Genomic DNA, 57,671 nt, shown 5'->3' with positions numbered 1-57,671 from the left:
GAGGCCGTGCAGGTTTTGCGACAAACAGGCGAAATTGACGTGCTGGTGTCTGCCGGTTCCAACGGCAGTTATTTGCGCGAACATCTGGACTTGCCGGTGGTGTTGGTCCATCCCGGTGGCTTCGACATTATGGGCAGCCTGGCCTCGGCACAGGCAGAGCGCAAAGCCGTGGTGACCTATGGCGAAATGCCGCTGGAGCTGCTGGAGTTCGTGCAGCGTTTTGATCTGCCTGTGGAGCTACGTAGCTATCGCAGTGAAGCCGACGCCCGTAGCTGTGTCCAGGATTTGAAAGAACTGGGCGTGGAGTGGGTGCTGGCACCCGGTCTGGTGGTGGATCTGGCGCGCGAGAATCAGATGGAAGGCGTGCTGCTGTATTCACAAGGAGCTGTGCGACAGGCCCTGGAATCCGCTATCGAACTGGCTCGTGTGGCTCGCGCTGAGGCTGCTCGCCGGGATCGCTTGAATACGATTCTGGCGCAGTTGCGTGACGGCGTGGTGTCAGTGGACAGGGACGAGCGGATTGAAACCGTCAACCCGGCGATGGAAGCCTGGTTGGGCCAACCGGCTCAAGCCATGATTGGCCGTCGTTTGGGTTCCTTGTATCCCGAGCTGGATCTGGCTGGCACGCTGCGCAGTCTGGAAGTGCAGTTGGATACGGTGCAGCAAGTAGGTGGCCGTACCGCGATCGTGACCCGCATGCCGATTCTGGAGCAGGGGCGCTTGAGCGGGGCAGTGCTGCTTTGCCAGGACCCGGCAGCGATTCAACGACTGGACCGCAGCTTGCGTTCACGCAGTCAGCAAGCCGCATCGCGTCATGCCCGTTACGAGCTATCTGATCTGGTGGGGCAAAGCTCGCCCATGCGCAAGCTGCGTGCTCAAGCCCAGGCTTGCGCTCAAAGTACAGCCACAACCTTGATTATTGGTGAAAGCGGCACAGGCAAGGAATTGCTGGCTCAAGGCATTCACAGCGCCAGCGCCAGACGCGCGCAACCCTTTGTGGCCGTGAACTGCGCGGCTTTCCCGGACAGCCTGTTGGAAAGCGAGCTGTTCGGGTATGTGGAAGGCGCCTTCACGGGCTCCAGCCGCGGCGGCAAGGTGGGGCTGGTGGAAGCGGCTCACACCGGCACCCTGTTTCTGGACGAGATCGGCGAAATGCCCTTGCCGCTACAAACCCGTTTGCTGCGTGTGCTGCAAGAAAAAGAAGTGCTGCGTATCGGGGCGATTGAGCCAACGCCGGTGGATGTGCGCGTGATTGCGGCTACTCACCGCGATCTGGCCGCGCAAGTTAAAGAAGGCGTGTTCCGCCAGGATCTGTTTTATCGACTGAACATCCTGGTGCTGCGTTTGCCGCCTTTGCGTCTGCGCACCCAGGACTTGCCGGAGTTGGTGGAGCATTTATTGGCCAAGGTTGCCCAACGTCTGGGTGGTGCAGTCACGCTCAACTCGCAGTGGATGGCGGAGCTGCTCGAACTAGGCCGCCACTACACATGGCCGGGCAATATTCGCGAATTGGAAAACCTGATCGAACGCTTGATGGTCCTGGGCACAGTGCAAGGGGATCAGGCTGTGGTGCTGGAAGATATTGCGCCTGAGTTGCGGGCCGTGGTGAGCGAGCCCGCCTTGCCAGCCTTGCGTGATCAGCAGGAGCGCAGTGAACAAGAGCATCTGGCCAAGGTGCTGGAAGAGTGTGGTGGCAACCGCGCCTTGGCGGCACAGCGGCTGGGGATTAGCCGTAGTACCTTGTGGCGGAAGTTGCGTAAAACGGAGTAGCTATCGGATCGCTCCTGTGCTCGGAAACGATAAATTGATACGTCAGCTCATTATGAATGAGAATCATTGTTATTATGTCGGCTTTCATTCTTTTGCAGCTTGTTCCGTATGCCCCGATCATCCGCGCCCAAGAAAACGTGGCTCGCTCATTACATTGAGCTGGTTGCGGCGTGGCGTCGGAAAGCACCTCATGAAGATAGCGAAGACGCTATGCAGGATGCAGCGCTGCGCTTATTGGAAAATGCTGCGGCTACGGTTGACAATCCGCGCGCGTATCTGAAGCGCAGCACCGCCAACGGCGTTATTGACCGTTATCGCCGCCAGGCGATTTTGCCTACCACTCCTTTGCACGAACTGGACGAGCATGAGCATCCGCAGGCCCCGGAGTTGGAGTCGGAGTTGGTCTCGCGGCAAATGCTGGCAGACTTGAAAAGCGCTCTGAATGAGTTGCCTTTGGTGTGTCAGCAGGTCTATGTGCGTCATCGCATTGAAGGCTGGACGCATGCGGAGATCGCGAGTGCCATGGGCATTTCCCGCTCGGTCGTCGAAAAGCACATGAGCCGCACGCTGCGCCATTTGAATAAAAAGTTACAGAAATATGCCTCTTGAACCGACAAATTGTTCGGGTCTTGCCCCTTCTCGAACGTCTATAGGTATGAAGGGGTATATTTCCATGCGGCTGCTTTGTTGTGCAGCTTGCTCTCTTGTTGTGCTGTGATGAAACCACCGAACGCTTCTTCCTCCTCGGTAGAACCGGACGAGCTTGCCGCTCAATGGTTTGCCTATTTGCATTCTGACGATGCTTCGTCGGAGGATTGGCGTGCGTTCGAGCAATGGCGACAGGCGAATCCCGAGCATGACCGGCAGTACCGCAATGTGCAGCGTATTTGGGATGCCAGCCTGCATATTCCCAAGGAAGAATGGAGCGAGATTCTATCGCGCCGCGAGGCTCCCAAGCCTGTCCCTGCACTGACGCGTCGACGCTTTGCCTGGGGGCTGGCGGGCATGTGTACCGCGGCCGTGGTAGGAAGCGTGGCCCTGAGTGGTGGCTGGTTGGAGTCGCCGCAACAGACCATGAGCTTATTTGCCCAGCGTGGTGAGCAAAAGCAGATGAGCTTGCCGGACGGTTCCGTGCTGGAGCTGAACTCGGGTGCACGCGCAACAGCGCGCCTTTACGAAGGCAAGCGTGTGGTTCAGCTGCTTGAAGGGGAGATCTTCTTCTCAGTGCAACATGACCCATCCCGCCCTTTTGTGGTGGAGGCGGGCGAGAGCCGAATCGTGGTAACGGGTACGCGCTTTAATGTGCGTTACGACGCTCAGACCACGCAAGTCAGTGTGGAGTCGGGCTCGGTCAATGTGTTCAATGGGCCGTGGTGGAATCGTCAGTCACGAGCTCTGGAAAAAGGGCAGGGGCTGGTTGTGTCGGACGAGTTGGGCTTGGGGCCGGTGCACCTGCCTGACCTGGACAGCACGCTGGCTTGGCGACGCGGCAAGATCGTCTTTGAAAATACGCCTTTGTTCCGCGCTGTTGCTGAGATCAACCGTTATCTGGATCGTCCCGTAGTGCTGGATGCACCGACACTACGAGATCATCAGATCGCGGGTATTTTCAGTGTGGATGACCCCCAATCGTTTCTTGAGATGCTGCCGGTTTTCGCTCCGGTGCTTGTGGTGCGTGCCCCGGATGGGCGCCTGCGCATCGTCGCCAAATAATTTCCTGTAATGCGCGAGCCGTGGTATGAGCTTTCTGTTCTCGTCTGCTGTTACACTTTGTTTCGAAAATGATTCTCATTTCCCATCCGATGTTTGCGGGGCTGGCTCGTCTATAGACATGAGGGGGGAGGATTTGCGATTTGCGCACAGTCCCCTGAAAACACCTTTGGCCAAAGGTATATCTGCGTCAGACGCGAAACTTCATTTATGGAATTTGCAGGATTGTGAAAACGGCATCATTACGTGCGGCATCGCGCACGCCCTTATCGAGCATGCAGTTCAGCATGTCGGCCTTGGCCATGTCTATTGCGCTTGCGCTGGGTACGCTGCCTCAAGCTGCAGTCGCTCAATCAGCAAGCATTCAGTTCCACATACCGGCTCAGTCATTGAGCAAGGCGCTATTGGAATTTGGTGAGCAGGCCTCTTTGCAGATTTTCTTCTCCCAGGATGTGGTGCAGGGATATAGCGCTCCGGCGCTGACAGGCAGCCTGTCTCCCGAGGAAGGGTTGCGTCGCCTTCTGGCGGGTACCGGGATCGAGTTTGTGCGATCCGGAAAAAATGTATCGCTGCGGCGTCCTGCTCAGAGCGAGGCTGCACAGCTGGCGCCTATTCAGGTCAAGGCCAGCCTGGACCCGACCACGGAAGGTACGGGCTCCTACACAACGCCGCTGACCAACACCGCAACCAAGATGAACTTGTCGATCAAGGATACGCCGCAATCCATCAGCGTGATTACCCGTCAGCAGATGGAAGATCAGCAGTTGAATACGATGACGGATGTCCTGGGGCAGACGCCGGGTGTGACCATGGCGCAGGACGGTGGCCAGCGCTTCAATATTTATTCGCGTGGTAGTGCCATTGATACCTATCAGCTCGATGGTGTGACCACGACGCAAGTGAATCAGACACGCACCATGCCCAGCACCTTGCTGGATATGGCGCTGTATGACCGGGTAGAGGTGGTGCGCGGGGCAACCGGTCTGATGACGGGAGCGGGCAGCCCCAGCGGAACGGTGAACTTGATACGTAAGCGCCCAACGAAGGAGTTCCAGGCCCACGTGCAGTTGGGGGCGGGCTCCTGGGATTTTTATCGGGCAGAAGCGGATGTGTCCGGGCCCCTGACTGAAAGCGGCAACCTGCGAGGGCGACTGGTTTTTGCCAAGCAGGACAACAACAGCTTCATGGATGCCTACAAGCAGGACAAGGATCTGTTCTATGGCGCTTTGGAGGCGGACCTGACAGAGACCACCTTGCTACGCCTTAGCGTGGATCATCAGCGCTACAAGGCCAAGGGCGCGCCTGGCGTACCCTTGATCTTTACCAATGGCGAAGCAACCGATTTCTCGCGCTCGACCAGCACGGGTGCCCGGTGGATGTATGACGAATTCAAAACGACCAACTACACGCTGAACCTGGAACAGGATTTGCCCAATGATTGGCAGTTCAAGGTGGCGGCCAATTACATGGATGTGGACCGGGATAATCTGAATGGCTCCTACCAGGTCGGCTCGGGTCGTTCTTTCCTGGATAAGGAAACAGGCAGTGCAGGAATGCTGCGCTACCGCGCAGGGGCTACGCAAAGCCAGAAAGGTGTGGATGTTACCTTGCAAGGGCCTTTCGAGCTGGGCGGGCGTCAACACGATTTCATTGCCGGATTCAATTTCCAGAACTATGAAAACAAGCATACGGGCTGGGATGTGGGCGTTTCCAAAGTCAATTTCTATACCTGGAATAACGAGCTGGAACGTCCTGCGAATACGGGGCAGGTAGGAGAGATTTTTAATGTGAAGTCTCGCCAGACAGGTGCTTATGCCGCGGTGCGTTTCAATCCGCTTGAAAGGACGCATTTGATTGTGGGTGCGCGGGTTTCCAGCTATGACTACGACTACTATTACGCCAGCCCAACTGACAAGTTCTTGCAGACCTATGGCATGCGTGAGCGTGACCAAATCACGCCTTATGTTGGCCTGGTTTATGACCTGACGCCTGAGCAAACCATCTATGCCAGTTACACGGATATTTTCCAGCCTCAGTCCGCGCAGGATCGTAATGGCAAGGTCCTGGATCCAATTATTGGCAAGAATCAGGAGCTTGGCTGGAAAGGCGAGTTTCTGGATCGTCGTCTGAACGCGAATATCGCCCTTTATCAGTCCCAAAAAGATAATGTGGCCGAGGAAGACGCGGGCTTTACGGTGCCCGGTCAGAATACCCAGGCTTTTCGCTCTGTGGATGGGGCCAAGACCAAGGGGATTGACCTGGAACTGGCTGGGGAGATTACGCCGGATTGGAATGTGCATTTCGGTTTCAGCCACTCCAAGACCAAAGATGCCCAAGGCGAGCAGTTGCTGACAGTGCTGCCCGTGAACACCTTGCGCTTGTGGACGACATACCGTTTACCAGGCCAATGGAGTGCCTTGACGGTAGGCGGGGGTGTCAACTGGAACTCCAAGACCTCTTTACGCTTTAGCCGCTACAACAGCACCGTGGAGCAGGACAGTTATGCGGTGGTGAATTTGATGGCGCGCTATCAGTTCAACAAGAAATTTGCGGCGACTCTGAACGTGAATAACTTGTTCGACAAGACTTACTATCAGGGCATGGGCGGCAGCTACGGCCACTACGGTGCGCCACGCAGTGCATTCCTGAATCTGCGTTACGACTTCTGATGCAGGCAGGCTAGCCCTCAGGCAAAAAAAATCCCCGCCAATCAGGCGGGGATTTTGCAGACTAGCGGGTCAATTAACCCAGCAGGTCTTTCACACCGTCACGCTCTTCCAGCAGCTCGTTCAGGGTGTGGTCCATGCGCTCACGCGAGAAGGCGTCGATTTCCAGGCCTTCAACACGCTTGTACTCACCGTTTTCGGTGGTCACAGGCACGCCGTAGATGATGCCTTCAGGAATACCGTAGGAGCCGTCCGAAGGAACACCCATGGTGACCCATTTGCCGTTCGAACCCAGCACCCAGTCGCGCACGTGGTCGATGGCGGCGTTGGCAGCCGAAGCAGCCGAGGACAGGCCACGGGCTTCGATGATGGCGGCGCCACGTTTGCCCACGGTGGGGATGAAGGTTTCGCGGTTCCAGGCCTGATCGTTGATGATCGCGTCGATCTTCTCGCCATTCACGGTAGCGAAACGGGTGTCAGGGTACATGGTGGGCGAGTGGTTGCCCCAAACGATCAGGTTCTCGATGTCAGCAACAGCCTTGCCGGACTTGGTGGCCAACTGCGACAGGGCGCGGTTGTGGTCCAGGCGCAGCATGGCAGTGAAGTTCTTCGCTGGCAGATCAGGAGCGGACTTCATGGCAATGTAGGCGTTGGTGTTGGCAGGGTTGCCGACCACCAGCACTTTCACGTCACGGCTGGCCACTTTGTTCAGGGCACGGCCTTGTGCTGTGAAGATCTGGGCGTTGAAGGCCAGCAGATCTTTACGCTCCATGCCTGGGCCACGAGGACGGGCACCGACCAGCAGGGCGATATCAGCATCTTTGAAGGCGGTTTCAGGATCGCTGTGGGCGGACATGCCTTGCAGCAGCGGGAAGGCGCAGTCGTCCAGTTCCATCATGACGCCCTTCAGGGCCTTTTGGGCTTTCTCGTCGGCGAGTTCCAGCAGCTGCAGGATTACAGGCTGGTCTTTGCCCAGCATTTCGCCAGAAGCGATGCGAAACAGCAGGGCGTAGCCAATCTGGCCAGCAGCGCCGGTAACGGCGACGCGCATTGCGGGTTTGGACATGAGAGTAAGACTCCGTTTTTGGGTTTGAAGACGGTGACGAAAAACACAGTTTAAATCTTTTGCAGACCGGGCGGCTGGCGTGGAAAACGGTTTTTCGCAAGAGGAAAAGCCTCTTTTTTCACTGCGCAGACTAGACCAAAACGATAGCGGCGTCAAACGTCTTATATCTTATATAAGACATAAGAGCGTTAGACATTCGGGGCCGGTCATGCGAAAATTAGTGCACTGTCTATTTTATGAACAAATGCGCGTTCCAAGCTGTATCTGTCGCGCATTTTTTATGAGCCCCATGTCTGATAACGTGCCGCCGCTACGCACCCAGGAAATCGAAAAATCCGCTCCTAGCGCGGCCTATAGCCCTCTGTATCAACAGATCAAGGCTTTGTTGCTGCAGGGGCTGGATCGTGGCGAGTGGAAGCCCGGCGAAGCCATCCCCAGTGAACTGGAGCTGGCTGCCCGCTTTCAGGTCAGCCAGGGCACGGTGCGCAAGGCCATTGATGAGCTGGCCGCCGACAACCTCCTGATCCGTCGTCAAGGCAAGGGTACCTTTGTGGCCACCCATCACGAAGCTCGTGTGCGCTTTCGTTTCCTGCGCCTGGCCCCGGATGATGGCAAGCCTGTGGCTTCCCAGAGCCGTATTCTGGATGTGCGTCGAATGAAAGCGCCTACGGATGTTGCCGTGCTGCTGGATTTGCGCACCTCCGACATGGTGGTGAACCTGCGTCGGGTTCTGTCCTTTGATCAGGTCCCGACCATTTATGACGATATCTGGCTGCCTGGCTCCGTCTTCAAGGGTTTGACCCTGGAGGCCGTCGAGCAAAACAAGGGCCCGATGTACGCCTGGTTCGAGAGCAAATTCGGCGTGAGCATGGTGCGCGCCGATGAAAAGATTGGTGCTGTCAGTGCCACCGAAGAGGCCGCTTCGGTCTTGCAGGTCGCTGCCGGTTCGCCGCTCCTGCACGTGGAACGCGTGTCCTATACCTATGGTGATCGACCGATGGAGTTGCGCCGGGGCTTGTACCTGACTGAGCGCTTCCATTACCGAAACACGCTCAGCTAGTTCGGCGGCATACGGTATTTGATACTGCACCGTAGTGTCAAATAGGTGAAAATACCAAGGTTAAAAATTTTATGACTTTTTTTTATCTACTTCGAGGCCATCATGTCTGATACCGCACCCAAGCAGCGTCCGCAGTATCGCAATATCAGCGTGCCGCAGATATTGAGCTACCGCTTGCCCCTGGCTGCAAAATCGTCGATTTTGCATCGTGTCAGTGGTGCATTGCTGTTTCTTTGCCTGCCGCTCGTTCTATTGCCACTGTTCTCTTTGAGCGTCAGCTCTCCAGAGTCCTTCGAGACCTTGCGCAGCTACGTCGACAACCCTGTCTGTAAGCTGATCCTTCTGGTCCTGATCTGGGGCTACCTGCACCACTTCTGTGCCGGCATCCGCTATCTGGCACTGGACCTGCACCTGGGTAACGACAAAGAGTCCGCCAAGAAGTCGGCCGGTATGGTGTTCGGGGTCAGCCTGGCGCTGACCGTTGTGTTTGGTTTGAAACTGTTTGGGGTGTGGTAATGGCAAATCGTGAGCGCATTGGCGCAAACCGCCTGGTAGTGGGTGCCCACTACGGTACCTTGGACTTTCTGGCACAGCGTGTCACCGCAGTCATCATGGCCATCTACACCTTGGTCATCATCGGCGGCATCCTGTTTAGCAGTGAACTGAATTTCGAGACCTGGCGCGGCCTGTTCTCGTTCACGGTCGGCTCCCTGCCTTTGGGTCAGTTGCTGGCAACCTTGTTCTTCCTGTCTTTGTCCTGGCACGCCTGGATTGGTGTGCGTGACATCTGGATGGACTACGTCAAGCCCGCTGGTCTGCGCTTGTTCCTGCAAGTGTTGACCTTGCTGTGGCTGGTTGCCAGTGTCGTCTTTTTTGCAAAAATTATCTGGAGTCTCTAAACCGTGGCTTCCATCACAAAATCTTTGCCCCGCCGTCAGTTTGACGTAGTGGTGGTCGGTGCCGGTGGCGCCGGTATGCGTTGTTCCCTGCAATTGGCTCAGGCTGGCTTGTCCGTGGCCGTGCTCAGCAAGGTGTTCCCAACCCGCTCCCACACCGTGGCTGCTCAAGGTGGCGTCAGTGCTTCCCTGGGTAACATGAGCGAGGATCACTGGTACTGGCACATGTACGACACCGTTAAGGGTTCGGACTGGCTGGGCGACCAGGACGCCATCGAATTCATGTGCCGTGAAGCTCCACACGCTGTGTACGAGCTCGAGCACTTCGGTATGCCGTTTGACCGTAACCAGGACGGTACGATTTACCAGCGTCCATTTGGTGGTCACACTGCCAACTTTGGTGAAAAGCCTGTTCAACGTGCCTGTGCCGCTGCTGACCGTACCGGCCACGCCATGTTGCACACCCTGTACCAGCGTAACGTTGCAGCCCGCACCCAGTTCTTCGTGGAATGGATGGCACTGGACCTGCTGCGTAACGAAGCGGGCGACGTTCTGGGCGTAACCGCTCTGGAAATGGAAACCGGCGAAATCTACGTTCTGGAAGGCAAGCGCGTGGTGCTGGCTACCGGTGGTGCTGGCCGTATCTGGGCTGCTTCCACCAACGCCTTCATTAACACGGGTGACGGCCTGGGTATGGCTGCTCGTGCTGGTCTGCCTTTGCAGGACATGGAATTCTGGCAATTCCACCCCACTGGCGTAGCCGGTGCTGGCGTGCTGATTACCGAAGGCGTGCGCGGTGAAGGCGGTATCTTGCTGAATAAAGACGGCGAGCGCTTCATGGAGCGTTACGCTCCCACCCTGAAAGACTTGGCCCCACGTGACTTCGTGTCCCGTTCCATGGACCAAGAAATCAAGGAAGGTCGTGGTTGTGGCGACGGCAGCTACGTGGTTCTGAAACTGGATCACCTGGGCGCTGACGTCATCAAGAAACGTCTGCCTTCGATTCGCGAAATCGCGATCAAGTTCGGTAACGTGGACCCGATCAAAGACCCAATCCCTGTGGTTCCAACCATCCACTACCAGATGGGCGGTATCCCCACGAACTACTACGGTCAGGTTGTGACTCAAACGCCAACAGGCGAGAACAAGATCGTCAACGGTCTGTACGCCATCGGTGAATGTGCCGCTACTTCCGTGCACGGTGCCAACCGTCTGGGTACGAACTCCCTGCTGGACCTGATCGTGTTCGGTCGCGCTGCGGGCAACCACATTGTGGATTCGCACCCCGAGAAAACGCACGCGCACCAGGAAATCAACGAGTCCTCCATCGAGTACTCGCTGGACCGCGTCAACCGTCTGGAATCCCGTACATCGGGCGAAAAGGCACAGGACGTGGGCAACAAGATTCGTGTGGCCATGCAGGCTCACTGCGGCGTGTTCCGTACCCTGGATCTGTTGCACAAGGGTGTCGACCAGATCGAATCCCTGGTTCCCGAAGTCAAGGACATTTACTTCAAAGACAAGTCCAAAGTGTTCAATACCGCCCGTATTGAAGCTCTGGAAGTGGCCAACATGATCGAAGTGGCTCGCGCTACGACGAAGTCGGCCGCCAATCGTACTGAAAGTCGCGGTGCTCATGCCCTGAACGACCACCCAGAACGTGACGACGAAAACTGGCTGCGTCACACCTTGTGGTTCTCGGAAGGCAGCCGTCTGGAGTACAAGCCTGTCCAGATGAAGCCTCTGACAGCCGAAACGATTCCGCCCAAGGCCCGGACTTTCTAAGCAGGATACTGACATGAGCCAAAAACGTAAGGTCAAATTTGAAATCTACCGCTACGATCCTGACAAGGACGAGCGTCCCTACATGCAGAAGATCGAAGTCGAGCTGGAGCCCACCGACAAGATGCTGCTCGATGCGATCCTGCGCATTAAAAACGACATGGACGACAGCCTGGCGCTGCGTCGCTCCTGCCGTGAAGGTGTGTGCGGTTCCGATGCCATGAACATCAATGGCAAGAACGGTCTGGCCTGCACCACCAATATGCGCGACTTGAAAGAGCCTGTGGTTCTGCGCCCACTGCCAGGTCTGCCGGTTATCCGTGACCTGATCGTGGACATGACCCACTTCTTCGATCAGTACCATTCGGTCAAGCCGTTCCTGATCAACGATGCTCCTCCTCCCGAGAAAGAGCGTTTGCAAACGCCTGAAGCCCGTGAGGAGCTCGATGGTCTGTACGAGTGCATTCTGTGCGCCTGCTGCTCGACCTCTTGCCCATCGTTCTGGTGGAACCCCGACAAGTTCGTCGGTCCTGCTGGTTTGTTGCAAGCCTATCGTTTCATTGCCGACTCGCGTGACGAAGCAACGGGCGAGCGTCTGGACAATCTGGAAGATCCATACCGCTTGTTCCGCTGCCACACGATCATGAATTGCACGGACGTCTGTCCAAAAGGACTGAACCCGTCGCATGCCATCGGCAAGATCAAAGAAATGCTGGTGCGTCGCAGTATCTAAAAAGGTGGGTATGTACCGATGAGAACATTGACGGAATTGGAGCGTGCGCGCCTGCGCTGGCGTGCGCGCCGGGGCTTGCTTGAAAACGACTTGATGATCACCCGTTTTCTGGATCAATACGAAAACGAGCTGACTGATCAGGACGTCTCGGCCCTGACCCGCTTGTTCGAAATGGACGATACAGTTTTGCTGGATGTCCTTCTGGCTCGCTCCGAGCCAGAAGGGCAGTACGCCACACCGGACATTCAGCGACTAGTAGACATTATGCGAAAGCTATAACCATTGAGGAAAAAAGTGATGGAATTGTCAGATAAAAAAGCCACGCTATCCTTCTCCGACGGTAGCCCTTCGGTTGAGTTCCCTGTACACAAGGGCACCGTAGGTCCGGACGTGATCGATATCCGTAAGCTCTACGGGCAGACAGGTATGTTTACCTATGACCCGGGCTTTATGGCAACGGCGGCTTGCGAATCCGGTATCACCTACATTGACGGCGACAAGGGCCAGTTGATGTACCGTGGTTACCCGATCGACCAGTTGGCACAAAAGTGCGATTTCATGGATGTGTGCTACCTGATCCTGAACGGCGAGTTGCCCAACGCAGATCAGAAGCAGGAATTTGACTCCCTGGTCACGAACCACACCATGGTTCAGGAACAGATGCAGCACTTCCTGCGCGGCTTCCGTCCGGATGCTCACCCCATGGCAATACTGACCGGCCTGGTCGGTGCCCTGTCGGCGTTCTACCATGATTCCACGGACATCACGAATCCTCATCACCGTCATGTGTCGGCTATCCGCTTGATCGCCAAGCTGCCTACTCTGGTTGCGATGGCGTACAAGTATTCTTTGGGACAGCCTTTCATCTATCCCAAGAATGATTTGTCCTACACCGGCAACTTCTTGCGCATGATGTTCGCTACCCCTTGCGAAGACTACAAGGTCAACGAAGTGGTTGAGCGCGCTCTGGACCGTATCTTCATCCTGCATGCAGATCACGAACAAAACGCCTCCACCTCCACCGTGCGCCTGTGCGGTTCGTCGGGTACCAATCCTTTTGCTGCGATCGCTGCGGGTGTTGCTTGCTTGTGGGGTCCTGCCCACGGTGGTGCAAACGAAGCTTGCCTGAACATGCTGGAAGAGTTGCAAGCCAACGGCGGCATCGACAAGGTTGGCGAGTTCATGGAGAAGGTCAAGGACAAGAACTCGGGCGTTCGCCTGATGGGCTTTGGTCACCGTGTCTACAAGAACTACGACCCACGCGCCAAGCTGATGCAAGAAACCTGCAAGGAAGTTCTGGAAGCCCTGGGCCTGGAGAACGATCCTCTGTTCAAGCTGGCCATGGAACTGGAGCGTATTGCTCTGGAAGATCCATACTTCGTCGAACGCAAGCTGTACCCCAACGTAGACTTCTACTCGGGTATCGTTCAGCGCGCTATTGGTATCCCAACATCCTTGTTCACCGCTATCTTCGCTCTGGCTCGTACCGTGGGCTGGATTGCTCAGTGGAACGAAATGCTGTCCGATCCAGATTACAAGATTGGCCGTCCACGTCAGCTGTACGTGGGCCCAACTCAGCGCGACGTACCTGCTCAACGTTAATGCTTTCGGGCTGCGATCCCTGGGGCGTGCCCCGGTTGTTCATGTAGCCCGTAGCGTTATGAAGCAGTAGCTGGAAGGTCAAGTGCACCATTGGGTGCACTTTTTTTTGCCTGTTATCTTTGTATTGTTATGGCTACAGCCACAGCGATCACCAACACTGCCCGCATCGCCAGAGTCGCTGGCATTGCTGTTGGCATTGTCACCACCATATGCACGTCAACATGCAGCAGCCCAAATGCCTGACAGGCTAGGCTTCAAGGCTGAGACAGGTGGTTGTTGAAGCGGAAAATCCGCTGTTCACGAGCTTTGTTCTCTTCAGAAAATCGGACTTTGGCCTGGACATGATCCAGGTGGTGCCCGATCAGCTCGCGAGCCCGTTCTGCATCACCATCCAAAATAGCTTTCATAACTCCCGCGTGCTGCTCGGTCAAAATTTCCACTTCCCGTGCATTGTCGAACTCGAACATGGCGCGCCGGTTCTCTTTCACTGTAGAGAACACTAACTGGAACAAGCCATTCATCAGTTGTACCAGCACGACATTATGAGAAGCCCTGGCAATTGCCAGATGAAATTGGGCGTCTGCACGTGCCGACAGGTCTGCATCCTGGTTTTGTTGATGCCGAACCATCACTTGGAAACACTGTTCAATGCGCTTTTTGTCCGCATCTGTTGCGCGTTGTGCCGCATGCCAGGCTGTGCTGGCTTCCAAGGCCCGACGTGCCTCCAGGACATCATAGCGATACAAGGGGTCTTCATTGATCAGCTCCTCCAGAGGCGCAATGCTCTGGGCTGGCCAGTTGATCAACTCGCTGTCTTGAACATAAGTACCCCCACCACGGCGGGTAACCAGCAAGCCTTCAGAGCTTAGCGAGCGCAAGGCCTCCCGTATCGGTACACGCGACACATCCAGCCGTTCAGCCAATTGACGCTCGGACGGGATTCGGTCACCGGGTTGCAACTGTTCATCCTGTATAAGTTGCCGGATTTTTTCAGCAACCAGATCCGATAGGCGAGTGCTGGGATTCATAGTCATATAAGACGCTTCTTTAAATTTGGTATTACCACTTTCTTGGTTTTTTAATCGTATTAAGGCCTTGAGGCGCCAAACTAGTCAGGGTTTCTGCTGGTAATGCAAAGGTGGTAATACCGCTATGATGCTCAAAAATACAAAACGGGAAGTGGTTGCGCTGCCCAGGGCCGGGCTCCTAGCCGCATTTTGTTCACCAACAAAACCTCTTCCTCCTATATGTGCAGTCACACAAAGGAGAATTCGGGATGAGTCTTTTATACACCTTGTTGGCTCTGACGCCATTATTGGTTGTTTTTCTATTGATGGTGGTGATGGGGCGATCAGCCAAACTATCGATGGGGGCCGCGTATCTGGTTACGGCGATTCTCGCTTTATTCGTATGGGGGAGCCAGGCCGAAGTTATTGCTGCAGCCACGATCAACGGCATTGTTACCGCATTGACCCTGCTGTTCATTGTATTTGGTGCCGTGCTGCTTTTGAATACGCTCAAGGTGGGCGGAGCATTAAGTGCGATTCGCCAGGGCTTTATGGATGTATCGCCGGATCGTCGCATTCAGGTCATTATTGTTGCCTGGTTGTTCGGCTCCCTGATCGAGGGCTCGTCGGGTTTCGGTACGCCTTCCGCTGTTGGGGCTCCCTTGCTGCTGGCTCTGGGCTTTCCTGCCATGGCCGCGGTGATGGCTGTGTTGGTTATCCAGTCCACGCCTGTGTCTTTCGGGGCGGTTGGTACACCCATGCTGGTTGGAGTGCGCTCGGGTATTGATAACAAGGTTGATGTTGCAGCTGCTATTTCGCCCCTGCAGCCGCTTGAGTATTTGCAGCAGATCGTCGAGAACGTCGCCTTGATTCATGCCATGACCGGCTTTGTGATTCCACTGTTGCTCTGCGGTTTGTTGACTCGTTTTTTCGGTGAACGCCGCTCCTTTGCCGAGGGACTGGGGGCATGGAAGTTCGCTTTGTTTGCCGGCTTGGCCTTTACCGTTCCGTACTACCTGATTGCCATTACCCTGGGCCCTGAGTTCCCCTCCATGCTGGGTTCGATGGTCGGACTGGTAATCGTGGTGAGCGCAGCTCGAAAGGGCTGGTTTGCACCTCGCAAAACCTTTGATTTCCCGGATCGCAGTCAATGGCCGTCCCACTGGCTGGGTACAGTGGCGATGGATAACACGGAATCGCAGCAACGCTTTTCGGTATTGCGGGCTTTCTCGCCGTATGTGCTGGTGGTTGCACTTTTGATCTTTACTCGTACTGTTCCTGCGGTAAAAGCCTGGTTGACGGGGCCTTCGGCCACAATCAAGGTGGAAGGTATTTTGGGCACTGGTATTTCTACGTCGGCTCAGTTGCTGTTCTCGCCAGGGGCCATCTTGATTCTGGTCTCACTGGCCTGCATTGCGATTTTTCGCATGAACAGTCAGCAGTATGTCGTCGGTGTGAAAGCATCGCTGCGTACCATGGGCAGCGCAGCTCCTGCTTTGTTGTTGGCCGTGCCTATGGTGCAGGTGTTTATCAACTCGGCAGCGGCTGATGGTTCCATTGCCAGCATGCCGCTGGTGTTGGCTCAAGGGGCCGCGTCGGCGGTTGGGCAGGCATGGCCTACGGTTTCACCCTGGGTGGGCAGTTTGGGGGCATTTATTGCGGGCTCCAATACTGTCAGCAACATGATGTTTTCGTACTTCCAGTTCTCTACCGCTCAGCAAATTGGCTTGAGTGTGGACCAGTCCGCTATTGTGGTTGCATTGCAGGCGGTAGGTGGAGCAGCTGGCAATATGATTTGCGTCCATAACGTGGTGGCTGCCGGTGCGGTTGTCGGCATGTTGGGACGTGAGGGCGAGATTGTTCGCAAGACCTTGATACCCATGGTGTATTACGTCATTCAGGCAGGCCTGATCGGCCAGGCCTTGATTACTGGTGCCATGGGCTGGTGGATAGCTGCCGCAGTCTTCCTGGCACTGACCATAGGGGGCTTGAGCCTGTCCCGGGGCCGTCAGATGACACCGGCCATGGCTTGAAAATTTTGCTCTGTTTATTTGCGGCTTAAAGGAGTCGTTGTACAATTTCTTCCTGGAGATGACGTTCCTCCTTTAACCGCCGTTTCGTTCTGAAGCAGCTGATGACGTCTACAGTGACCTGACCACCGTCGGGGCTGTAGGCGTCTGCGTTTACATCTTCTGTTTGTGGTCAGCCCGATTCCATTGAGCTTACAACCCATGAACAGACTCAAAACCTCACTCTCGCTAAACCTGCTGGCCTATTACGGCAAATGGTTGGTGCTCGCTTGCCTGATTGCCGTGCTGGCAGGCAGCGCTTCCGCTTTTTTCCTTTTTTCACTCGAGCAGGCTACCTCCTGGCGGATACAGCATGCCTGGCTGATTTGGCTACTGCCGCTGGCAGGCTTGGCCGTAGGCTGGGTGTATGAACGCGTAGGGCAGTCTGTTAGTGCAGGTAATAACCTGCTGATCGAGGAAATTCACGACCCCAAGAAAGTGGTGCCTTTGCGCATGGCGCCTTTGGTGCTTGGCGGAACCGTGATTTCCCATTTGTTCGGTGCATCGGTAGGCCGAGAGGGCACCGCCGTACAAATGGGTGCCGCCTTGTCGGACCAGCTAACCCATGTGTTTCGCCTGGGCCGGGAGGATCGACGCATTCTGTTGATGGCAGGTATGAGTGCCGGCTTTTCATCTGTCTTTGGCACGCCTTTAGCCGGAGCCGTGTTTGGCATGGAAGTGCTGGCGATAGGCCGTATGCGCTACAACGCCTTGTTTCCTTGTCTGATCGCTGCGATTGTTGCCGACCAGGTGGGCCTGATCTGGGGCGTGCAGCATACCCATTACGTCGTTGAGTACGTCGTGTCACTAGACAGCTGGAGCATGCTGGCTGTGTTGATCGCTGGGGTTCTGTTCGGCCTGATCGGCATGTTGTTCGCCATGCTGACTCACCAGCTTTCCGCCTGGATGAAAAAGAGCATCAAGTACGCACCCATGCGACCCTTCTGGGGCGGGCTGGTGGTGGCGATAGCTGTCTGGGCGTTGGATGCCTACCAGTACATTGGCCTGGGTGTTCCGGAAATAGTGCGCTCTTTCCACGAGCCTATGCAGCCATGGGATTTTCTGGGCAAGCTGGGGTTTACTGTCCTGTCTTTAGGCTCCGGTTTTAAAGGAGGGGAGGTCACGCCCTTGTTCTACATCGGGGCGACTCTGGGTAATGCTTTGGCTCCCTTGCTGCACATGCCTTTTTCCATGATGACGGGCTTGGGCTTTGTGGCCGTCTTTGCCGGCGCAGCCAATGTACCGATTGCGTGCACACTGATGGCGATGGAGCTGTTTGGTGCAGAACTGGGGCCTTTGGCGGCGATCGCTTGTGTAGCAGCCTATGTGTTCTCGGGGCATGCAGGGATCTATCATGCGCAACGTGTGGGTCATCGCAAGTTCAAACTTCGTTGGCCTGTTTGAGCTGGGTCAGTCGGTCAGTCAGTCAGTCAGTCAGTCGGTCAGTCAGTCAGTCAGTCAGTCAGTCAGTCAGTCAGTCAGTCAGTCGGCCACTCGGTGAGCGAGTGGCTAGGGATGCCTCATGTGCCTGCTTAAAAATAGTCTCTTTTTTACGCTGGTTTCCAGACTCCGCGTTTAGCAAACTACTATATGGCTTGATATCAAGAGACAAAGGTGAAGCGATGGCAGACTCCCAGTTCAAAGATCACTTTTCCCAAGTTGCAGCCGACTATGCCAGTTACCGCCCCAGTTATCCGCAAAAGCTGGCGGATGTGTTGGCTGAACTGAGTCCCGCACAGGATAGGGCGCTGGATTGTGCCTGCGGGACTGGGCAGCTTTCTGTGTTGCTGGCCAAGCGATTCAAGGAAGTGATTGCCACGGATGGCAGCGCCGATCAGATTGCTCAGGCGCAGCCGCAAGAGGGTGTGAGCTATCGCACGGCTTTGGCTGACAACAGCGGTCTGGCTGATAACAGCGTGGATTTGATCACCGTCGCGCAAGCGGCTCATTGGCTGGATCTGGGGCCTTTCTATGCCGAGGTTCAGCGTATCGCTCGCCCCGATGCCTTGCTGGCTTTGATCACCTATGGCGTCTTGAATGTAGAGGGTGCAGTGGATAGCGTCATGCAGCATTTCTACTATGAAACCATCGGCGCTTACTGGCCACCGGAGCGCCGTCATGTGGAAGAGGGGTATCGCAGCCTGGCCTTTCCTTTTCAGGAGCTGAGCTTGCCGCCTTTGGCCATGGAGGTGGATTGGAGTTTGCCGCAGCTCCTGGGATACATCAGAACCTGGTCGGCTGTGAAAGCGGCTGAAAAAGCGCTGGGCGCCAGTCCCTTGAGCGCAGTGGAAGTGGAGTTGCGCAAGCAGTGGGGTGATCCCGATCAGCGTCGCCGAATCAGTTGGCCTTTGTCTGTGCGAGCAGGGCGGGTGCGGAAATAGGCCGCACTTGGAGTGTGATGTCTGCTCATCTGGTTCGGACACTTCGCGGCTGACGGAGTGAACTTGCACAAGATTCCGGGCACCCGCCAACCCTGAGAGAGGATACGTGGCTGTGTTGTGTCCGTTGTGGCTAAATGAGCTGGATCCTGAGCACCGATACTCTGTTGGATCAGGCGACAGCTTTGTTCAGCGAAACTGGGTGCCAAAGTCATCATGAAATAAAAAACCGGATGCCGCTTTACGCTGCATCCGGTTTTTATTCAGCTAAACAGGATTAGCTGTTTAGCTGGGCTTCTTGCTGTGCATCCACAACGGCCAGGGCTGTCATGTTGATGATACGACGCACCGTAGCGCTGGTGGTCAGGATGTGGATGGGGCGAGCCGCACCCAGCAGGATGGGGCCCATGGCCACACCGTTGCTGCCTGTCATCTTCAGCATGTTGTAGGTGATGTTGCCGGCGTCCAGGTTAGGAGTAATCAGCAGGTTGGCCGAACCGCGCAGCGTGCTGTCGGGGAAGGCTTTCAGGCGGATTTTCTCGGACAGGGCGGAGTCAGCGTGCATTTCGCCGTCCACTTCCAGGTCGGGAGCGCGTTCAGCCAGGATCTGACGAGCCTTGGCCATCTTGCGGGACGACTCGGTCTGGCGGCTGCCAAAGTTCGAGTGCGACAAGAGTGCGACACGAGGCACCACACCGAAGCGTTTGACTTCGTCAGCGGCCTGGATCGTCATGTCGGCGATCTGTTCGGCAGTGGGGTTCTCGTTGACGTGGGTGTCGCACACAAACAGAGTTTGTGTAGGCAGCATCAGCACGTTCATGGCGGCGAAAGTCTGGGCTTCTTTCTTCAGGCCAATGACTTGCTCAACATAGTGCAGCTGGCTGTCGTAGTTGCTGGCCACGCCGCAGATCATGCCGTCAGCATCACCACGTTGCAGCAGCATCACGCCGATCAGCGAGTTGTGCTTGCGTATCATGGCTTTGGCGATGTCTGGAGTCACGCCTTCACGTGCCTTGAGCTTGTAGTAGGCGGTCCAGGTCTCGGTGAAGCGATCGTCGTCTTCAGGGTCAACGATTTGTACGTTCTTGCCAGCTTCCAGACGCAGACCCGCTTTCTTGACGCGCATGTCGATCACGCTGGGGCGACCCACCAGAATGGGCTGGGCCAGCTTTTCGTCCACCACGGTTTGCACGGCACGCAATACGCGCTCGTCTTCGCCATCAGCGTAAATGATGCGCTTGGGCGCAGCCTTGGCCTGCATGTACAACGGACGCATCAGCGGGCCGGTGTGGTAGGTCATGGCGATCAGCTTCTGACGGTAGGCGTCCATGTCTTCGATAGGACGGGCGGCAACGCCGGAGTCCATCGCAGCTTGGGCCACGGCAGGAGCGATCTGAACAATCAGACGGGAGTCGAACGGTTTGGGGATGATGTACTCAGGACCAAAACGCAGATCTTCGCCGCCGTAAGCAGTGGCCATATCGTCGCTTTGCTCGACCTGGGCCAGCTCGGCAATGGCTTTCACGCAAGCCAGCTTCATTTCTTCGTTGATCACGCTGGCGCCAACGTCCAGGGCACCACGGAAGATGAAGGGGAAGCACAGCACGTTGTTGACCTGGTTCGGGTAGTCCGAACGGCCGGTCGCGATGATGCAGTCAGGGCGGGCAGCCTTGGCTACTTCGGGGCGGATTTCAGGCTCGGGGTTGGCCAGGGCCAGAATCAGGGGCTTGTCGGCCATGGTCTTGACCATGTCGGCGGACAGGACGCCAGGAGCGGAGCAACCCAGGAACACGTCAGCGCCAACCATGGCATCAGCCAGGGTGCGGGCGTCGGTTTCTTGAGCGTAGCGAGCCTTGTTGGGCTCCATGTTCTCGTCGCGACCTTTCCAGATGATGCCGCGCGAGTCGGCCACGAAAATGTTGCTCAGCTTCACGCCCAGGGCAACCAGCAAGTCCAGGCAAGCAATGGCAGCAGCGCCAGCGCCCGAGCAAACCAGCTTGATGTCGGCGATGTTCTTGTTGACGACTTTCAGGCCGTTCAGAACAGCGGAGGACGAGATGATGGCGGTACCGTGCTGGTCATCGTGGAACACGGGAATGCTCATGCGCTCGCGCAGCTTCTTCTCGATGTAGAAGCATTCGGGGGCCTTGATGTCTTCCAGGTTCACACCACCCAGGGTGGGTTCCAGTGCGGCAATGATGTCGACCAGCTTGTCCGGATCGGTTTCGTTCAATTCGATATCGAACACGTCGATGCCGGCGAATTTCTTGAACAGGCAGCCTTTGCCTTCCATGACGGGCTTGGCGGCCAGGGGGCCGATATTGCCCAGACCCAGCACGGCGGTACCGTTGGTAACCACGGCAACCAGGTTGGCGCGCGAGGTGTACTTGGCGGCGGCTTCTTCGCCTTCGGCGTGGATGGCCATGCAAGCAGATGCGACGCCGGGGGAGTAGGCTAGCGAGAGGTCATCTTGATTGGCTAGGGTCTTGGTAGGGACCACCGAGATTTTCCCGGGAGTGGGATACGCGTGATAGTCCAGCGCAAGTTTGGCCAGATCGGCGTTGGCATCCATTTTGGTAAAGCTCCTGATAGGATTTTCTAGTGTAAAAGTGAATCTAATTTATAAGAAATACAGTCACCAGGTAGGTGCTGATTTGTTATAGGCAGCATATGTCATGGCAACGCTTGTTGCCTGCCTCAAGGTGACCAAGGGCAGGCTGGGCTCGGTTTGGTGGAAAAGGGGCCCGCGAAGCGCGTACTTGCTGCACCCGATTAGCATATCGGAATTTTTCCTTCATGTGGGGCAGCCAAGGGGCGTCAATCATGATTTGGAGCGCTTCTTTTGTAAGAATTCGCCCTCGTGATAGATCGATGTGTTTGTTAATGCCAACGGTATGACGCAGTCGCCAAGCATTTTAGATGTCATTAATTGCGCCTTTTGTGTGCGGCGTTATACTAGATCAATACGGCTTGTATAAGGCGTCCTACGTTGCCTTCTGCTCCTGCTATCCGCTAACCGGCGAGGTCCGTGTCGCGGAAGGTTTTCCTGCATCTCAACACGAGTGAAACACTCGGATAGGTGAAGCGTAATAATGTCATCGCAAAAAGAACTGCTCAGTAACTCTTATTTGTTCGGGAGCAATGCTCCTTACGTCGAAGAACTCTACGAGTCCTACCTCGACAATCCAGGCTCCGTCGCCGACCAATGGCGCGAGTACTTCGACCAGCTGCAGCACCAGCCTGCGACTGACGGCCGCGACAGCACCCGCGATCAAGCTCACGCTCCCATCGTCGAGTCCTTCGCTCAGCGTGCCAAAGCCAATGCCTTCCTGACCAGCGCCCAAGCACCGGACCTGACAGTTGCCATGAAGCAAGTGTCGATTCAGTCCATGATTGCTGCTTACCGCTCCCTGGGTGCACGCATTGCTGATCTGGATCCCCTGAAGCGCTCCGAACGCCCCAGCATCCCTGAACTGGACCCTGCTTTCTACGGTTTGACCGAAGCAGATCTGGACCAGGTCTACTCCGCCACCAACACTTACTTCACCAAAGCCGACACCATGACGCTGCGCGACATGCTCAAGGCCTTGCGTGATACGTACTCCCGTTCGGTGGGCGCAGAATTCATGTACATCTCCGACCCGGTCGTCAAGCGCTGGATTCAGCAGCGCCTGGAGTCGGTGCATGGCACAGGTTCTTTCAACGTTGACCAAAAACGCAACATCTTGCAGCAGCTGACCGAGGCCGAAGGCCTGGAGCGCTTCCTGCACACCAAATACGTCGGTCAGAAACGCTTCTCCCTGGAAGGTGGCGAGAGCTTCATCGCTTGTATGGATGAAGTGGTCAACCACGCTGGCGAGAACGGCGTTCAGGAAATCATCGTGGGTATGGCTCACCGTGGTCGTCTGAACATGCTGGTCAACATCATGGGCAAGATGCCCGGTGACCTGTTTGCCGAGTTTGAAGGCCGTCACGCTGAAGGCTTGACCGACGGCGACGTGAAGTACCACAACGGTTTCTCCAGCGACCTGTCCACTCGTGGCGGTCCGGTTCACCTGTCTCTGGCCTTTAACCCATCCCACCTGGAAATTGTTAACCCAGTGGTCGAGGGGTCGGTCCGTGCTCGTCAGGATCGTCGTAGCGACGAAGACGGCAGCCAGGTTCTGCCCGTGCTGGTTCACGGTGACGCGGCTTTTGCCGGTCAGGGTGTGGTCATGGAAACACTGAACCTGGCCCAGACCCGTGGCTACGGTACCGGTGGTACGCTGCACATCGTGATCAACAACCAGATCGGTTTCACCACCTCTGACCCCCGCGATACACGCTCCACGCTGTATTGCACGGACGTGGTCAAGATGATTGAAGCCCCTGTGTTCCACGTCAATGGCGACGATCCTGAAGCCGTGGTGTTCGTGACTCAGTTGGCTCTGGACTTCCGCCGCGAGTTCAAGCACGACGTGGTAGTTGATATTGTTTGCTTCCGCAAACTGGGCCACAACGAGCAAGACACTCCCTCGATGACCCAGCCGCTGATGTACAAGAAGATTGGTCAGCACAACGGTACGCGCAAACTGTACGCCGACAAGCTGGTTGCTCAAGGCATTCTGTCCGAGAACGAACCCGAAGATCTGGTCAAGGCTTACCGTCAACTGATGGAAGATGGCAAGCGCACGGTTGAACCTGTTCTGACAGACTACAAGAACAAGTACGCCACCGACTGGTCTGCCTTCCTGGGCGCCAAATGGACTGACCAGGCTGACACCGCCTTGCCTATGTCCGAACTGACACGCATCGGTGAAAAACTGACCACCGTGCCAGAAGGCTTTACGGTTCACCCGCTGGTCAACCGCATGCTGAATGACCGTCGTGCCATGGCACGTGGCGAAGCTCAGGTGGACTGGGGCATGGGCGAGCACTTGGCTTTTGCAACCCTGGTGAACAACGGCTACGCCATCCGTATTACCGGCCAGGACTCGGGCCGTGGTACGTTTACCCACCGTCACGCTGTGCTGCACGATCAAAAACGCGAGCGCTGGAACGACGGTACCTACATTCCTTTGCAGAACGTCTCCGAAGGGCAGGCCAACTTCACGGTGATTGACTCGGTTCTGTCCGAAGAAGCCGTGCTGGCATTTGAATACGGTTACGCTTCGGCAGAGCCCAACATTTTGACTATCTGGGAAGCTCAGTTCGGCGACTTCGCCAACGGCGCCCAGGTTGTGATCGACCAGTTCATTACGTCGGGTGAAGCCAAGTGGGGCCGTCATTGCGGTCTGACTCTGATGCTGCCACACGGCTACGAAGGTCAGGGTCCGGAGCACTCCTCGGCCCGTATCGAGCGCTTCTTGCAACTGTGCGCTGACAACAATATCCAGGTTGTTCAGCCCACCAACGGCGCCCAGATCTTCCACGTGCTGCGTCGTCAGATGATCCGTCCTTTCCGCAAGCCTTTGGTCATCATGACGCCCAAGTCCTTGCTGCGTAATAAAGACGCTACCTCGCCACTGAGCGATCTGGCTGAGGGTCACTTCATGCCAGTGATCGGCGAGACCGATCAGGCGATTGATGCAGCCGCTGTCAAACGTGTTCTGGCTTGCTCGGGCAAGGTTTACTACGATCTGGTGAACCACCGTAAAGAGCTGGAGCGCAACGATATTGCCATTATCCGTGTGGAGCAGTTGTATCCGTTTGCCCACAAGGCCTTCCAGGCAGAGCTGGCCAAGTACAGCAACGCCAAGGAAGTTATCTGGGTTCAGGACGAACCTCAAAACCAAGGTGCATGGTTCTACGTTCAGCATCACATCTACGAGAACATGACCGAAGGTCAGAAGCTGGGTTACGCCGGCCGTGCCGCGTCCGCTTCGCCTGCCGTTGGTTACCTGGCCAAACACCAGGAACAACACAAGGCGCTGCTGGAGCAGGCTTTCGGCGCTCGCAAAGGCTTCATGCTGACCAAATAACGCACCCTAAATTTTAAATACGGAAAATATAATCATGGCAATTACCGACGTTCTGGTTCCCCAACTCTCTGAATCCATCTCCGAAGCCACTTTGCTGGAGTGGAAAAAACAACCTGGCGAAATGGTCCAGGCTGATGAAATCCTGATCGAAGTCGAAACCGACAAGGTTGTGCTGGAAGTTCCCGCTCCTGCCTCGGGCGTGCTGAGCGAAATCGTCAAGGCCAACGGCAGCACCGTTACCTCCGGCGACGTGCTGGCCCGTATTGACTCCGAAGGCAAGGCCAGCGCTGCCGCTCCTGCCGCCGCTGCACAAGAAGCCGCTCCTGCTGCTACCCCAGCCGCTGCCGCTCCTGCTGCCAGCTCCGCCGCCTCTTCGGTTGCTTCGCCTGCAGCTGCCAAGATCCTGGCTGAAAAGGGTGTGGAAGCCAGCTCCGTGGAAGGTTCCGGCCGTGGTGGTCGCATCACCAAGGGTGACGCTCTGGAAGCCAACGCCGCTGCTGCTAAACCTGCTGCCGCTCCTGTTGCCCCTCCAACCCTGTCCCTGGACGGCCGTCCAGAGCAGCGCGTGCCCATGAGCCGTCTGCGCGCTCGCATCGCCGAGCGTCTGCTGCAGTCGCAGTCCGAAAACGCCATGCTGACCACGTTCAACGAAGTCAACATGCAAGCTGTGCTGGATCTGCGCAAGAAATACAAAGATCAGTTCGAGAAAGAGCACGGCGTGAAACTGGGCTTCATGTCCTTCTTCGTCAAGGCTGCTGTTGCCGCCCTGAAGAAATACCCCGTACTGAACGCCTCGGTTGATGGCAAGGACATCATCTACCACGGTTACTTCGACATCGGTGTGGCCGTTGGTAGCCCACGTGGTCTGGTGGTGCCTATCCTGCGTAACGCTGATCAAATGTCCATCGCTGACATCGAAAAGCAAATCGCTGACTTCGGTGCCCGTGCCCGCGACGGCAAGCTGACCCTGGAAGAAATGACAGGCGGTACCTTCTCGATCTCCAACGGTGGCGTGTTCGGCTCCATGCTGTCCACCCCCATCATCAACCCACCTCAGTCCGCCATCCTGGGCATTCACGCCACCAAGGATCGCGCTGTTGTGGAAAACGGTCAGATCGTGATTCGCCCCATGAACTACCTGGCCATGTCCTACGACCACCGTATCATCGACGGCCGCGAAGCCGTTCTGGGTCTGGTGGCCATGAAGGAAGCCTTGGAAGATCCACAGCGTCTGCTGTTGAACGTCTAAGCACGCGGTAGTTTCGGTCTAGTATGTTTACGGCCAAGTGCTTGCTTCTAAGCCTTGGCCGACTTTGTTTAAGGCCCTGGGGGTTGGCGTTCGCCACCTGATACTTTCCTGTCTGACTTCTGGACGGTCCAGCGTGCCTTTTCACATTTATGGGATTTTTTATGGCTAAGCAATTTGATGTTGTCGTGATTGGTGCAGGCCCTGGTGGCTACATCGCCGCCATCCGTGCTGCTCAACTGGGTATGAGCGTCGCTTGCGTGGACGCATGGTCCACCGCTGAAGGCAAACCCGCTCCTGGCGGTACTTGCACCAACGTTGGTTGCATTCCTTCCAAGGCCTTGCTGCAATCGTCCGAGCACTTCGAGCACGCCAATCTGCATCTGGCTGATCACGGTGTGGACGTCAAGGGCGTATCGCTGAATCTGGACAAGCTGATCGGTCGCAAAGACGTGGTCGTCAAGCAGAACAACGACGGCATCCTGTACCTGTTCAAAAAGAACAAGGTCACTTTCTTCCACGGCACCGCTTCCTTTGGCGCCAAGGTTGACGGCGGCTGGTCGGTGAACGTGGCCGGTGCCAACGCTGAAGAGCTGGTTGCCAAGAACGTCATCATCGCTACCGGTAGTTCGGCCCGTGCCTTGCCCGGTGCCGAGTTCGACGAAGAGCAAATTCTGTCCAACGACGGCGCACTGCGTCTGCCCAAGGTTCCCAAGAAGCTGGCCGTTATCGGTGCCGGTGTGATTGGTCTGGAACTGGGTAGCGTATGGCGTCGCCTGGGTGCCGAAGTGACCATTCTGGAAGGTGCTCCCGAGTTCCTGTCCGCCGTGGATCGCGACGTTGCCAAGGAAGCCCTGAAGGCTTTCACCAAGCAAGGTCTGAAGATCAATGTGGGCGTGAAAGTTGGCGAAATCAAGAAGTCCGCCAAACAGGTCACCATCAACTACGTGGATGCCGCTGGTGCCGAGCACAAGCTGGAAGCCGACAAGCTGATCGTGTCCATCGGCCGTGTGCCTAACACTGCCGGTCTGGGTGCAGACACCATCGGTCTGAAACTGGACGAGCGCGGCTTCGTGGTTGTGGACGACGATTGCGCCACCAGCCTGCCAGGTATCTGGGCGGTGGGTGACGTGGTGCGTGGTCCTATGCTGGCTCACAAAGCTGAAGAGGAAGGTGTGGCTGTGGCCGAGCGTCTGGCTGGTCAGCAACCTCACGTCAACTTCGACACTGTGCCTTGGGTTATCTACACTTCGCCCGAAATCGCCTGGGTTGGCAAGACCGAACAGCAACTGAAGACCGAAGGCCGTGCTTACCGCGCTGGCAGCTTCCCATTCCTGGCTAACGGCCGTGCCCGCGCACTGGGTGACACGACCGGCTTTGTGAAGGTTCTGGCTGATGCCAAGACCGACGAAGTCTTGGGCGTGCACTTTGTGGGCCCTGTGGCTTCCGAGCTGGTAGCTGAAGCTGTTGCGATCATGGAGTTCCGTGGCGCGTCGGAAGACATCGCCCGTATTTGCCATGCTCACCCAACCCTGTCCGAAGCCCTGAAAGAAGCGGCCTTGGCAGTGGACAAACGCGCTCTGAACTTCTGATAGACTTTCAGGGTGTTGTTGGAAAAGGGCGGGCACGGGCTCGCCCTTTTTTTCGTCACGAAAGGCTGATCACAGCAGTCCGTAGCGGCTGCGATGCGTGAGATAATTGACCGCGCAGTATGCCTCAGACCCTGCATCAAAAGCGGTGCTGCTGTGGATCGCAGTGCATGCTGGCAGACCACTACCTGTCTTGGACAGGTTCTTTTATTTTCAGTGATATGAATGTTCGCGAGTATTACCATCAGGCTTTAGCGGAAAAAGGCTACCGTGCCGACCAGGCGCAGGAGCAAGCTATAGACCGGCTGCAACGCTATTACGACGAGTGGGTGGAGTATCGCAAAATGCGCTCCAGTACCTTACGTCGCATGTTTTCCCGCCCGGAAGTGCCGCGTGGTGTGTACCTGTGGGGTGGGGTCGGGCGCGGCAAGAGCTTTCTGATGGACGCCTTCTACCTGACGGTGCCGCTCAAGCGCAAAACTCGGATTCACTTCCATGAGTTCATGCGCGGCGTGCACAAAGAGCTGAATCAGGTCAAAGGCATGAGTGATCCCTTGGATGAGGTCGCCAAGCGTATCGCCAAGCGTTATCGCCTGATCTGTTTTGACGAGTTCCACGTCTCGGATGTGGCCGATGCCATGATTCTGTACAAGCTGCTGTTGGGTCTGTTCGAGCGCGGCACCTCCTTTGTGATGACGTCCAACTACGAGCCCTCCACGCTGTATCCGGAAGGCCTGCACCGCGATCGCATTCTGCCCGCCATTGCGCTGATTCAGAAGAACATGGACATCATGAACGTGGATACGGGTGTGGATTACCGCCGCCGTGCGCTGGAACAGGTGAAAACCTATCTGACGCCATTGGGTCCGGAGACCACCGCAGAACTGCAATCCATGTTCACGGCCTTGTCGGACACGGCCCCTCAAGAGCCGGTGCTCAGTATTGAAAACCGGGATGTAAAAGCGGTCGCCTTGTCCGGTTCAGCCGTCTGGTTTGATTTCGAGACCCTGTGCGTCAGCCCACGTTCGCAAAACGACTATCTGGAACTGGCGAACCGCTTCCAGACCGTGATTTTGTCTGATGTGCCTCGCATGACAGCGCGTGATGCCTCTGCGGCGCGACGCTTCACCTGGCTGGTCGACGTTTTTTACGATCACAAGGTGAAGTTCATCATGTCCGCCGCGGTACCTGAAGAAGAATTGTATGTGGATGGCCCTATGGCCAATGAGTTCCACCGTACTGTCTCGCGTTTGATGGAAATGCAATCGCGGGAGTACCTGGAGTCAGAACGGCGCCAGGCAGTTATTTTGTAGGATGCTGGGCGCGGCCACTGGCCACGCGTCTGATTCCTGAACCCTGACACGTAGTTTTATAAGCGTATTTTTTATCATGACGACACGAGTACTGACCGGCGTTACAACGACCGGTATTCCACACTTGGGTAACTATGCCGGGGCGATTCGTCCTGCTATCCGTGCTAGCCAGCAAGCCGATGTCGACGCATTTTTCTTCATGGCGGACTACCACGCCCTGATCAAATGTGACGATCCGGAGCGCGTAGCCATTTCGCGCCGTGCGATTGCTGCTACCTGGCTGGCCTGCGGCCTGGATGTGGAAAAAGTAACGTTCTACCGTCAATCCGATATTCCGGAAATTCCGGAGCTGTCCTGGATGCTGGGTTGCGTAACCGGCAAGGGCTTGATGAACCGTGCACACGCTTACAAGGCTTCTGTCGACAAGAATGAAGCGGCGGGCGTAGAGCCTGATGATGGCGTCACCATGGGCCTGTTCAGCTACCCCGTACTGATGGCGGCTGACATCCTGATGTTCAATGCCCACAAGGTACCTGTGGGCCGGGATCAGGTGCAGCACCTGGAAATGGCACGCGATATCGCCAAGAGCTTCAATCATCTGTATGGCCGTGGCAAGGAGCTGTTTGTATTGCCTGAAGTACAAGTGGAAGAGGACGTGGCCCTCTTGCCTGGTCTGGATGGTCGCAAGATGTCCAAGAGCTACGACAACACGATTCCTCTGTTCGAGGGTGGTGCCAAGGCACTGAAGGCGGCCATTGCCCGCATCGTGACGGACTCCAAAGGTCCCGGCGAGTCTAAAGATCCCGATGATTCGCACCTGACGGCCTTGTACAAGGCATTTGCGACACCCGAGCAGACCCAAGCCTTCCGTCAGCAATTGATCGACGGCATGGCCTGGGGCGAGGCCAAGGATGCCTTGCATCAGTTGCTGGAAGCCATGATTGCGCCCATGCGCGATCGCTACGAAGCCTTGATGGCTCGTCCCCAGGATATTGAGGATTTGCTGCAAGTTGGCGCGCGCAAGGCTCGTGCCTACGCTACCCCCTTCATCCATGAATTGAAGGCGGCCGTGGGCCTGCGTGACCCCTTGAGCGTGGCAGTTAGCAAGACTGAAGCCAAGGCTCGTAAAGCTCGTTTTGTGAACTTCCGCGACGAAGATGGCACCTTCCGTTTCCGCCTGCAAGATGCTGCTGGACAAGAGCTGTTTCTGTCTCGCTCTTACGCAGACCCAAAACAGGCTGGTGTGGCGATCAAGGCACTGCAGACTGCGGCTTTTGCCGAAGTTGCCAAGCAGGACGGTCAGGAGTTGCAAATCCATTGTGCCGGTGAAGAAGTGGCACGAGTATCGGCAGATCTGCGTGATGCCGTTGCAGCCGCTTTGGATTCGATGCGCGACTAAGTGGTTTGTCTACTGTGGGATTGATCGGCTGTCAGGATTGATGCCGCAGTGGAGGCAGCAAGCTTCTTTGAGCAGCAGCGCTTCAGCTTGAAGATTGCTTGAAAATGAGCAGCTCCAAAAGAGAGACTTATCTCACTTTTGGAGCTGTTCTTTATTCCTTGTACCGAGCGTGTGCAGAAGATCAAGCTGGAGCTTGGCTTGACCTTGCTCGTGTAATCGGCTTTGGCCTTGAATTCATTCTTGAAATCAGGTCAGGTCAAACCAAACCAAACCAAACCAAACCAGATCTGATCCGAACGTGAACTCTGAATTCTGAGCCCGAAATCTGGATTCGGACTTAAGACCTGGACTTGAGCCTGGGCCAGTCGCTCTTAGGCTTTGGACTTCTGATCCCAGTCCTGGCTGGCCTGCTCCAATGCTGCAATATCTTCTGCGCAGATCACATCTCGCAACGCCGTGAACTTCTCTTCCGGCCAGTCGTAAATCTTCAAGGCCAATAGCCGGTCAATCGCTGCGTCTTCAAAGCGCTTGCGCACCGGCACAGCCGGGTTGCCCGCCACAATCGTATACGGGGCCACATTCTTGGTGACCAGTGCACCCGAGGCAATTACGGCGCCTTCACCAATGACCACGCCGGGCATGATCATGGCTCGCATGCCGATCCAGGCACCATCGTGAATATGGGTGTCGCCTTTACCGACGTAAGCCTCCGTAATCTTGTCCACGAAGGGGTACAGGCTGAACCAGTCCATGCGATGTGTGTGATTGCCGCCCATCAGAATGACAGCCTCGGCACCGATGCACACGTAGTCGCCAATATGCAGCTGGTCTACCGGCCATTGCGAGGTCCAGGCCTTGCGGCTGTATTCGTCCCCGTACAGGTAACGCACTACGCTTTCTTCAAAACTGTCTGTCCAGGCATGGCTGTAATAGCTGTGTGTGCCGCGTACGTGAATATTGGGATTGGATACGGTTTCGTGCAGGAGTTCGACCTGCGACCAGTGTTTTTTCTCCATGTTTTTCCTTCTGGACCTTGCCGCGCGGGAACTGACTTTGCGCCGGTCCCGGCAAAGTGGGTGTTCGTGTTTGGGCCAAGCAGCCAAGCGAGCACAAGAGGCTCGCTTGCTGATGTTGATGGTGGGACTAGTCTAATGCGCTTTGAGCTGCTTGGCATTCAGGCGGGCCAAAAGCATCAAGCCCTGCATGAATGCTCACGCAGGGCTTGGTGTGTTTGGGCCGGGATTACTGGCCTTATTCGGCTGCTTGAGCGGGAATATCCAGTTTTTCACACAGACTTAGAATTTCTTCCAGGTTCTCGCGTTTGACCACGATCAGCTGAAATTCCTCGTCATAGCTTTGGGCAAATTCCAGCAGGCAGTAGGAGGGGTGAAACTCCTGCAACTGCTCGTTCGCCCATTGGAAAAAGCCGTCCACGTCCTGAAAAGGCATGTCGTCGTAGGGAAAGGCGGGCAGATCCTGGCTTTCAAAGGCAGCCAGAATCTCTTCCCACAGTTCGTCCACGGTATCGGCCAGAGCCAGATAGTCGTCCAGCTCGTAGCTGATGGCCAGGATCAGAGCACCATCCGGATCGTGTTCCATCAAGTTCTGGGCGTGCTTGCCATACGCCTCACCCATCGCTGTCGGGCTGGCGCTGGCTGTCAGCACGGACTGGCTGATGGCTGCAATATCCTGTTCCTTCTGATCAAATCCGGTCAGCAGATTGAGCAGACGCGTCAGTTGGGAAAGGCGCTCGGTCTCAGTCATGGCTTATCTCCGAAGTTTGCTAAAGGCGGCTGCCATAGCACCTGTCGGTGCCGGTTCAGCTTGCCGGTTGGGGCGATTGTTTCCGGAACGGCGCTGGGGTGCGTTGCTGGTGTTGCTGGAACCACGCACAGGGCCGCTGTCGTCGTTCAGGCGCATGGTCAAGCCGATACGCTTACGAGCTACATCCACTTCCTGGACTTTAACCTTAACGGTCTGCCCAACGCGAACCACATCACGCGGATCTTTGACAAAGGTCTCGGACAGGGCCGAGATATGCACCAGACCGTCCTGGTGCACACCCACGTCCACAAAGGCACCAAAGTTGGCCACGTTGGTGACCACGCCTTCCAGAATCATGCCGGGCGTCAAATCGTTCAGGGAGTTGATGCCTTCCTGGAACTTGGCGGTGGTGAATTCAGGGCGAGGGTCGCGACCGGGCTTTTCAATTTCATTAAAAATATCACGCACGGTGGGCAAACCAAAGCGCTCATCCGTGAAGTCGGAAGGCGACAAGCCTTTCAGTGCGCCGGATTTACCCATGACATCGCTGGCTTCGGTTTGCAGGCGCTCCAGAATGCGGGCGGCAACCGGATAGGCTTCGGGGTGAACCGCCGAGGCGTCCAGAGGGTTGGCTGCACCGGGAATACGCAAAAAGCCCGCTGCCTGTTCAAAGGCTTTTTCACCAAAGCGCGGCACTTCACGCAACTGCTTGCGGCTTTGGAAGGCACCGTTTTCGTCACGCCAGGTGACGATGTTTTTGGCCAGCGTGTTGTTCAGGCCGGAAACGCGCGCCAGCAGGGGAGCAGAGGCGGTGTTGACGTCCACACCCACGGCGTTCACACAATCCTCAACTACGGCGTCCAGGCTGCGAGCCAGTTCGCGCTGGTTCACGTCGTGCTGGTACTGACCCACACCAATGGATTTGGGATCGATCTTGACTAGCTCGGCCAGTGGGTCTTGCAGGCGGCGGGCGATGGAAACAGCACCGCGCAGGCTGACGTCCATATCCGGGAATTCTTGTGCGGCCAGTTCAGAGGCGGAGTACACCGAAGCGCCCGCCTCGGACACGACTACGCGAGTCAAAGGCAACTGCGGGAAAGCGGATTGCAGGTCGGCAACCAGTTTCTCGGTTTCGCGCGACGCTGTGCCGTTACCAATCGCCACCAGTTCAACTTGGTAGCGAGTAGCCAGACCGGCCAGGGTACGAATGGCGCCTTCGCGGTCACGACGGGGCTCAAAGGGGTAGACGGTGGCCGTATCCAGCACCTTGCCGGTTGCATCGATCACAGCGGCTTTTACGCCGGTACGAATACCTGGGTCCAGGCCCAGAACGGCTTTATTGCCAGCGGGGGCTGCCAGCAGCAAATCGCGCAGATTAGCGGCAAACACGCGGGTGGATTCTTGCTCGGCTTCTTCGCGCAGACGGCCAATCAGCTCGGATTCGAATGCTGTCAGCAACTTGACGCGCCAGGTCCAGCGGCAAACCTCGGCCAGCCAATGGTCGCGTGGGCTGGCGTCGGCGGAAAAGTCAGCGCCAATATCGGTCAGCTCGGCGACTTTCAGTACACAAGGGTGAGGCAGAAGCGCATCCTGCTCGGGGTTCAGGCCCAGGCGCAGGTCCAGTGCACCTTGCTGACGACCGCGCAACAAAGCCAGCACGCGGTGAGAAGGCAGTTGGCGCAGCGCTTCGTTAAAGTCGAACCAGTCGCGGAACTTGTCGCCTTCCTGTTCCTTGCCTTCGGCAACCTTGGAGTACAAGTGAGCGGACTTCCACAGATAGTCGCGCATGGCTTCCAGCAGGTCGGCCTGCTCGGCAAAGCGTTCGGCCAGAATGTCGCGGGCACCGTCCAGGGCGGCTTTGGCCGTATCGATCTTGGCTTCGGCATTCAGATAGCCTTCGGCCAGCGCCACAGGGTCTGCATCCTTCTGGGCCAGAATGGCGTCCGCCAGCGGCTCCAGGCCGGCTTCGCGGGCAATCTGGGCACGGGTACGGCGCTTGGGCTTGTAAGGGGCGTACAAGTCTTCCAGACGCTGCTTGGTGTCAGCCGCCAAAATGGCTTGCTCCAGCTCGGGCGTCAGTTTTTCCTGCTGGCGGATCGATTCCAGAATGGCATGACGACGCGATTGCATATCGCGCAAATAGATCAGGCGCACTTCCAGATCACGCAGGACATTATCGTCCAGGCCGCCAGTCGCTTCCTTGCGGTAACGGGCAATAAAAGGGACCGTGGCCCCGTTGTCCAAGAGCTCAACCGTAGAGGCGGCTTGTTGGATGCGGATGTTCAGTTCAGAGGCCAGTAGCGCCAGAATCTGTTGGTGATCCTGTTGCTGGGCGAGGGTTTCCACAGTCATTTCAGTTATGGGTCCATCGTTGTAAAAGGGTCTGCAAGCGCCGCATTTTGCCATAAAGACCGGCAGCGACCCAGAATTGGCAGGTATCATCTTGTATGTATTCCACTGTGATTGTAGACAGTTCTGTCATTCGTCACCTCTCCCTGAGCGGTTTTGCCCCATGTTGTTGCAGGATTATTCCGATATCTTTTCTCCCCAAGGCCCTCTGGCAGAGTCTGTCTCGCACTATCGTCCGCGGCAGGCTCAGCTGGAGCTGGCCCAAGCCATCAGCGAGACGGTCGCCGAGTCCGGCGTATTGATTGCCGAGGCGGGCACAGGCACGGGCAAGACCTGGGCCTATCTGGTGCCTGTGTTCATGCAAGGTGGCAAAGCGCTGGTTTCGACCGGAACGCGTACCTTGCAGGATCAATTGTTCCGTCGGGATATTCCCCACCTGCGTAAAGCGCTGGCCTTGCCGGTGGATGTGGCCTTGCTCAAGGGGCGCAGCAACTACGTTTGTCATTACCATTTGGAACGATTGGGTCAGGATGATCGAGCCCTGAAGTCCCGTGCGGAAATTGCTTATCTGCGGGCCATCCAGCTTTTTACTGAACGCAGCCGTAGCGGCGACAAGGGTGAGTTGGCCGAAGTCCCGGAGGACGCGGATATTTGGCACCGAGTCACTTCCACACGCGATAACTGCCTGGGACAGGATTGCCCCTTTGTGCGCGACTGCTTTGTGATGAAGGCGCGCCGTCATGCCCAGGATGCGGATGTAGTAGTGGTGAACCATGCTCTATTCATGGCGGACCTGGCCTTGCGCGAAGAGGGTGTGACGGATTTGCTGCCTAGCGTGGATCTGGTGGTGTTTGACGAGGCACACCAACTGCCCGACGTGGCCACCCGTTTTCTGGGTAGTAGCGTGTCCTTGTATCAATTGACGGATTTGTGTCGTCAGATAGAAGCGGCGGGTCTGGCCCAGGCGCGCGAGACCGTGGACTGGAGTCAGGTGGCGCGCAAGCTGGAGCAAGCGGCTCGGGATTTGCATTTGCGCACCGCGTCGCTGGCCGCTCAAGGTGGCCGTGCCACTTTTCAGGCCTTGCCCGAGCCCGAGCTGTTTGATGAAGCGTTGGAGAATTTGCTGGAGACCTTCGACAAGGTCATCAAGATGCTGGCCATGGTGGCTGAGCGCCATCCTGATCTGACGGCGGCGCATAAAAGCGCCTTGGAGTTACGTGCGCGCTTGTTCCAATGGAGCCAGCCGGACCGTCAGGGCCGCCACGCCTATTTGCCAGAAAGCGAAAAAGACGAAGACCAGCCCGACGAGTTCGTGCGTTGGGTAGAAAGTGGGCAGCATTATCTGCGCTTGCATAGCGCGCCTTTGTCGGTCGCCAAGATTTTCTCGCGCTACCGAGGCAAGGAGCAGTCCTGGGTGCTGACCTCGGCCACCTTGTCGGTGCATGGTGATTTCAATCACTTCAAGCGTCAACTGGGTTTGTTTGATGCTCGCACCGAAGCCTGGGCTTCGCCGTTCGACTATCCGAATCAGGCGCTGTTCTACGTCCCCAGCACCTTGCCGCTTCCTAGCCATCCCAACTTCAATCAGGCCTTCGTGGATGCGCTCATTCCGCTGATCAAGGCGGGTCAGGGTGGTGTGCTGGTGCTCTGTACCACCTTGCGCTCGGTCGAGCGGATTGCAGATATGCTGCGGGACCGATTTGATCGGGAAGACATCGAACGCAATGTGCTGCGCCAAGGGGAGCGTTCACGGCAAGTTCTGCTGGACGAGTTCCGTGCCCGTGGTAATGCGGTTTTGGTGGGGAGCGCCAGCTTCTGGGAAGGGATTGACCTGCCCGGTGATGCCTTGACGCTGGTGGCTATCGACAAGCTGCCCTTTGCTCCGCCGGATGATCCGGTGCTGGAAGCGCGTATCAAGGAGTGCAAGGACAGGGGGGGTAATCCCTTCATGGAATACCAGTTGCCCGAAGCCGCCATTGCCTTGAAGCAAGGGGCAGGGCGTCTGATTCGTACCGAGCGCGACTGGGGCGTGCTGATGGTGGGCGACACCCGTATTGTCGAGAAGCCCTACGGCAAATTGCTGTGGCGTGGTTTGCCGCCCTTTGCCCGTACGCGTGATCCTGCCCGTGCCTTGGCGTTTCTGCGGGAGCAGAAAGCGAAGCGGCAGAGCGCTCAGGTCAGTGATGTGGAGCTGAACGACAGCTCGGAGCAGGCTTGAGCGTATTCCGTCTATTAAAACTAGGGTAAGGACTCGTCTGCGACGATGTCCTCTGCCACCAGGCCCCATAAGAACAGGCTGGGTGTGCTAGCGCCTTCCAGACTGCCCTCTATCTGCTGAAGAACGGACATGACGGCACTGCGATTGCTGACTGCCTCAAACGCTTCCCGAGTGATAGGCGTAAACCAGCCTTTTTTGAGCACCGCTACCGCCATTGCCAGCGCGACGGAAAACACATGCTGGCCCAGCATGGGGACCTGAACCGTCTCGCCTGCGCGATTGTGCACATCAAACATCTGCTCTTCATCAGGCAGTGCTGCACCCAGGCGCCAGGCCAGTGCCAGCCCGAAGGCTTCGGGAATCATCACGCAAAGCTTGGTCGCACGGACTTCAGACAGGCCGCTGGCTTGCAGTTGAGCGATGCACTCCTCAATGCTTTGATCCTTTGCCAGTACAGGAATGGCTTCGAGTACCCGTGTTTCTGCTTGTTCGTGGTTCATGGAGTATGTTTTATGAAAGGGGCATTCTTGGACATTGGAAAATGTCTGTTTTCATGTTCTTGTGACGTCGGGAAGCGGAGTAGTGGGTCTTACGGGCCAACAACTTAGGACAGGTTTCAGCCATTGCTTGCCACGGTGGAGTTTTGAGCTAGGTGCTGCACAGTACCAGGCACGGGGCACGACATTGTATAAAGTCGCAGCATCATAAGCTTGGACTTCAATTTCGCGTCGTTCTCCGTTCTACATCAAGGCTTTTTGGCATCGTACGTTTGACGTGATTCCTGTATACGCGGAAGGTTCTCTTTGACCCACACATTGATGCCTTTCAGCGCATCGAGCATGTTTTTCCCCATCTCCGTCAGTTCATATTCCACACGAGGGGGCACCTCGGGAAAATAATGGCGTTCTACCAAGCCATCTCGTTCCAGGTTTCGCAGTGTTAGCGTCAGCATGCGCTGTGTGATTCCTTCCACCTCACGCTTGATTTCGGAAAATCGCAGTCTACGATCACCCGCGATGGCAAGGCGCCAGATGACCTGCACGGTCCATTTGTCACCAAGGCGTGTGCAGACTCCATTCAATGGAATTGGCTGGAAGGATGAGTCGCTGTCGGGTTTCTCCTTGAGAGCATCCGACTCTGCTGGATCTATGGGTTTCATTTCTGTGCCTGAGGTTCAAAAAAGTGCCGTCTTCCGCAATTCAGATATCGAGGAAAGAATACGACATTCTCTTTTTTTCGAGCTGAATCATGAATAAAGTACATCGTCCCATTCTGGTTTTCGGAGCCACAGGCCGGCAAGGTGGATCGGTGGCCAAAGCACTTCTGGAGGCTCACTGGCCTGTCTGCGCTTTTGTGCAATCTCCATCCAAACCGGCTTCAATCGCTCTGCGGGAAGCAGGCGCTGAACTCGTGCAAGGGGCATTGGACGATGCCAATCTTATCGCGTCGGCCATGAAGGATGTGTATGGCGTATTTAGCGTGATGCCTGCGAACCTATCAGCAGAAGAGGAGGTTTGTTATGGCACACGTCTTGCTGATCTGGCGGCAAAAAATGGCGTCGAGCATTTCATCTATTCCTCGGGGGCTAGCGCTGGGGACAAACTGACAGGTGTTGCGCGCTTTGATGCCAAGCCTCTTATTGAGGCACATATTCGCGAACTGCCGCTGACTGCAACCATCATCCGTCCCATGATCTTCATGGAGATGCTTGTGCGGCCGGGCTTTGGCCTGGAGGAAGGGCGGTTGGTTTCTCTGATACACCGTGATCATTCGATCCAACTCACTGCGGTGCAAGACATAGGGAAAATCGTTGCCGCCCTGTTTGCGGACAGGGCACGTTTTGCCGGGATGGCCTTGAAGATCGCCAGTGATCGTGTGACCGGCCAGGAGCTGGAGGCCGCCTTTTCTGAAGCCGCAGGTCGCTCTATCACTTATGCCCGATTCCCTGATGAAGTATTAGCTGCCAACGCCGATTTGGGGCATATGGCGTCAAGTCTGGAGGATGGCCCTCTTGCAGAACAGGTGGACCTCGGTCTGATGCGAGAAATCAATCCTGAACTTGTCTCGCTGCGTTCTTGGCTGATGGGAGAAGGGCGTGAAAAGCTGGAAGAAGCGTTGCGCAGAAAACAGGCGTAGATAGGCTTTGCGAAGGAATGTGCGCAGATGGAGTCTCGCCATCTTCCGTGCTTTCTGGCTGTGGCTGAAGAACTCCATTTCATTCCTGCGTCTTAGCGACTGCTTGTTGAATAGTCGCCACTGTCATGCGCTATTTTTCTTATCAATAAGCCTGCTAAAAACAGCCCAAAGCGCTACGAAGCTCCCTGCTTGCAGAGCCCGTCACAAGGCTAATTTAATTATTTAAATATAAAGCTCTCCCGCCTGGAACGCAGGGTAATCCCCATCTCTCCACGCATTGACGCGTCAAATTCGGCTCATTACCATCACAACATACAACTATGTATGTTCTAAAACCACTTGTGTTTGGTGATCCACATGACAACAGAAAAAACTTTGCCGCGAGTAATACGTTTTGACGATTTGGTCTTTCAGCCCAGACAGGAAAAACCGGAGATGGCGCAGTTGGCGGAAATCGTGGGTGAGGAGGATGGGACGCCCTTGGGGGCGGGGTATGCACGCTTGAACCAGGCCCGCATTGAATGGACCGTGTTGTACGACGAGGTCGTGACGGTGATCGAGGGCAGCATGCGCATTCATACGCCGCAGGGCATTCTGGAAGCCGGTCCACGTGATTGTGTGTGGTTGCCAGCGGGCACGCCCCTGATCTATGAAGCAGAATCTGCTCTGATCCATTACTGCCTGCATCCCAGCAACTGGGCTAGCGCACGGACGGCGGCATGAGCATCAAGAAAATTACGCGTCTGCCGGAGAACGACAAGACAAATGGGTGGAGTCGGCTCCTGGCTCCCCGTACTCCCAAGCCCGCTTTGGCCAAAGACGTGCAGGCTGATTGGGTGATTGTCGGCGGTGGCCTGGCCGGTTTGGCCGCTGCCCGTCGCCTGGCAGAGAACCGCCCCGGTGACAGCATCGTGGTGCTGGAGGCCGATCTGGTGGGCGAGGGCGCTCAAGGCCGAAACTCCGGCTTTGCGATTGATAGCCCTCATAACGTCGGCAGTTCCATGGGCGAACTGGACGCCGCCCGCTCGCATGTGCGCCTGGCGCGTACCGCGATTGCTTATTTAAGAACCCAGGTCGAGCGTTACGGTATCGAGTGCGACTGGAGCCCCATCGGGAAATTCCACGCAGCGGTTTCGGAGGAAGGCGTACGCACAACCTTGAAGCCTACGCTGCAGGTGCTGGAGTCCTTGAAGGAACCGCATGAGTGGCTGGACGGCAAAGCCTTGCACGACAAGCTGGGGTTCACGCATTTCCGCACAGGCATTTACACCCCCGGTACGGTGTTGCTGAACCCGGCGGGTCTGTCGCGTGGTCTGGCCGACAATATGCCTCCCAACGTTACCGTCTACGAAAAAACGCCCGTGCTGTCCTTGCAGCAAGGCGACGGTGTCACGCTGGAAACCCCCGGTGGCAAGGTTCGTGCAGGCAAGATGATTCTGGCCGTGAATGTGTTCGCCGAGCAGTTCGGTTTCTACAGCGGCAAGCTGATGCCGATGGCGGCTCATGCAAGCCTGACCCGTTGCCTGACAGAAAGCGAGCAGCGCGAATTGGGTGGTTTGCCCAGCTGGGGTTTGACCCCCGCCAATGCCTTTGTGGGCATTACCATGCGTCGCACCAATGACCAGCGCATTCTGATTCGTCAGCACATGACTTACGCGCCCAATTTGCGCAGTGATGATGAAAGCCGCCGCCGCGTGCGCATTGAGCACAAAACCCTGTTTGACGAGCGTTTCCCGAATCTGAAAAACGTGGAAATGGAGCACACCTGGACCGGCTTTATCTGCTTGTCCCGTAATGGTTCCCCAGGCTTTGGGCAGGTGGCACCGCATGTGTATTCCGCGGTGTGTCAGAACGGGGTGGGTCTGACCAAGGGCACGATTTCCGGCATGTTGGTCGCCGATCTGGCTTGCGGTGTGGACAATCCCTTGATTGCCGATATGCAGGCTTTGGGGCAACCCGATGCCTTGCCGCCACGTCCGTTTCTGGATGTGGGTGTCCGGGCCCGTTTGGGCTGGGAGTTATGGCGGCACCGGGCGGAAGCCTGATAGCCGACGTTTGAACAATAAATTTAAAAGACATACCCAGGAGGAGTTATGAAGCTTTTGAGCAAGACCTTGCTGACGGTGATGTTCAGCCTGAGCGCGGCCACCGTGTCCGCACAGACCATGCGCATTGCAACGGACTCGGGCGCGCAAGGCTCGCCTAGCGGTGATGCAATCGAGAAATGGGCTGCGCTGATCAAAGAGGGTACGCAAGGCGCGGTGTCGCCACGCGTTTTCTATCAAAACCAGTTGGGTGGTCAGGAAGAGGTGTTCGACCAGCATGTAGCCGGTGATGTGCAGTTGATGCTGAACTGGCCCATGACTTCCTACGACAAGCGCATTGCGGTGATCTACACGCCCTACATGTTCACCACCTGGGAAGAAGCCTTGGCCGCGTACCAGCCCGGTGGCTGGTTGAATGAAACGCTGGACGGTATCTACAAAGAGAACGGCTTGAAGTTCTTCGGTGCCTGGCCTGAAGGATTCAATGGCGTCGCCACTAAAGGCAAACATGCGGTGACGGTAGAGGACGCCAGGAACATCAAGGTACGTGTCCCCCCGATCTCCATGATGCAGCAGTCCGTGCAAGCCATGGGTTACCAAACGGCAGCCATTGACTGGGGCGAAGTGTTTACGTCCATTCAGACCGGCGTGGTGGATGGCGATGCAGCCAACGTCATTTATTACGACTACGAATATTTCCGCGACACGCTGGATTACTACGTGCGCAGCAAGCAGCAGTTCATTACCGGTGTGCTGTCCATGAACCTGGAAGCCTGGGAAGCCTTGACGCCCGAGCAGCAGGAAGTGATCCAGACCTCGGCCATCACCATCATGCAAGATCAGTTTTCCAAGGCCCAGGTAGCGGACGCGGCCATTGTGGAGAAGTGGAAAGCGCTGGGTAAAACCTACCTTGAGCTCGACAAGGATCAACTGGCTGCTTTGGGCACCCATGTGCGTGCCAAGGTCTGGCCTGCGATGCACGCTGAAGTGGGCGACAGCATCATGGCCCATATCGAGAAAAACGCCTCGGCTCTCAAGTGAACACCTTGGAACAAGGGAGTATGACTGTGAGTGAGGACTTTCTGATCAAGCGAGGGCCGACCCTGATCGCCCTGGAATGGCTGGCCATTGCGTCCAGCGTTGTGGTGGCGGCAGGTTTGGCCTATGTGGTGGCCGCACGTTATTACCTGAATTGGCCGGCAGCCGGTGTGCACACCATTGTGATGGTGGCGGCGATCTGGCTGTATATGACGGGGGCCTTGATTGCCAGCCAGTCCCGTCAGCATCTGGTGGTGGATTACCTGTCGCATCGTTTGAAGACCCCAGGGGCGCGTGCTATCCATCGTTTCATCGTGTCCGTACTGGTACTGATCATTGTGGTGGCTTTTGCCTATTGGACCTTGCGCATGTTCATGTGGGGTTCCCGGTTCTCGACCACGATGGCCGAGCTGGGAATTCCTGTCTGGGTGCCGCAAGCCGCTATTGGTCTGAACGCCGCCGGTAGCCTGATCTATGCCTTGCGCGATGTTTATCAGTCTTTGATGGCCTTGCGCCATGGGGGCCATTGATTATGCATGCCGGATTTTCTGTTCTCTTGCTCTTGTTTCTGCTGGGTGTCGGGGTGCCGGTGGCCTGGTCCTTTGCGGGCACGCTGCTGATGTTGACGCTGGTGTATGACGTCAACTTGAACACCTTGATGCTGCAAGGTTTCCGTTCCTTGAACTCTCTGGTTCTGCTGGCTTTGCCTTTGTTCATCATGGCGGGATACTTGATGCAGGCAGGCGGGATTGCGCACCGTTTGGTGGGTTTTGCCGAAATGCTGGTCAAGAATCGTCGTGGTGGCATGGGGGCCAGCATGGTGCTGGCTTCCGGGGTGTTCGGGGCGATTTCGGGTACGGCCTCGGCGGCGGTAGCGTCCATTGGCACCATTCTGGTCGATCCCATGGAGCAGCGCGGTTATCCGCGTCAGTACTCGGCGGCCTTGCTGGGGATTTCCTCTTTGCTGGGGATTCTGATTCCGCCGTCCATCACCATGATTCTGTTCGCGGTGGTGACGCAGCAGTCGGTAGTGGCGTGTTTTGCAGCCACGATCGGGCCAGGGATTCTGTTGATGGTCGGGCTGACGCTGTTCAACTATGTGGTGGCTGGACGCTGGTTCAAGGAGTTGCCTGCACAGCCTGCTGATGAGCAATCCCGTCGTTCTTCCCTCAAGACCTTGCTTTATGCCGTGCCCGCCTTGTGTATTCCCGCCTTGATTCTGGGTGGTATTTACGGGGGCGTATTCACACCCACGGAAGCTGCGGCGGTGGCGGTTGTGCTGGTGATTGGCATCGGCTGTTTTGTGTATCGTGAACTGACCCTAAGCAAGCTGCGCGACAGCTTCGTACGTACGGCAGAGACTACGGGCACCGTTATCCTGATCTTGCTGTTCTCCTTTCTGATCGGCCGTATTTTGGTTGCGCAAGGTGTGCCACAGGACTTGACCGCCTTTGTGACGGGTCTGGTGGATAGCCCCATCGGCATTCTCTTGATGGTCAATGTGTTCCTGATTCTGGTGGGCATGATTATTGACGATGTGTCCTTGACCGTGGTGGTGGCTCCCTTGCTGCTGCCTTTGGTGGGCGTGGCCGATGTCAATCCGATACAGTTTGCCGCGATTGTGGCGTGTGCGGTGATTGTGGGTTCCAACAGCCCGCCGATGGCACCTGTGCTGTACATGTCCTGCCGTATCAGCAAGGTGACGGTACATCGTTCCTTTGGCCCGGCCATCGCCATGATCGTGTTTGTGGCTATTCCGATTCAATTGATCACCACCTTCGTGCCCGCTGTTTCCTTGGCGTTTCCACGAATGCTGGGCCTGTTATAAGAGGAGCGCCGGTATACTTTGGCGACTAAAGCGACTCTACAAGCAGGCGATATGAGCGATAAGGAATTGATTGAACGTGTGGCCCAGGCCGGCGCGCTGACCGAGCCCAATGTGCATTTGACGCGGGCGGACTGGCTGGAGGCGGCCATTCGCCTGTTTATGCAGGAAGGCGTGGAGGCGGTGCGCATCACTCGCCTGGCGCAGGTCATGGCCGTCACGCGAGGCAGTTTTTATTGGCATTTCAAGGACAGGGACGATCTGCTGGATGGGCTGGTCGGTTTCTGGGAACAAAAGAATATGCGCTCCACCATGCTGGCGCTGGAGAATGTGGACAATCTGCAAGATGGCATGTTGTCCCTGTTCTCCACTTGGCTGGATGTGTCCCGTTTTGAGCCGGGCCTGGATATGGCCATGCGGGATTGGGCAAGGCGCTCCGAGCGAGTGCGTCAGGCCGTCGCGCGGGCGGACAAGGCCTGCATGAATGCCTTGGCCAATTTCTTTCAGCGTATGGGTCTGGAAGAGATTGAAGCCCAGACCCGAGCCCGGACGACGTACTTTTGTCAGATTGGCTATTACCTGATTGGCCTGCAGGAAGAGCTGGAAGACCGCATGGTGTATCTGGACGACACCATGAAGATTCTGGGAGGCCAGCCCCTGGACCCAGCCAAGGCCAAGGCTTTTGCAGAGCGTATGTATAGCGTGCAAAAGGACAATGCCAAGAAGGTGGGGTGATATTCAGGAGGCTCTGGAGCCTGTGGGGGCGGGGTGTGTTTAGATGGCTGCAGGCTAAGGATCTACCTGACTTGTCGTTACTGTTTTGATGAGCAGGGCAGAGCAGACTGGTAAGGAATATCAGCTTGAAGCCGGAAAACTAAAAAGGCCGAATCCTGTATGGGATTCGGCCTTTTTTTGACTAAGTTCTGTGAGGCGTTTTATTGTCGCTTCACAAAAGCAGCCTGTGTTTTGTGCTGCTTTGCTTCAAGGTTTAGAACCAGTTAATCGGGTTCCAGTAGTTAACCTTGGCATCCAGACCGTCCTTGAAGTAGGTGGAGTCCGGGAAGTTCTGATCCATCACGCGTTTGGTGGTGTCACGCAGCTCGGTTTGACCCATCTTGTCGTAGGACAGGTACATCAAGTACAGCGCGCGTTCAGCAATAGGCACGCCCTTGAAGTCCGTAATCACGGTTTGCGCACGGTTCACAGCAGCCACGTAAGCGCCACGCTTGTAGTAGTACTCGGCTACGTGTACTTCGTTCTGGGCGATGGTGCTGACCAGCCAGGTCAAACGCTTGGCGGCATCCGGTGCGTAACGGCTATTGGGGTAGCGTTGCAGCAGATCGTTAAAGGCTTCGTAGGATTCACGCAGACCTTTGGGGTCACGCTCGCTGGGGTCCTGTTGGGTAATGTTGGACAGGGCAGCGCTAGGAGGTGTAAAGGAGATCAGCCCTTTCAGGTACAGCATGTAGTCGGTACCGGGGTGGCTGGGGTATTGCTTCTGGAAGCGGTCGATAGCGGCCAGGGCTTTGGCAGGCTCTTCGTCTTTCCAGTTGATATAGGCTTGGTCGATCAGCGATTGCTGTGCGTACGTGCCAAAGGGGTAGCGGGACTCGACGGCTTCCAGGCGGGTACGCGCGTCTTTCCAGTTGCCGGCGGACATTTCTTCACGGGCGTCTTTATACAGGCGCTCGGCGGTCCAACCCGAGGTGGGGTCAACTTCTTTTTTGGTAGTGCCGCAGCCAGCAAGCAAAGTGGCAGCCAGCATTAATGCGGCTACGTGGGCCAGCTTGGTACCACGAATACGTGGCAAGTTCAGGTTCAGGCGAGTCACAAAAGCGTCCTTGGTGTTAGCATTGCTGCTCAATTATATGATTTGTCGCCATGCCTGACACAGATACTGAAAAAGATAGTGTTGTTTCTTCCGACGCACTGCGTTTTATCCTTCCCATCACTGCGTCTCCCGATCGTCTGGACAAGACGTTAGCGCGTTTACTGCCACAGCATTCGCGCAGCCGTCTACAGTCCTGGGTCGAGAGTGGGCATGTTCTCGTCAACGGCCAGGCCGTCAAGGTCAAGCATACGGTTTACCCCGGTGATACCGTGCTGGTCTGGGCGCAGCAGGCCCCAGAAGACATGGCCTTCGAACCTGATGACGTGGACTTCGAGATTGTGGCTCAAAGCGACTCCTGGCTGGTGGTTAACAAGCCAGTGGGTCTGGTCACGCATCCTGGCGCGGGTAACTGGCGTGGCACCTTGCTCAATGGTTTGCTGTTTCGCTTCCCCCATCTGCGTCAGGTACCCCGTGCCGGTGTTGTACACCGGCTGGACAAAGACACTTCCGGCTTGCTGGTCGTGGCCCGCACGGAAGTCGCACAAACTCACTTTGTCCGACAACTGCAAGAGCGTAGCATGGGACGCCAGTATCTGGCGTTGGTCCATGGCGTCTTGCCGGGCCAGGGCTCGGTCGATGAGCCGATTGGACGCGATTTGCGCGTGCCAGTGCGCATGAGTACTGGGCCGTCCGTCGCTCCCAAGCATGCTGTAACGCATTATCAAATGTTGCGTCAGGGTTATGCAGGCGAGGAAGCGGTGACCGAGGTGGCTTGCCGACTGGAGACAGGGCGTACCCACCAGATTCGTGTCCACCTGAGCTCAATCAAGCATCCTTTGCTGGCCGATACCTTATATGGTGGTCGCGTTGTCGCGGGGGCGCAGCGCCAAATGCTGCATGCCCATGTGCTGGAGTTTGATGATCCCGATACGGGCGAGCGCCGTCGCTTCTCGGCGGAGCCAGCGTCTGACTATCAGTCTGTTGCAGAGGCGATTGAATGGCACACTCAAAGCTGATTCCGGGTGTTAGCGGCCCCGAACAAGCGGGGCTGCTTTATTTCTGTACGACTCGGGCTGGGGGCGTCAGTCAGGACGAGCGTGACAGCCTGAATCTGGGCCTGAATACCGGTGACGATCCGGAGCGGGTGCAGGTAAATCGCCAGCGGCTGGCGGACTTCCTGGGCTCGGAGCCAGTCTGGCTGGCACAGGTGCACGGCACAGACGTGCTGGATGCGGATCAGGATGTGTTGCCTGCCGTGCCCAGAGAGTTTGATGCTGCCATCACTACACGCCGGGATCGTACCCTGGCTATTCTGACCGCTGATTGCCTGCCGGTGGTGATCTGGGACAAGCAATCTCAGGTCTTGGGTGTGGCCCATGCCGGTTGGCGTGGTCTGCAAGCCGGAGTCCTGGAGCGTACCTGGCAGGCGATGGCCGCCCGTTGTCCCCAGGCGCAATCCTGGCAAGCCTGGATTGGTCCGGCAATCAGTCAGGAGCACTTCGAAGTCGGGCAGGAGGTCTTTGATGTCTATGTTCAGGATGAGCCGGAATTGGCCGCCTTTTTTATTCAGGGAAAGCGTCCTGGAAAATGGCAGGCGGATTTGCCCGGTATTGCCCGCCACCGTTTGGAAAAATTAAGCCCTGGAAAAATGACCGTGCACTTAAGTGGCTTGTGTACGTTTCAAGAGAATGGATTGTTTTATTCCTACCGGCGCTCGCCCTTGACCGGCCGACAAGCCACCATTGCTCGCTTGAACCTGCTTTAACGGTTTTTTGATCGTATTAAATACGATATGGAATCTTTAATTCCGTCTATTGGCGTGCCAGCCTAATTAATTACCCCAATTGACTGCTTTTGTTACGAACGTCATGCTCTAAGCGTATTTGCAATTCGTTTACAGGTGGCAGATGTCGAGTAACAACAGAGCTTTTCAAGGTTTTGGCAAACCGATCGATGCCACCCGCTGTGCTGAACTGCAAGCTCGTTATATGCAACAGTGGCAGGAGTTGTGGGACCAGGCCCAGCGCGGTGCCTTGCCACCTCCCCAGGATCGCCGGTTTGCGGATGCCGCCTGGCAGAGCAATCCCACCGCCTTGTTCAACGCCCATATCTGGCAGCTTAGCGTTCAGGCCATGAACGAGATGCTGGACTCGATGGAGCTGGAAGCCGCGCAGCGTGAGCGCCTGAGCTTTTCCATGATGCAGTGGGCTGAGGCCATGTCGCCCAGCAACTATTTGATGCTCAACCCCCAGGCCCTGCAAACCATGATGGATACGGGCGGCCAGTCCGTGCTGGAAGGGATGTCCAATTTTATGGACGACTGGCAAAAAGGCCGTCTGACACAAACGGATGAAAGCCAGTTTCAACTGGGGCAAAACGTGGGTACCACCCCCGGTGCCGTGGTGTTCCAGAACGATATTTTTCAACTGATTCAATACGCACCTACTACCAGCATGGTCCATGCCGTGCCCTTGCTGATCGTGCCGCCTTGCATTAATAAGTTCTACATTCTGGACCTGCAGCCGGAGAATTCCTTTGTGCGCCACGCTCTGGATCAGGGGCTGACGGTATACCTGATGTCCTGGCGCAATCCCCAGCCGAATGACGCGGCCCATATCCATGCACTGAGTTGGCAGGATTATCTGGAGCAGGGCGTGCTGGAGGCGATTCGTGTCAGCCAGGAGCTGTCGGGCCAGGAAAAAATCAATACGCTGGGCTTTTGTATCGGTGGCACCTTGCTGGCCAGCGCTTTGGCACTGGCACGCGATAAAGGTCAGGACCCAGCCGCTTCCATGACCTTGCTGACCACCATGTTGGATTTCACCGACGTGGGCATGCTGAATGTCTTTATCGACGAAGCACAGGTTGCGTTTCGGGAGTGGCAGTTGGGGCAGGGCGGATTGCTCAATGCCCGTGAGCTGGCCAGTACCTTTTCTTTCCTGCGCCCCGCCGAGCTGGTTTGGAACTATGTGAACAGTAACTACTTGCAGGGTAAAAAACCACCTGCCTTTGACTTGCTGTACTGGAACTCCGACGGCACCCATTTGCCCGGTCCTTTCTTTACCTGGTATTTGCGCAATACCTATCTGGAAAATCGTCTGGTTCAAAAAGGTGGTGTCCCCGTGGGGGCGCACCGCGCCGACCTGAGCCAACTGGATTTGCCTGTGTACCTGTATGGCTCGAAAGAAGACCATATCGTGCCCTGGCAGTCGGCCTATGCGTCCTTGCAGGCACTGCCTGCGGCTCAGCATCGTTTTGTGCTGGGGGCCTCGGGCCATATCGCAGGCGTGATCAATCCGCCTGCCAAGCAGCGCCGTAATTACTGGGTGCTGCAAGATGGCGAGCCAGTCGCCACGCTGGATGCCCAGCAGTATATGGAGCGGGCTCAGTCCGTACCTGGTAGCTGGTGGTCCGATTGGATTGCGTGGCTTGCACCCTTGTCGGGTACGCGGCGTCGCGCAAAACGTCGTCTGGGCCATGCGCGTTATCCCGTGCTGGAGGATGCGCCCGGCAGTTATGTGAAAGTGCGCGCCAGTTAATTTTCAATTTTTCAGGTTTCGGGAGCAGGGCGGTCTGCCTGCTTCCATTATCCCGACGCCAGGCTTTTTCATTGCCCGGGCCGGCCCAGGGATCGAGCTTTGTCACCCCTTTCAGGAGAAGTATATGAGCAGCAAAGTAGCTTACGTAACTGGTGGTATGGGAGGGATAGGGACAGTCATTTGTCAGCGTCTGGCCAAAGACGGTTTTACCGTTATTGCAGGCTGCGGCCCCAACCGTGATTTTCAGAAATGGTTGGGTGAGCAGGCCGAGCTGGGCTACACATTTCATGCTTCGGTGGGCAACGTAGCAGACTGGGACTCGACCGTTGAGACGTTTAAAAAGGTCTTTGCCGAGTTTGGTCGTGTGGACGTGCTGGTCAATAATGCCGGGATTACACGCGACGGTACCTTCCGTAAAATGAGCCAGGAAGACTGGCGTGCGGTAATCGACACCAACCTGAACAGCCTGTTCAACGTGACCAAACAAGTTATTGATGGCATGGTAGAGCGCCAATGGGGCCGCATCATCAACATCAGTTCAGTAAACGGGCAGAAAGGGCAGTTTGGCCAGACCAACTACTCCACGGCTAAAGCCGGGATCCATGGCTTTACCATGGCTCTTGCCCAGGAGGTTGCCAATAAGGGGGTGACGGTCAATACTATTTCCCCCGGTTATATTGGTACGGACATGGTGCGTGCGATTCGCCCCGACGTTCTGGAGAAAATCGTGGCGACCATTCCAGTCGGCCGTTTGGGTACACCGGATGAAATTGGCTCCATGGTGGCCTGGCTGGCCTCGGGTGATTCCGGCTTTGCCACGGGTGCGGATTTCTCCTTGAACGGTGGCTTGCACATGAGCTAAGGCTTGTTGCAGTGCATAGCGCGTGTTTTTGTTTTATTGATTAGGAAGTAAGCACCAGCATGGGATCCCCTCGACTCATCAAGAAATACCCCAATCGTCGCTTGTACGACACGCAGGCCAGCGCTTACATCACTATGGTCGATGTCAAGCAACTGGTCCTGTCAGGAGAGGAGTTCGCGGTCGTCGATGCCAAAAGCGGCGAGGACCTGACGCGCAGTATTCTGTTGCAGATCATTCTTGAGGAAGAAAGCGGGGGTATCCCCATGTTCTCCACTCCGGTGCTGATGCAGATCATCCGCTTTTATGGCAATGCTATGCAGGGGGTGATGGGCTCGTATCTGGAAAAGAACATTCAGGCCTTCATGGAAATCCAGGAGCGCATGACCGAACAGTCCAAAGGCGTCTACGGCGGTCAGTTCGGCCCCGAAGCCTGGGCGCAGTTCATGAGCATACAGGCGCCTGTGATGCAAACCGTCATGAACAGCTATATCGATCAAAGCAAGAATCTGTTTGTGCAAATGCAGGACCAGATGCAGGATCAGACCCGGCAAATGTTCTCGGTCTTTCCCTTTGCGCCACCAGGCAAAGACAAGAAAGACTGATTTTTAGCCTGCCAGCGTTTTAAACGGGGTATGGCTGCTTAATGCTTCCTGATAGCGGGCCACATGGCCCGCTTCTTCATGCAGGAACTCTTCAATGGCGTGGGCAAAGCGGGGGTCAGCAATCCAGTGCGCCGAGCTGGTGGGAGTGGGCAGCAAACCTCGCGAGAGCTTGTGCTCCCCTTGAGCACCGCCTTCAAAGAAACGCAGTTGCTGCGCAATGCAGAACTGAATTGCCTGGTTGTAGCAGGTCTCGAAATGCAGGCCTGGCACGTATCGAGTACAGCCCCAGTAACGTCCATAAAGTGTGTGCCCGTCCCGCAGCGACAGGGCGCAGGCTACATCTTGCCCATCTTGTTGCGCCAGAATCAGTACCAGAGAGTCGGGTAGATGTTCGTGCAGGCGCGCAAAGAAATTCCGATTCAGATAGGGGCGTTGTCCGCGCTCCTGATAGGTATTGGCATAGCACTGGTAAAAGTAGTCCAGGTTCTGCTCGCTAATCTCCTGACCCTGTTTGTGCTCAAAGGACAGCCCCTGCTCGTAAACCTTGCGGCTGTCCTGTCGCATTTTTTTGCGCTTTTGCTGGGTCAGGGAGGCCAGAAAGTCTTCGTAGCTGGCGTAGTCCTGGTTCTGCCAGTGAAACTGCACATCGTGGCGAATCATGAAGCCCGCCTGCTCCAGAGCTTGCCTGTCCTCCGGATTCGGGAACAGGACATGCACAGAGGACAGCTGATTACTTTGCGTCAGCTGGATCAGTTGCCTGGCCAGCAGTACGCGATCCTCCAGGGTGTGAGCCAGCAGGCGAGGGCCGCTGACGGGTGTAAACGGGATGGCACACAGGAGCTTGGGGTAATAGTCCAGCCCATGGCGTTGATAAGCCTGAGCCCAGCCCTGATCAAACACATACTCGCCGCGCGAATGGTGCTTCAGATACAGGGGCACGGCACCACACAGCGTCTGTCCACGATGCATCAAGAGGTAATGTGGCGACCAGCCTGTCTGTGGAATGGCGCAGCCAGCTTCGTCCAATGACGTCAGAAAAGCATGACTGAGCAACAGGTGATGGCCAGAGAGCGCGTCCCAGTGTGCTGCGTCGAGCTGACTCAGTTGTGTGCAAAGTGAAAATTGGATCGGTTCAGTGCTGACCATGGCAAGGAGTACGTCGGTAAGCTCAACTTGAAACAGGGCTAGGGCATAGACCCTGACGGCTTTGTATACTAGCCAGCGTTTCATACAAAGGGAAGGCTTGATTGGTATTGTTGCCAGCGCTTGCCCAATAAGAGGAATTCATGAAGAAAATTACCTTGGCGCTGGGTACGTGGATGGTGCTGGCAGGTTCGGCTCAAGCGGGTCCTGCTTGTGAGTATTTGCGTAATTATGTCGCTTTACAGCCGCAATCCGGCGACGAGCTGCAGATGCAGGATCAGGAGGGGGCTTGTCTGGTTCAGAACGGACAATGGTCGGCCGGTTTTTCGTCAATGCTGCTGGCCTTTGATGAGCTGGTCTTGCGTGATGAAGGCTTGGCATCCTTGTCCGAGCGGCAAGTTATTCCAGACTCCATGGATCTACAAGTTAGCGGGATCTATGTTCTGACGGGACGTTTGCCAGGGCAGGACTACGTAATGCGCCTGCAAGCCAAGCCTATGGATTTTACTTTCAAGTACAAGTGGGACTCGGCCTTGGCACAATTGAATTTGGAGCAGGTTCGACTGCGTAGTCAGTACCTGCGTGAGGTTCGTGCTCAGGCGCAATTCGGGATTAGGTCGGCCGCAGGACGCCCCTTGGGTGCCGATGATCTTGAGCAGGTAGAGCTTAAAAGTCTGAATCTGTACCTGGATAATCAGAATCTGATCCAGTCCATGATCATGCCTGCGTTGGTGATGAACATGAGCATGTACGAAGACCCGCGCCCCGGTATTGAGAAGGCCTTGTTGGCAGCACGCACTTCCGTGCAGTTGATGCCTGACTCGGTGGCGGATCGGGACAGCCGCGATGCCTTGCTGGCATTTATTGCTCAGTTACCCGCGCCTCATGGGCGCTTGTCGTTGAATATGACAATGGATCCCCCTTGGCCAGCGGCACGTCTGGAGTCTGGCTTGTCTGTGGATCAGGTGCGTAAATTGATGTCTGGCATGAAGGTGCAAGCCAGATTCAATACAGGGCAAGAAGCCCCGTCTGTCTATGTCTGGCTGCGTGATCGTCTGCGTGATGGTTTGCGGTTTTTCGATCTTCGCAAGGATGACGCGGCGCGCTAATGAGCGTTTGGCCCTGGTGGCGGGAGGCCCTGTAATACCGGACCAACCCCATCTTGCTTGGGGTCTGCCATTGCCAGGGCGCAGGCTGCGCTCTCCTGCTTACGGAAAACGCAGCCATTAGCCTGGTTTCGTCAGGCGTCGGGTAGCATGTTGTAGTTTCTGATCATGCTGTTGTAGTCGTTCTCCAGCTTGGAGAGCTGGTACTCCACATTGGTTTGCTTTGCGTCCGATGCCAGGGCTCGGCGCAGATCCTTCAAGCCCACCAGGAAGGTATTGAAGTTGCTGGACAGGGCAAACCACTTGGGCGCGTTGCCCAGCTGCGTTTTGGTGTCGGGATGTGCTTTGGCAAAGGCATCAGCCTTGTCGCAGGCGGCTTGATACGCTTGCTCGATTTTCTCGATGGACTGGCCAGTGAGCTGCTCGGACTCTGCCAACGTGCTGATGGCATCAACGGCGCGGCGGGCGGCCAGAGAGACATTCAGCGTGTGCCAAGCAAAGTTCTCGGTGCCGTAAGCCTCTTCAATCGCTACCAGCTGTTTTTCCCGCAGACTGTGATTGCGCTCCGAGACTGTTTGTCTGAGCGTGTCTTCCGCATCAAAGAAGCTGATGAACAGAGGCATGATCTGCTCGTCCAGCTCGCGGCCTTTCTTCATCTGGTCGTCAATATTGTCCTTGCGACTGTAATAGAGATCCGCTTCATTCATGACGGGAATCAGCTTTTCCAGCGTGTCAGCAAACACTTGACCTGGCTTGTCCAGTCCAGCGTCGGCCGGAGGCATGGTAATGGCATTGCGCATTTGGGTGATGCATTCGCGCGAGATGGAGTTGTTCTGCTCGTACACCTTGATCTTGAAGCTGGCGGCAATGCGGGTGGAGCCGGGGGTAGCGACAAGGTTCTGATATTCCTTGATGTATTTCTGGGCATGCTGGCTCAAGGGGCTGGCGACTTCATTCAGGCAGGCAATTACTGGCTGCAGTTTTTCGGCCAGTTGCATATCCTGTTTTTGCAGGTTGACCTCACCATTACCCAGAAGGGAGCTGCTGGAGGTGCCGACCTTCATTTCCTGTGGCAGCCAGGTATTGAATTGGCCACTGGCGTAGGCCCCGACGGCAATACCGATCGCGCCCAGGATCACAATACTTGTAAGTTTCTTCATTTTCGCGCTGTAGAGATAAGCTGCGCTGCCCCTGGAGAGGGGGCAGAGACATGTCTTTTGGGGGAGAGGGGGATTACTGCTCGAAGCCGCTGCGTTCGGCGGAAATGGCGCTGCAACTGCCCTGATCTTTCTCGCCTACCATGCGGCGATCACGGATGATGGTGCCGCTTGCCAGGTCAATTTCCCAAGCAATCGCGCCTTCATTCAGGCTGGCCTTGTTGTCGGCAAAGGTGCCTCGCTCCATTCTTTCGCTGCCCGAAGCAGGAACGTAGACCCCAAATGTTCCTGCCTCTTGATTCAGGGCGAAATTGAAGACCTGGGGCTTGCCAGAGGGGTCGGCAAACTCGCAAGTCAAATAGGTGGTGGCGGCAAAGGTGCTGGTGCTGGCCATCAGCAAGGCCAGGGCGGCACCTGCGGTTGCTGGTACTCGTTTCATGTCTTGATCCTTTAGTCGGCTGTCTCCAGCCAGTTCCGGTTGTTTTTGATTGACTGCAGAAAAAGTACGACTTGTCCCAGGATCACGCAGGCACGCGCTTGCTCCAGCGCTGGAGAAGAGGCGGCCTGGCTTTCATAAGGGATGTCGTCTTTCTTGAAACTCAGCTTGGCTGTGGATCGTGCACGTACAGCGTTGGCGGCATCCACGGGATGCCACTGTGTTCACGCACAGATAAGCTGATTGACGGGTTTTGAAGCACGATTAGAGGGGCTGGAGCTGACTTGTTATTCTGTGTTCTGGTCATGCTCAAGCTGGCTAATCACCCGCACGGGAAGGTTTATCGCACGGTGAGACTGCGGCCGTCAAGAAAATTTCGTGCTTGAAGTAGATGGGGGCGTACTAGCGGGGTGGGAGTTACTGCAGGAAGAGGGCTTGTCGTGGGTACGCCGTGTTTATTGTTTTGAGGAAACCAGACTATTTAAAAACAACGGGCATAAAAAAAACCGGAATAAATCCGGTTTTTTCAAATTTATCTGCAAGAGGCCGATAAATGAATTTGGTTGCGGGGGCAGGATTTGAACCTACGACCTTCGGGTTATGAGCCCGACGAGCTACCATGCTGCTCCACCCCGCGTCAGAAAAATAACTATAACATAGTTTTTGATTATGTACATAGTGTGGCGTGTTTATTTCATTAATATTTGGCGATTGCCGCTGGAAGGGGCATAAAGGCTGGATAAAACGATCCTCAATTTTCTTGCGTCTTGCTGGTCGCAATGGTGTAATACGAACTGTGCTTACAGGTTCAGCCGGACTGGCATTTCAAAAAGTTCAAACGCGCAAGCGGCTTCCTGTATAGCGACCAGTTCTTGATGGCTGGCATCTGGCTTTGATAGCAGTCGGCTCCCCTACTAGGCGGGATGTCCCGGCAAAACGAATTTCTCTGTTTCTGGCTTTGCTTCAGGTTTAGGCAATCGATAAGCCCTGCGGTGGTCTGTTGGTGCCTTGATGTTGGCATTTGACAATGTAGACCTGTCGCCCCGATCAGTTATTGCCCCAAACGTTGTTGTGCTGTTTTCGCGTTCCGCCAATCAGGAGCGCCAATTCAAATCCAGTCCGATAGGGCTTGCGGACATACTCATCATCAGCATGTGTGCTTACACAACATTTTTAATTGCTTTTAAAGCGGCTGTTTCTGGTTTGAGCCAGGGCGGCGGGCTTGCGTGCGCTTCCGGCCCGATGAAAAAAAGCCCGATGATGGCGACGATGGTGATTCGGATGCGTGCTGCGGCTGCTGTGGTGGCCGTTGTTTGGGCTGGGGTTGTTGCCACATTGCTGATGGCTGGCCTGCGTGTTCTGACTGTGGGCTGCGCCGCGCGCAAGATTGCAGATCAAAATAGCGGGCAACAAAAAAGCCAGCACAAATTGGCTGGCTTGTTTGATTCTGCTAAGCAGTTCCGGGTGATGGTTGCGGGGGCAGGATTTGAACCTACGACCTTCGGGTTATGAGCCCGACGAGCTACCATGCTGCTCCACCCCGCGCCGGAAAAGATAAATACTAACATGGAATTTTTGCTTTATGCAAGTATCGCCAGAAAGTGAGGCTTCCCAGCAGTGACTGAAAGTGAAATAATCCGAGTCCTGGAGACGGCTTTGCTGTGTGCACAGCAGCCCATGAACAGCGCCGAGTTGCGCAAAATGTTTGTCTCCCCGCCGCTGAGCGCGGATGATCTGCGCCGTTATCTGGCTATCTTGCAATTGGATTGGAAAGAGCGTGGCCTGGAATTGGTTCAGGTTGCCTCGGGTTGGCGCTTTCAAAGTCGCCCGGCCATGCAAGTGTTTTTGTCCCGTCTTAGTCTGGAGCGCGCGCCCAAGTATTCGCGGGCCGTGCTGGAAACCTTGGCGATTATTGCTTGGCGGCAACCTGTTACCCGTGGGGATATTGAGGACATACGTGGTGTGAGCGTATCGACTCAAATTGTGCGTACCCTGGAGGATCGGGGCTGGATTGAAGTGCTGGGCTATCGTGATGCGCCCGGACGCCCGGCATTGCTGGGAACGACCCGTCAGTTTCTGAATGATCTGGGTCTGCGCTCTTTGGATGAGTTGCCTTCGGTTGAAACTCTGGACTCCCTGGATGCCTTGGCTTCCTTGCCAAACGGGCAAGCAGCTGCGTCGGCTGATCAGGAGCAGAACAAAGAATCGGATCAAGAACGGGATCAGCAACAGGATCAACAGCAAGATCAACAGCAGGGTGGGGATCATCAGGATCAGAGCCAGGAGCAAGCGGCAGAGCAGGGTGCAGAGCAAGAGTCTGCATCTGTGGCAGGGCAGCAAACTGGTTCCGAAGCAGGGCAAGAAATAGAACTAGAAGCAGAGCAAGACGCTGCTTTGGAAGTGAGCATGGAGCCGCTACAGGCCTCTGTTGCTCAGCTTGAGCTGGAGTCCGAACCGGATTTCGAGCCAGGCAGTCAGGACGATTTGCTTGAGGCAGTTTCAGAAGCGGAGCTGCCACAAACCGAACAAGCTGAAGTGAATACGACACCGGACCCCGTGGATGAGGCCCAGGCTGCGGCTGGCCTATCGGATATACAGGTACCGGACGAAATAAAAAACTCTGGAGTAAATGATTAAAAATGACTGATTCGCACGAGACGAACACAGCCTCCATGTCGGACGCCTCTGGCGCGGCCGACCCCAAGAATCCCCGCGCGAAGGGCCAAGGGCGCAAGCTGCGCACCCCGTTTCGCCGCCGTCGTGGCGATGCCACGCAAGAGTCGGCTCCTCGTCAGAATGAAGAGACCCAGGCGGCTGCTCCTGGCGAAGCCAAGGCCCGTCCGGCTCGCCCACAAAACAATCGACGCAAACCAGCGGCTGCTGGCCGTCGTCAAGATACACGCGGTGGTGCCAACAAGCGTCCGGGCAACACCCAGGCCGCTCGTTACTCGAACCCTGCTGATGACGCTCCTGTCGTGATTCTGGATGGTGATGATGACATCGCATTCAGTCATCTGGACAAGCAAAGCCGTTTGTCGCAGCGTCTGGGCAAATATATGGGCAGCGACTTGGTGCAGCCTAAATTGCACAAGGTGCTGGCCGAAGCCGGTATCGGCTCGCGCCGCGATATGGAAGAGCTGATCGTTGCAGGTCGTGTCTCCGTGAATGGCGAACCTGCCCATATCGGTCAACGTGTCAGTGCCGATGACAAGGTGCGTATCAATGGTCAATTGATCAATCGTGCGAACACCAAGCGTCCTCCGCGCGTGATTCTGTATCACAAGCCGGCTGGCGAAATTGTCACGCACGACGATCCCGAAGGCCGTGCCACCGTGTTTGGTCGCCTGCCTTCCCTGAAAGTGGGCAAGTGGTTG

48 protein-coding genes, 2 tRNA genes and 1 riboswitch (2 of these 51 running past the window's edge) are annotated in these 57,671 nt (G+C 56.2%); of the genes, 35 read left to right on the top strand and 15 right to left on the bottom strand.

Annotated features, from left to right (window positions below; translation table 11 throughout):
- From prpR to D0C27_RS15440, 4 genes are all read left to right on the top strand, one after another.
- Positions 1–1,770, top strand: the 3' portion of a protein-coding gene (gene prpR, locus D0C27_RS15455) for a propionate catabolism operon regulatory protein PrpR (protein ID WP_137431272.1). The gene continues 147 nt to the left of window position 1, outside the view; the window shows 1,770 of its 1,917 coding nt (coding positions 148–1,917); its start codon lies beyond the left edge, outside the window; its stop codon occupies positions 1,768–1,770.
- A 108-nt stretch (positions 1,771–1,878) separates the two neighbouring features.
- The gene (locus D0C27_RS15450) at positions 1,879–2,379 is read left to right on the top strand and encodes a sigma-70 family RNA polymerase sigma factor (RefSeq protein WP_035270828.1); all 501 of its coding nucleotides are present in this window, start codon (positions 1,879–1,881) and stop codon (positions 2,377–2,379) included.
- 108 nt (positions 2,380–2,487) lie between these two features.
- Positions 2,488–3,483, top strand: coding sequence for a FecR family protein (locus D0C27_RS15445; RefSeq protein ID WP_137431271.1), 996 nt, complete (start codon positions 2,488–2,490; stop codon positions 3,481–3,483).
- Between the two features lie 224 nt (positions 3,484–3,707).
- Positions 3,708–6,149, top strand: coding sequence for a TonB-dependent siderophore receptor (locus tag D0C27_RS15440; protein ID WP_240688264.1), 2,442 nt, complete (start codon positions 3,708–3,710; stop codon positions 6,147–6,149).
- A gap of 73 nt (positions 6,150–6,222) precedes the next feature.
- Here the strand turns inward: D0C27_RS15440 and D0C27_RS15435 are convergent, their stop codons facing one another.
- Positions 6,223–7,212 (bottom strand): malate dehydrogenase, encoded by a 990-nt coding sequence (locus D0C27_RS15435; protein ID WP_022983546.1) that lies wholly within the window; start codon positions 7,210–7,212, stop codon positions 6,223–6,225.
- 289 nt (positions 7,213–7,501) lie between these two features.
- Here D0C27_RS15435 and D0C27_RS15430 point away from each other — a divergent pair, with 289 nt between their 5' ends.
- The 7 genes from D0C27_RS15430 to gltA all read left to right on the top strand — a co-directional run bounded on the left by D0C27_RS15430 (position 7,502) and on the right by gltA (position 13,285).
- Positions 7,502–8,272, top strand: coding sequence for a GntR family transcriptional regulator (locus D0C27_RS15430; protein ID WP_009457695.1), 771 nt, complete (start codon positions 7,502–7,504; stop codon positions 8,270–8,272).
- Between the two features lie 102 nt (positions 8,273–8,374).
- The gene (gene sdhC / locus D0C27_RS15425) at positions 8,375–8,788 is read left to right on the top strand and encodes a succinate dehydrogenase, cytochrome b556 subunit (protein ID WP_009457694.1); all 414 of its coding nucleotides are present in this window, start codon (positions 8,375–8,377) and stop codon (positions 8,786–8,788) included.
- Positions 8,788–9,171 carry a succinate dehydrogenase, hydrophobic membrane anchor protein gene (sdhD, locus tag D0C27_RS15420; RefSeq protein WP_003802535.1) on the top strand — a complete coding sequence of 128 codons (384 nt, stop codon included), beginning with the start codon at positions 8,788–8,790 and terminating at the stop codon, positions 9,169–9,171. The genes sdhC and sdhD overlap by 1 nt, the downstream gene beginning before the upstream one ends.
- A gap of 3 nt (positions 9,172–9,174) precedes the next feature.
- On the top strand, positions 9,175–10,953 hold the full coding sequence (sdhA, locus tag D0C27_RS15415) for a succinate dehydrogenase flavoprotein subunit (RefSeq protein ID WP_022983547.1): 1,779 nt from the start codon (positions 9,175–9,177) through the stop codon (positions 10,951–10,953).
- Between the two features lie 13 nt (positions 10,954–10,966).
- Positions 10,967–11,683 carry a succinate dehydrogenase iron-sulfur subunit gene (locus tag D0C27_RS15410; protein ID WP_003802530.1) on the top strand — a complete coding sequence of 239 codons (717 nt, stop codon included), beginning with the start codon at positions 10,967–10,969 and terminating at the stop codon, positions 11,681–11,683.
- 18 nt (positions 11,684–11,701) lie between these two features.
- The gene (locus D0C27_RS15405) at positions 11,702–11,962 is read left to right on the top strand and encodes a succinate dehydrogenase assembly factor 2 (protein WP_003802528.1); all 261 of its coding nucleotides are present in this window, start codon (positions 11,702–11,704) and stop codon (positions 11,960–11,962) included.
- Positions 11,963–11,980: 18 nt separating this feature from the next.
- On the top strand, positions 11,981–13,285 hold the full coding sequence (gene gltA / locus D0C27_RS15400) for a citrate synthase (RefSeq protein ID WP_022983549.1): 1,305 nt from the start codon (positions 11,981–11,983) through the stop codon (positions 13,283–13,285).
- 254 nt (positions 13,286–13,539) lie between these two features.
- On the opposite strand, the gene lldR is transcribed toward gltA, so the two are convergent.
- Complete coding sequence (lldR, locus tag D0C27_RS15395) at positions 13,540–14,319, bottom strand: transcriptional regulator LldR (protein ID WP_137431270.1); 780 nt, start codon at positions 14,317–14,319, stop codon at positions 13,540–13,542.
- 242 nt (positions 14,320–14,561) lie between these two features.
- On the opposite strand from lldR, the gene D0C27_RS15390 reads away from it, so the two are divergent.
- The 3 genes from D0C27_RS15390 to D0C27_RS15375 all read left to right on the top strand — a co-directional run bounded on the left by D0C27_RS15390 (position 14,562) and on the right by D0C27_RS15375 (position 18,742).
- Positions 14,562–16,325, top strand: a complete 1,764-nt coding sequence (locus D0C27_RS15390; protein ID WP_137431269.1) for an L-lactate permease — start codon at positions 14,562–14,564, stop codon at positions 16,323–16,325.
- A 45-nt stretch (positions 16,326–16,370) separates the two neighbouring features.
- Positions 16,371–16,443, top strand: a riboswitch (Fluoride riboswitch).
- Positions 16,444–16,523: 80 nt separating this feature from the next.
- Positions 16,524–17,765 carry a voltage-gated chloride channel family protein gene (locus tag D0C27_RS15385; protein WP_137431268.1) on the top strand — a complete coding sequence of 414 codons (1,242 nt, stop codon included), beginning with the start codon at positions 16,524–16,526 and terminating at the stop codon, positions 17,763–17,765.
- 218 nt (positions 17,766–17,983) lie between these two features.
- A complete protein-coding gene (locus tag D0C27_RS15375) occupies positions 17,984–18,742 on the top strand; it encodes a class I SAM-dependent methyltransferase (RefSeq protein ID WP_137431267.1) in 759 nt (252 codons plus the stop codon).
- 274 nt (positions 18,743–19,016) lie between these two features.
- Here D0C27_RS15375 and D0C27_RS15370 read toward each other — a convergent pair whose 3' ends face one another.
- A complete protein-coding gene (locus D0C27_RS15370; protein WP_137431266.1) occupies positions 19,017–21,311 on the bottom strand; it encodes an NADP-dependent malic enzyme in 2,295 nt (764 codons plus the stop codon).
- Between the two features lie 520 nt (positions 21,312–21,831).
- Between D0C27_RS15370 and D0C27_RS15365 the strand changes: the two genes are divergently transcribed.
- The 5 genes from D0C27_RS15365 to D0C27_RS15345 all read left to right on the top strand — a co-directional run bounded on the left by D0C27_RS15365 (position 21,832) and on the right by D0C27_RS15345 (position 30,246).
- On the top strand, positions 21,832–24,699 hold the full coding sequence (locus D0C27_RS15365) for a 2-oxoglutarate dehydrogenase E1 component (protein ID WP_035270812.1): 2,868 nt from the start codon (positions 21,832–21,834) through the stop codon (positions 24,697–24,699).
- Positions 24,700–24,733: 34 nt separating this feature from the next.
- Positions 24,734–25,948: a 2-oxoglutarate dehydrogenase complex dihydrolipoyllysine-residue succinyltransferase gene (gene odhB / locus D0C27_RS15360; RefSeq protein WP_060185725.1), complete on the top strand. Its 1,215-nt coding sequence runs from the start codon at positions 24,734–24,736 to the stop codon at positions 25,946–25,948.
- Positions 25,949–26,109: 161 nt separating this feature from the next.
- Positions 26,110–27,537: a dihydrolipoyl dehydrogenase gene (lpdA, locus tag D0C27_RS15355; protein WP_009457672.1), complete on the top strand. Its 1,428-nt coding sequence runs from the start codon at positions 26,110–26,112 to the stop codon at positions 27,535–27,537.
- A gap of 218 nt (positions 27,538–27,755) precedes the next feature.
- Positions 27,756–28,847, top strand: coding sequence for a cell division protein ZapE (zapE, locus tag D0C27_RS15350; protein ID WP_137431639.1), 1,092 nt, complete (start codon positions 27,756–27,758; stop codon positions 28,845–28,847).
- A 76-nt stretch (positions 28,848–28,923) separates the two neighbouring features.
- A complete protein-coding gene (locus D0C27_RS15345; protein ID WP_035270809.1) occupies positions 28,924–30,246 on the top strand; it encodes a tryptophan--tRNA ligase in 1,323 nt (440 codons plus the stop codon).
- Positions 30,247–30,617: 371 nt separating this feature from the next.
- On the opposite strand, the gene D0C27_RS15340 is transcribed toward D0C27_RS15345, so the two are convergent.
- The 3 genes from D0C27_RS15340 to D0C27_RS15330 form a co-directional block, all read right to left on the bottom strand.
- Positions 30,618–31,262, bottom strand: a complete 645-nt coding sequence (locus tag D0C27_RS15340; protein ID WP_035270807.1) for a CatB-related O-acetyltransferase — start codon at positions 31,260–31,262, stop codon at positions 30,618–30,620.
- A gap of 235 nt (positions 31,263–31,497) precedes the next feature.
- Positions 31,498–32,010 carry a hypothetical protein gene (locus D0C27_RS15335; protein WP_035270806.1) on the bottom strand — a complete coding sequence of 171 codons (513 nt, stop codon included), beginning with the start codon at positions 32,008–32,010 and terminating at the stop codon, positions 31,498–31,500.
- 3 nt (positions 32,011–32,013) lie between these two features.
- Positions 32,014–34,362: a Tex family protein gene (locus D0C27_RS15330; RefSeq protein ID WP_060185728.1), complete on the bottom strand. Its 2,349-nt coding sequence runs from the start codon at positions 34,360–34,362 to the stop codon at positions 32,014–32,016.
- 160 nt (positions 34,363–34,522) lie between these two features.
- Between D0C27_RS15330 and D0C27_RS15325 the strand changes: the two genes are divergently transcribed.
- On the top strand, positions 34,523–36,577 hold the full coding sequence (locus D0C27_RS15325; protein WP_083054001.1) for an ATP-dependent DNA helicase: 2,055 nt from the start codon (positions 34,523–34,525) through the stop codon (positions 36,575–36,577).
- A gap of 20 nt (positions 36,578–36,597) precedes the next feature.
- On the opposite strand, the gene D0C27_RS15320 is transcribed toward D0C27_RS15325, so the two are convergent.
- A complete protein-coding gene (locus D0C27_RS15320) occupies positions 36,598–37,077 on the bottom strand; it encodes a hypothetical protein (RefSeq protein WP_060185730.1) in 480 nt (159 codons plus the stop codon).
- Positions 37,078–37,322: 245 nt separating this feature from the next.
- A complete protein-coding gene (locus D0C27_RS15315) occupies positions 37,323–37,736 on the bottom strand; it encodes a winged helix-turn-helix transcriptional regulator (protein WP_137431265.1) in 414 nt (137 codons plus the stop codon).
- Between the two features lie 89 nt (positions 37,737–37,825).
- On the opposite strand from D0C27_RS15315, the gene D0C27_RS15310 reads away from it, so the two are divergent.
- From D0C27_RS15310 to D0C27_RS15275, 7 genes are all read left to right on the top strand, one after another.
- The gene (locus D0C27_RS15310) at positions 37,826–38,713 is read left to right on the top strand and encodes an NmrA/HSCARG family protein (protein ID WP_137431264.1); all 888 of its coding nucleotides are present in this window, start codon (positions 37,826–37,828) and stop codon (positions 38,711–38,713) included.
- A gap of 357 nt (positions 38,714–39,070) precedes the next feature.
- Entirely contained in the window at positions 39,071–39,436 is a 366-nt protein-coding gene (locus tag D0C27_RS15300; protein ID WP_240688263.1) for an ethanolamine utilization protein EutQ, read from the top strand.
- Positions 39,433–40,758, top strand: a complete 1,326-nt coding sequence (locus tag D0C27_RS15295; protein WP_137431263.1) for an NAD(P)/FAD-dependent oxidoreductase — start codon at positions 39,433–39,435, stop codon at positions 40,756–40,758. The genes D0C27_RS15300 and D0C27_RS15295 overlap by 4 nt, the downstream gene beginning before the upstream one ends.
- A 48-nt stretch (positions 40,759–40,806) precedes the next feature.
- Complete coding sequence (gene dctP / locus D0C27_RS15290; RefSeq protein WP_035270797.1) at positions 40,807–41,799, top strand: TRAP transporter substrate-binding protein DctP; 993 nt, start codon at positions 40,807–40,809, stop codon at positions 41,797–41,799.
- A gap of 20 nt (positions 41,800–41,819) precedes the next feature.
- Positions 41,820–42,326, top strand: coding sequence for a TRAP transporter small permease (locus D0C27_RS15285; RefSeq protein WP_060185734.1), 507 nt, complete (start codon positions 41,820–41,822; stop codon positions 42,324–42,326).
- Between the two features lie 2 nt (positions 42,327–42,328).
- Positions 42,329–43,624, top strand: coding sequence for a TRAP transporter large permease (locus D0C27_RS15280; RefSeq protein ID WP_137431262.1), 1,296 nt, complete (start codon positions 42,329–42,331; stop codon positions 43,622–43,624).
- Positions 43,625–43,675: 51 nt separating this feature from the next.
- Positions 43,676–44,356 (top strand): TetR/AcrR family transcriptional regulator, encoded by a 681-nt coding sequence (locus D0C27_RS15275; RefSeq protein WP_052362930.1) that lies wholly within the window; start codon positions 43,676–43,678, stop codon positions 44,354–44,356.
- Between the two features lie 253 nt (positions 44,357–44,609).
- Here the strand turns inward: D0C27_RS15275 and D0C27_RS15270 are convergent, their stop codons facing one another.
- Positions 44,610–45,386 carry an outer membrane protein assembly factor BamD gene (locus tag D0C27_RS15270; protein ID WP_035271413.1) on the bottom strand — a complete coding sequence of 259 codons (777 nt, stop codon included), beginning with the start codon at positions 45,384–45,386 and terminating at the stop codon, positions 44,610–44,612.
- A 116-nt stretch (positions 45,387–45,502) separates the two neighbouring features.
- Here D0C27_RS15270 and D0C27_RS15265 point away from each other — a divergent pair, with 116 nt between their 5' ends.
- From D0C27_RS15265 to phaR, 5 genes are all read left to right on the top strand, one after another.
- On the top strand, positions 45,503–46,468 hold the full coding sequence (locus tag D0C27_RS15265; RefSeq protein ID WP_137431261.1) for an RluA family pseudouridine synthase: 966 nt from the start codon (positions 45,503–45,505) through the stop codon (positions 46,466–46,468).
- The gene (gene pgeF, locus D0C27_RS15260; RefSeq protein WP_137431260.1) at positions 46,450–47,217 is read left to right on the top strand and encodes a peptidoglycan editing factor PgeF; all 768 of its coding nucleotides are present in this window, start codon (positions 46,450–46,452) and stop codon (positions 47,215–47,217) included. The genes D0C27_RS15265 and pgeF overlap by 19 nt, the downstream gene beginning before the upstream one ends.
- A gap of 142 nt (positions 47,218–47,359) precedes the next feature.
- On the top strand, positions 47,360–48,991 hold the full coding sequence (locus D0C27_RS15255; RefSeq protein WP_060185736.1) for a PHA/PHB synthase family protein: 1,632 nt from the start codon (positions 47,360–47,362) through the stop codon (positions 48,989–48,991).
- Positions 48,992–49,115: 124 nt separating this feature from the next.
- Positions 49,116–49,853 (top strand): acetoacetyl-CoA reductase, encoded by a 738-nt coding sequence (phbB, locus tag D0C27_RS15250; RefSeq protein ID WP_088450794.1) that lies wholly within the window; start codon positions 49,116–49,118, stop codon positions 49,851–49,853.
- A 59-nt stretch (positions 49,854–49,912) separates the two neighbouring features.
- Positions 49,913–50,455 (top strand): polyhydroxyalkanoate synthesis repressor PhaR, encoded by a 543-nt coding sequence (gene phaR, locus D0C27_RS15245; protein WP_009457627.1) that lies wholly within the window; start codon positions 49,913–49,915, stop codon positions 50,453–50,455.
- A gap of 3 nt (positions 50,456–50,458) precedes the next feature.
- Here the strand turns inward: phaR and D0C27_RS15240 are convergent, their stop codons facing one another.
- Complete coding sequence (locus D0C27_RS15240; protein WP_060185737.1) at positions 50,459–51,601, bottom strand: GNAT family N-acetyltransferase; 1,143 nt, start codon at positions 51,599–51,601, stop codon at positions 50,459–50,461.
- A 140-nt stretch (positions 51,602–51,741) separates the two neighbouring features.
- On the opposite strand from D0C27_RS15240, the gene D0C27_RS15235 reads away from it, so the two are divergent.
- Positions 51,742–52,707 (top strand): hypothetical protein, encoded by a 966-nt coding sequence (locus D0C27_RS15235; protein WP_137431259.1) that lies wholly within the window; start codon positions 51,742–51,744, stop codon positions 52,705–52,707.
- Between the two features lie 131 nt (positions 52,708–52,838).
- Here D0C27_RS15235 and D0C27_RS15230 read toward each other — a convergent pair whose 3' ends face one another.
- From D0C27_RS15230 to D0C27_RS15210, 5 genes are all read right to left on the bottom strand, one after another.
- On the bottom strand, positions 52,839–53,864 hold the full coding sequence (locus D0C27_RS15230) for a DUF3829 domain-containing protein (protein WP_137431258.1): 1,026 nt from the start codon (positions 53,862–53,864) through the stop codon (positions 52,839–52,841).
- Between the two features lie 73 nt (positions 53,865–53,937).
- The gene (locus D0C27_RS15225; protein WP_137431257.1) at positions 53,938–54,300 is read right to left on the bottom strand and encodes a hypothetical protein; all 363 of its coding nucleotides are present in this window, start codon (positions 54,298–54,300) and stop codon (positions 53,938–53,940) included.
- Between the two features lie 11 nt (positions 54,301–54,311).
- On the bottom strand, positions 54,312–54,506 hold the full coding sequence (locus D0C27_RS15220; protein ID WP_083053987.1) for a hypothetical protein: 195 nt from the start codon (positions 54,504–54,506) through the stop codon (positions 54,312–54,314).
- A gap of 351 nt (positions 54,507–54,857) precedes the next feature.
- Positions 54,858–54,934, bottom strand: a tRNA-Met gene (locus D0C27_RS15215).
- Between the two features lie 831 nt (positions 54,935–55,765).
- Positions 55,766–55,842: transfer RNA gene (locus D0C27_RS15210), tRNA-Met, on the bottom strand.
- Positions 55,843–55,974: 132 nt separating this feature from the next.
- Between D0C27_RS15210 and scpB the strand changes: the two genes are divergently transcribed.
- Entirely contained in the window at positions 55,975–56,934 is a 960-nt protein-coding gene (gene scpB, locus D0C27_RS15205) for an SMC-Scp complex subunit ScpB (RefSeq protein ID WP_240688262.1), read from the top strand.
- Between the two features lie 2 nt (positions 56,935–56,936).
- A protein-coding gene (gene rluB / locus D0C27_RS15200; protein WP_115634074.1) for a 23S rRNA pseudouridine(2605) synthase RluB crosses the window boundary here: on the top strand, positions 56,937–57,671 show its 5' end (the start). It continues 1,098 nt past the right edge of the window; 735 of the gene's 1,833 nt are visible here — the first part of the coding sequence; its start codon is at positions 56,937–56,939; the stop codon falls past the right edge of the window.

It is taken from the genome of Alcaligenes faecalis (assembly GCF_005311025.1).
Classification (GTDB): domain Bacteria; phylum Pseudomonadota; class Gammaproteobacteria; order Burkholderiales; family Burkholderiaceae_B; genus Alcaligenes; species Alcaligenes phenolicus.
This window is presented reverse-complemented; position numbering and strand designations above follow the sequence as displayed.

Bases quoted from the DNA above. Each gene is read 5' to 3' on its own strand.
- lpdA (WP_009457672.1), top strand. From the start codon at position 26,110: ATGGCTAAGCAATTTGATGTTGTCGTGATTGGTGCAGGCCCTGGTGGC.
- D0C27_RS15225 (WP_137431257.1), bottom strand. From the start codon at position 54,300: ATGAAACGAGTACCAGCAACCGCAGGTGCCGCCCTGGCCTTGCTGATG.
- D0C27_RS15375 (WP_137431267.1), top strand. From the start codon at position 17,984: ATGGCAGACTCCCAGTTCAAAGATCACTTTTCCCAAGTTGCAGCCGAC.
- D0C27_RS15320 (WP_060185730.1), bottom strand. From the start codon at position 37,077: ATGAACCACGAACAAGCAGAAACACGGGTACTCGAAGCCATTCCTGTA.
- D0C27_RS15280 (WP_137431262.1), top strand. From the start codon at position 42,329: ATGCATGCCGGATTTTCTGTTCTCTTGCTCTTGTTTCTGCTGGGTGTC.
- odhB (WP_060185725.1), top strand. From the start codon at position 24,734: ATGGCAATTACCGACGTTCTGGTTCCCCAACTCTCTGAATCCATCTCC.
- D0C27_RS15330 (WP_060185728.1), bottom strand. From the start codon at position 34,362: ATGACTGTGGAAACCCTCGCCCAGCAACAGGATCACCAACAGATTCTG.
- D0C27_RS15450 (WP_035270828.1), top strand. From the start codon at position 1,879: ATGCCCCGATCATCCGCGCCCAAGAAAACGTGGCTCGCTCATTACATT.
- D0C27_RS15230 (WP_137431258.1), bottom strand. From the start codon at position 53,864: ATGAAGAAACTTACAAGTATTGTGATCCTGGGCGCGATCGGTATTGCC.
- D0C27_RS15315 (WP_137431265.1), bottom strand. From the start codon at position 37,736: ATGAAACCCATAGATCCAGCAGAGTCGGATGCTCTCAAGGAGAAACCC.
- D0C27_RS15370 (WP_137431266.1), bottom strand. From the start codon at position 21,311: ATGGATGCCAACGCCGATCTGGCCAAACTTGCGCTGGACTATCACGCG.
- gltA (WP_022983549.1), top strand. From the start codon at position 11,981: ATGGAATTGTCAGATAAAAAAGCCACGCTATCCTTCTCCGACGGTAGC.
- phaR (WP_009457627.1), top strand. From the start codon at position 49,913: ATGGGATCCCCTCGACTCATCAAGAAATACCCCAATCGTCGCTTGTAC.
- D0C27_RS15325 (WP_083054001.1), top strand. From the start codon at position 34,523: ATGTTGTTGCAGGATTATTCCGATATCTTTTCTCCCCAAGGCCCTCTG.
- D0C27_RS15445 (WP_137431271.1), top strand. From the start codon at position 2,488: ATGAAACCACCGAACGCTTCTTCCTCCTCGGTAGAACCGGACGAGCTT.
- D0C27_RS15285 (WP_060185734.1), top strand. From the start codon at position 41,820: ATGACTGTGAGTGAGGACTTTCTGATCAAGCGAGGGCCGACCCTGATC.
- D0C27_RS15365 (WP_035270812.1), top strand. From the start codon at position 21,832: ATGTCATCGCAAAAAGAACTGCTCAGTAACTCTTATTTGTTCGGGAGC.
- D0C27_RS15240 (WP_060185737.1), bottom strand. From the start codon at position 51,601: ATGGTCAGCACTGAACCGATCCAATTTTCACTTTGCACACAACTGAGT.
- pgeF (WP_137431260.1), top strand. From the start codon at position 46,450: ATGGCACACTCAAAGCTGATTCCGGGTGTTAGCGGCCCCGAACAAGCG.
- D0C27_RS15340 (WP_035270807.1), bottom strand. From the start codon at position 31,262: ATGGAGAAAAAACACTGGTCGCAGGTCGAACTCCTGCACGAAACCGTA.
- D0C27_RS15430 (WP_009457695.1), top strand. From the start codon at position 7,502: ATGTCTGATAACGTGCCGCCGCTACGCACCCAGGAAATCGAAAAATCC.
- D0C27_RS15345 (WP_035270809.1), top strand. From the start codon at position 28,924: ATGACGACACGAGTACTGACCGGCGTTACAACGACCGGTATTCCACAC.
- scpB (WP_240688262.1), top strand. From the start codon at position 55,975: ATGAACAGCGCCGAGTTGCGCAAAATGTTTGTCTCCCCGCCGCTGAGC.
- D0C27_RS15335 (WP_035270806.1), bottom strand. From the start codon at position 32,010: ATGACTGAGACCGAGCGCCTTTCCCAACTGACGCGTCTGCTCAATCTG.
- D0C27_RS15435 (WP_022983546.1), bottom strand. From the start codon at position 7,212: ATGTCCAAACCCGCAATGCGCGTCGCCGTTACCGGCGCTGCTGGCCAG.
- D0C27_RS15385 (WP_137431268.1), top strand. From the start codon at position 16,524: ATGAACAGACTCAAAACCTCACTCTCGCTAAACCTGCTGGCCTATTAC.
- D0C27_RS15270 (WP_035271413.1), bottom strand. From the start codon at position 45,386: ATGCTGGCTGCCACTTTGCTTGCTGGCTGCGGCACTACCAAAAAAGAA.
- phbB (WP_088450794.1), top strand. From the start codon at position 49,116: ATGAGCAGCAAAGTAGCTTACGTAACTGGTGGTATGGGAGGGATAGGG.
- D0C27_RS15405 (WP_003802528.1), top strand. From the start codon at position 11,702: ATGAGAACATTGACGGAATTGGAGCGTGCGCGCCTGCGCTGGCGTGCG.
- dctP (WP_035270797.1), top strand. From the start codon at position 40,807: ATGAAGCTTTTGAGCAAGACCTTGCTGACGGTGATGTTCAGCCTGAGC.
- D0C27_RS15265 (WP_137431261.1), top strand. From the start codon at position 45,503: ATGCCTGACACAGATACTGAAAAAGATAGTGTTGTTTCTTCCGACGCA.
- D0C27_RS15390 (WP_137431269.1), top strand. From the start codon at position 14,562: ATGAGTCTTTTATACACCTTGTTGGCTCTGACGCCATTATTGGTTGTT.
- lldR (WP_137431270.1), bottom strand. From the start codon at position 14,319: ATGACTATGAATCCCAGCACTCGCCTATCGGATCTGGTTGCTGAAAAA.
- D0C27_RS15235 (WP_137431259.1), top strand. From the start codon at position 51,742: ATGAAGAAAATTACCTTGGCGCTGGGTACGTGGATGGTGCTGGCAGGT.
- D0C27_RS15295 (WP_137431263.1), top strand. From the start codon at position 39,433: ATGAGCATCAAGAAAATTACGCGTCTGCCGGAGAACGACAAGACAAAT.
- zapE (WP_137431639.1), top strand. From the start codon at position 27,756: ATGAATGTTCGCGAGTATTACCATCAGGCTTTAGCGGAAAAAGGCTAC.
- D0C27_RS15275 (WP_052362930.1), top strand. From the start codon at position 43,676: ATGAGCGATAAGGAATTGATTGAACGTGTGGCCCAGGCCGGCGCGCTG.
- D0C27_RS15255 (WP_060185736.1), top strand. From the start codon at position 47,360: ATGTCGAGTAACAACAGAGCTTTTCAAGGTTTTGGCAAACCGATCGAT.
- sdhC (WP_009457694.1), top strand. From the start codon at position 8,375: ATGTCTGATACCGCACCCAAGCAGCGTCCGCAGTATCGCAATATCAGC.
- sdhD (WP_003802535.1), top strand. From the start codon at position 8,788: ATGGCAAATCGTGAGCGCATTGGCGCAAACCGCCTGGTAGTGGGTGCC.
- D0C27_RS15300 (WP_240688263.1), top strand. From the start codon at position 39,071: ATGACAACAGAAAAAACTTTGCCGCGAGTAATACGTTTTGACGATTTG.
- D0C27_RS15310 (WP_137431264.1), top strand. From the start codon at position 37,826: ATGAATAAAGTACATCGTCCCATTCTGGTTTTCGGAGCCACAGGCCGG.
- D0C27_RS15410 (WP_003802530.1), top strand. From the start codon at position 10,967: ATGAGCCAAAAACGTAAGGTCAAATTTGAAATCTACCGCTACGATCCT.